Below are 57,671 nucleotides of genomic sequence, written 5' to 3' on the forward strand. Positions count from 1 at the left end.
GGGTGGCGGCGGCGGTACGTCTTCGGGCAGCGGCGCGTAATAGGCCGGCGGCGGTACCGGGTCGGCACAGCCGCTGACGTAGACACGGCGGCCCACGCCGACACAGCCCGCCGAGGCGGTGCCGGCCGGGGTGAACAGGACCACTGCGCCCGGCAGGCTGGTCAGTGTCACCGCCGCCATGGCCCAGATCCGGCGCCTCATCACTGGTCCAGCAGTGGGTGCTCGGCCTGGGGCAAACCGCAGCGGGCGCGGAAGTCGGTCAGGGGCTGGCGCAGCCGCAGGAGGTCGTCGTGGGCCTGCGGGTGGTCGGCGAAGAAGCTGCGGACCGCCTCGGGGATCTCGTCGTCGGGCCGGTTGCGCAGGCCGGTGTAGAACTCGTTGACGTCGGGATGGGCATACAGATAGCCCGACGTCGAGGCGGCGACCCCGGTGGCCGCGTTGGCCATGTCGGCCGCGGTGCAGCCCGGCGGCGGGTCGGCCAGAGCTGTGGCCGCGGTAAGCAGGCCGGTGGCGACGCCGATGACGCCGAGCCCCAGCGATGACAGGCGGATGAGGGACATTGCCGAACTCCCTTCAACAGGTGTGAGGCACTCTAACAAGCGCCGGGCCTCGATGCGGCTTACTTTGCGGCGACGGTGAATCCGTTCATGATCGCCTCGACGTCGGTGGCCTGTTTGGGTGCATCTTCGGCCGGGGCGGTGATTGCGAGCTGCACCAGATAACGCTGCTCCGCCGGCTTCGAACCGGTGGCGATCACCATCCGGAACCAGCTGTGCAGGCGCTGCCCGTCCAAGTCGTAGGTGCCCTGGACCATCGACGACGGGAAACCTTGGTAGTCCTCGTTGGAGGCGTCCAGCAGCCGGAATTTCGGCGAGAGCTGCGCGTCGACCACCCCGTGCTTGATGGCCTCATGGGAGTCGAAGTTGCCGCTGACCTTGACCACGCTCAAGATGGCGCGCGGGAACTTCTCGCCCTTGCCCAGGACCAGAGTCGTTTTGGGCAGCATGGGGTTCTCTTTCCGGGTCCAGCCCGGCGGGGTGGGGATCGAGACGGTCAGGTCGGTCAGTGCGTTGGGGGCCACCGCCTCGGCCGCGACGCCTTGGTCTTCCAGATATCGCCCCACGGTGACCGGGGCCTCGGGCTCCGATGAGGTGGTGGTCGTGCTGCCGTTGCCCCAAATCGATTGGTAATCCGGCGTTTTGCTGCCGCAGCCGGATACGGCGCTGACCAGTGCTGTGCACGCCAGGGCCGCGGCCGCCATACGCAGCGCGGTCACAGGATCTCGCGGACCGCGTCTATCGGCCGGGCCAGCCGGGTGCCGTTACCGGTGACGACGAAGGGCCGCTGGATCAGGATCGGGTTCGCGGCCATGGCGTCGAGCAGTTCGTCGTCGGTGGCACCGGCAAGGTTCAGCTCGGCGTAGACGGCTTCGCCGGTGCGCACCGCCTGGCGTACTCCGATTCCGGCGGAGCTGATCAGCTCCGCCAGCTGCGCGCGTGACGGCGGGCTCTTCAAGTACTCCACGATCGTCGGCTCGATGCCGTTGTCGCGCAGCAGCTCCAGCGTCTTGCGTGAGGTCGAACAGCGCGGGTTGTGATACACCACGGCGTCAGCCATGTCAGGCGTCTCCGTCGAAAAGTCCTGTGACCGAACCATTGTCGAACACGGCCCGGATGGTGCTGGCCAACAGCGGAGCGATCGACAGCACGGTCAGCTGCGGGAATTGCTTGTCCTCGGTGATCGGCAGGGTGTTGGTGACGATCACCTCGCTGGCGCCGCAGGCCGCCAACCGCTCCGATGCCGGGCTGGACAGCACACCGTGGGTCGCGGCGATCACCACCTCGACTGCCCCCGCTTCGCGCAGCAGACCGACCGCCCCGGCGATGGTGCCGCCCGTGTCGATCATGTCGTCGGTGATCACACAGGTCTTGCCGGTGACCTCACCGACGACCCGATTGGCTTTGACCTGGTTGGGCACCCGCGGATCACGGGTCTTGTGAATGAAGGCCAGCGGTACGCCGCCCAGCGAGTCGGCCCACTTCTCGGCGACCCGCACCCGGCCGGAGTCGGGGGAGACCACAACGACGTCCTTGCCGGCGTTGAGGTAGTTGTCCCGGATGTGGCCGCACAGCAGCGGCTGGGCCCGCATGTGGTCCACCGGGCCGTCGAAGAAGCCCTGGATCTGGTCGGTGTGCAGGTCCACGGTGACGATCCGGTCGGCGCCGGCCGTCTTGAGCAGGTCGGCCACCAGGCGAGCCGAGATCGGCTCGCGGCCGCGGTGCTTCTTGTCCTGGCGCGCGTAGGGATAGAACGGCAGGATCGCGGTGATCCGCTTGGCGCTGCCGCGCTTGAGCGCGTCGATCATGATCAGCTGTTCCATCAGGTGCTGGTTCAGCGGCGCGGGGTGCGACTGCAGCACGAAGGCGTCGCAGCCGCGCACCGACTCGTCGAAACGCACGAAGATCTCGCCGTTGGCGAAGTCGCGGGCGGTTTGCGCGGTCACCGGAACGTCCAGTTCCTTGGCCACCTGATCAGCCAGTTCCGGGTGCGCGCGACCGGCGAAGAGCATCAGGTTCTTGCGATTGTCTGTCCAGTCGTGGCTCACGTGCTGCCCCCGCCGTAGGAGATTGTGGAATTCGGTCGATTTGACTCGGGCCTTATGGTACGTAGCCCGGTGGGCGATTTCGCCTTGGGCTGCCTCAACGCGATCAAGCTCACGATGACAGATCGGGTGGAGTCTGGCCGGCTTCTTCGACACTGTTCGCGGCATCGGCCGCCGCCGCGGCCGCGCTGCCGGGCCGCTTGCGTTGCACCCAGTTCTCGATAGTGCGTTGCGGGCCGGCGGACACCGCCAGTGCGCCCGGGGGCACATCGTGGCGTACGACGGTCCCGGCGCCGGTGTAGGCCCCGTCGCCGATGCTGACCGGCGCGACGAACATGGTGTCCGAGCCGGTACGCACGTGCGAGCCGACGGTGGTGCGCCGTTTGGTCTGGCCGTCGTAGTTGACGAACACGCTGGAGGCGCCGATGTTGCTGTGGTCGCCGATGTCGGCGTCGCCGACGTAGGTCAGGTGCGGCACCTTGGTTCCGGTGCCGATGGTGGAGTTCTTGGTCTCGACGAACGCCCCCAGCTTGGCCTGCGCGCCCAGTACGGTGCCGGGCCGCAGATAGCTGAACGGCCCCACCGTGGCGCCCGCGCCGACCGCCGCGGACGTGGCGTGACTGCGGATCACCGATGCGCCATCGCCCACCGTGACGTCGGACAGGGTGGTGTCGGGCCCGATCGTGCAGTGCGCCCCGACGGCGGTGCGGCCCAGCAGCTGGGTGCCGGGCGCGACGGTGGTGTCGCGTCCGATGGTCACGTCGACGTCGATCCAGGTGCTGGCGGGGTCGATGATGGTGACCCCGGCACGCTGATGTGCGGCCACCACGCGGCGGTTGAGGGCGCCGGCCAGCTCGGACAGCTGCACGCGGTCGTTGACACCGGCGACCAGCGCGGCGTCGTCGACGTGGCGGGCGTGCACCACCTGGCCATCGCCGCGCACGATGCCGATCACGTCGGTCAGATAGAGCTCGTGCTGGGCGTTGTCCGAGCCCAGGCGACCCAGCGCCGAGCGCAGCGCGGCGATGTCGAAGGCGTACACACCGGCGTTGACCTCGCGGATCTCGCGCTGGGATTCGGTGGCATCGGCCTGTTCGACGATCGCGGTGACTTCGCCGTCCTGGGTGTGCAGGATGCGGCCGTAACCGGTGGGGTCGGCCAGGGTGGTGGTCAGCACGGTGACCGCGGCCGGGGCGGTGCGGTGGGCCTCGATCAGGGCCTGCAGCGTCGCGGTGTCCAGCAGCGGGATGTCGCCGGAGGTCACCACCACGGTGCCGGTGAAATCGTCCGGAAGCGCCGCCAGGCCACACAGCACCGCGTGACCGGTGCCCAGCTGTTGGTCCTGCAGCGCCACCTCGATGGGAAAGTTCAGGGCCTGCGCCAACTCGGCGACGGGCCCGGTGATGCGGTCGTGGGCGTGGCCCAGCACCACCACCAGGTGGCGGGGCGTGACACCGGCGGCTGCTGTCAGGCAGTGCGACAGCATGCTGCGTCCGCCCAGCTCATGCAGCACTTTGGGGGTGTCCGAGACCATTCGGGTGCCGGCTCCGGCCGCCAGGACTATGACGGCGTGCTGGCCGGCATCCGGGGACGCGGGTGTGGGGTTGGGCGTCGACACGGCGTCTAGCCTGTCACTCCGCGCGCGTTCGCGGCAAAAGTGCGCGCAAATCCATGAGCTCCGTCGCCAGGACTCGAACCTGAACTATCTGAACCAAAATCAGAGGTGCTGCCGATTACACCACGACGGATCGGTGCTGCCCAGTGACTCTATCCAACGGACTACCCTGGTCGCGTGGCTGGTCTGGACAAGGACGGTCGGGCGCCGCGAGCCCGGATGACAGGTAGCGAGCGTCGGCACCAACTCATCGATGTGGCCCGCTCATTGTTCGCCGAGCGCGGGTATGAGGGCACCTCCATCGAGGAGATCGCCCAGCGCGCGAATGTGTCCAAGCCAGTGGTCTATGAGCACTTCGGCGGCAAAGAGGGCCTGTACGCGGTGGTGGTCGACCGTGAGATGTCGGCGTTGCTGGACGGCATCACCACATCGCTGACCAAAGCCACCAACAATCAGTCCCGGCTGCGCGTGGAGCGCGTCGCGTTGGCCCTGCTGACCTACGTTGACGAGCACACCGACGGTTTCCGCATCCTGATCCGCGACTCTCCGGCGTCGATCAGTTCGGGCACCTATTCGACACTGCTCAACGACGCGATCGGGCAGGTGTCGTCGATCCTGGCCGGCGACTTCGCCAAGCGCGGTCTGGACCCCGAGACCGCACCGCTGTACGCCCAGGCGCTGGTGGGTTCGGTGTCGATGACGGCCCAGTGGTGGCTCGACGTCCGTGAACCCAAGAAGGAAGTGGTGGCCGCGCACCTGGTCAATCTGTGTTGGAACGGATTGACGCACCTGGAGTCCGATCCGACGCTGCACGACGAATAGGGCGTGCCCGCCACTGCCAATCGGGGGCCTGCGCCGCACCGCTTAGAATTGCCCGCATCATGACCGCACCGGGGTACCAGACTGTCCAAACCCCGATAGCGGGGCTCGTAGACCTGGCGCTGAGCGCGCCGGCATTCCTCGAACTCATCGAGCGCGCGGGCGGATCACCCGCGGAACTGACCCTGGTCGGCCCGGTGGGTGCGCGGCCGTTCACCGCGGCCGCCCTGGCCCGCAACACCCCGCTGCTCGTGGTCACCGCCACCGGCCACGAGGCCGACGACCTGACCGCGGAACTGCGCGGCGTCTACGGCGACGCGGTGGCGTTGTTCCCGTCCTGGGAGACGCTGCCGCACGAGCGGCTCTCACCCGGTGTGGACACCGTCGGCGCCCGCCTGCTGCTGCTGCGCCGGCTGGCCTGCCCCGACGACGCGCGACTGGGTCCACCGCTGCGGGTGGTGGTGACCACCGCCCGGTCCCTGCTGCAGCCGATGACCGGCCAACTCGATGCCATCGAGCCGGTCATGCTGGCCGTCGGTGATGAGACTGCGTTCGAGACGGTGATCGCCCGGCTGGTCGAGTTGGCCTACACCCGGGTGGACCTGGTGGGCAAGCGCGGTGAGTTCGCCGTCCGCGGCGGCATCCTCGACCTGTTCCCGCCGACGGCCGAACACCCGGCGCGCATCGAGTTCTGGGGCGACGAGATCACCGAGATCCGGCCGTTCTCGGTGGCCGACCAGCGCTCCATCCCCGAGGTCGAGGTCGGCACCGTGGTCGCGGTGCCCTGCCGGGAACTGCTGCTCACCGACGATGTGCGGGCCCGCGCCGCGGACCTGGCGCTGGAGCAGCCCGAGACCGACAACGCCGTCACCGGCACCGTCGGCGACATGCTGGCCAAGCTGGCCGAGGGCATCCCGGTCGACGGTATGGAGGCGTTGAGCTCGGTGCTGCGGCCCGGACCGCAGGCCCTGCTCACCGACCAGCTGGCTGCGGGCACACCGGTGCTGCTCTGCGATCCCGAAAAGATCCGCGCCCGCGCCGCCGACCTGATCAAGACCGGGAGGGAGTTTCTCGAGGCTTCCTGGTCGGTCGCCGCGATCGGAGGCGACGCACCGATCGACATCGAACAGCTCGGCGGATCGGGCTTCCGCGACTTGGCCGAGGTCAAGAAGGCGGCCCTGGACTCCGGGCATCCGTGGTGGACGCTGAGCCAGTTGCCCGATCCCGACGCGATCGAACTCGACGTCCGTCCGTCGCCGTCGGCGCGCGGCCGCCAACGCGATATCGACGAGATCTTCGCCATGCTGCGGGCGCACATCGCGACGGGCGGACGTGCGGCCGTCGTCGCCCCCGGCGTGGGCACGGCCCGGCGAATCGTCGAGCAATTGGCCGAGTCCGAAACCGCGGCAACGCTGTTGGACGCCGGGACGGCGCCCCAACCCGGGGTGGTGGGGGTGCTGCAGGGGCCGCTGCACGAGGGCCTGGTGATACCCGGCGCCGAGCTGGTGGTGGTCACCGAGGCCGACCTGACCGGAAATCGGGTCAGTGGACCGGAAGGCAAGCGGCTGGCGGCCAAACGCCGCAACGCCGTCGACCCCCTGGCGCTGACGGCCGGGGATCTGGTGGTCCACGATCAGCACGGCATCGGCAAGTTCGTGGAGATGACCGAGCGCACCGTCGGCGGCGCGCGCCGCGAATACCTGGTGCTGGAATACGCCTCGGGCAAACGTGGCGCCAACGGAACCGACAAGCTCTACGTCCCGATGGACTCCCTGGACCAGCTCTCTCGCTACGTCGGTGGGCAGGCCCCGGCGCTGAGCCGGCTCGGCGGCAGCGACTGGAGCCAGACCAAGACCAAGGCGCGTAAAGCGGTCCGCGAGATCGCCGACGAACTCGTCGCCCTCTACGCCAAACGCCAGGCGGCACCCGGCCATGCGTTCGCTCCGGACACGCCATGGCAGGCCGAGATGGAGGACGCGTTCGGGTTCACCGAGACCATGGACCAGTTGACCGCCATCAGCGAGGTCAAGTCCGACATGGAGAAACCCGTCCCGATGGACCGGGTGATCTGCGGCGACGTCGGATACGGCAAGACCGAGATCGCGGTGCGGGCGGCATTCAAAGCCGTGCAGGACGGCAAGCAGGTCGCGGTCCTGGTGCCCACCACACTGCTGGCCGACCAGCATCTGCAGACCTTCAGCACCCGGATGGCCGGTTTCCCGGTCACCGTCAAGGGACTGTCGCGGTTCACCGATCCGGCCGAATCCAAGGCCACCGTCGCCGGCCTGGCCGATGGCTCGGTGGATGTGGTGATCGGCACGCATCGGCTGCTGCAGACCGGGGTGCGCTGGAAGGACCTCGGGCTGGTGATCGTTGACGAGGAGCAGCGCTTCGGCGTCGAGCACAAAGAGCACATCAAGGCCCTGCGCACCCACGTCGACGTGCTCACCATGAGCGCTACCCCGATCCCGCGCACCCTGGAGATGAGCCTGGCCGGCATCCGGGAGATGTCGACCATCCTCACCCCACCCGAAGACCGCTACCCGGTGCTGACCTATGTCGGCGCTCATGACGACAAACAGGTGGCCGCCGCACTGCGCCGCGAGCTGCTGCGCGACGGCCAGGTGTTCTACGTGCACAACCGGGTCAGCTCGATCGACGCCGCCGCCGCCCGGGTGCGGAATCTGATACCCGAGGCCCGGGTGGTCGTCGCGCACGGGCAGATGCCCGAGGAGATGCTGGAAACCACGGTGCAGGGCTTCTGGAATCGGGAGTACGACATCTTGGTGTGCACCACGATCATCGAGACCGGCCTGGACATCTCCAACGCCAACACCCTGATCGTCGAGCGCGCCGACACCTTCGGCCTGTCGCAGCTGCACCAGTTGCGGGGCCGGGTGGGCCGCAGCCGGGAACGGGGCTACGCCTACTTCCTGTACCCGCGCGAGACGCCGCTGACCGAGACGGCCCACGACCGGCTGGCCACCATCGCCCAGAACAACGAATTGGGCGCCGGCATGGCGGTGGCCATGAAAGACCTGGAGATCCGTGGGGCCGGCAATGTGCTGGGGGTGGAGCAGTCCGGGCACGTCGCCGGGGTGGGTTTCGACCTGTATGTGCGCCTGGTCGGCGAGGCCGTCGAGGCGTACCGGGCGGCGTTCAACGGCGAGACGGTCACCACCGAGGAGGTCAAGGACGTCCGGATCGACCTGCCCGTGGATGCCCATCTGCCGCCGGAGTACATCAACTCCGATCGGCTGCGGCTGGAGGCCTACCGCCGGCTGGCGGCCGCCCCCGACGAGGCAGCGATCGGCGCGGTGATCGAGGAGCTGACCGACCGCTACGGGCCGCTGCCCGAACCGGCCGACCGACTGGTGGCGGTGGCCCGGCTGCGGCTGCTGTGCCGCGCAGCCGGAGTCACCGAGGTCTCGGCGGCGTCGGCGACCACACTGCGGCTCGCCCCGATGACCCTGCCGGACTCTGCCCAGTTGCGGCTCAAGCGGATGCACCCCTCGGCGAGCTACCGCGCCACCACGTCCACCGTGCAGGTCCCGATTCCGCGGGCCGGCGGCGCGGGCGCCGCCGTCGGCGCGCCGCGTCTGCGCGACATCGAACTCGTCCAGATGGTGGCCGATCTGATTTCGGCGCTGGACGGCAAACCGCAGGGCAGTGTCGACGTCACCGGCGCGGTACCCGCAGTACGGTAGGCCACGATGACCGTCGTCTTGGTCGACCCCCGCCGGCCCTCGCTGGTTCCGGTCGAAGCTCTCGCGCTGCTGGCCGGGGAGGTCGCCTACACCGAGGAACTGCCGATCGTGGTCCCGTGGTCGTTGCCGGCGGCGCGATCGGTGCTCTGCGGCGCAGATGCTCCGGTGCTGCTGTCGTCGGACCGCAACCATCCCGACGTCCTCGCCCGGCTGGCCGCCGGTGATGCGCTGATCGCGGTGCCGGATGCGTCGCCTGGGGAGCGGCTGATCGACGCGGTCGCGGTGATGGACCGGTTGCGCAGCACCGGTCCGTGGGAGAGCGAGCAGACCCACGACTCGCTGCGCCGGTTCCTGCTGGAGGAGACCTACGAGCTGTTCGACGCGATCCGCGGTGGCGACCCCGAGCAGCTGTGCGCCGAGCTTGGTGACGTGCTGCTGCAGGTGCTGTTCCATGCCCGCATCGCCGAGGACGCGACGGAGAACCGGTTCTGCATCGATGACGTCGCCGAGTCGCTGCTGCGCAAGCTCGCCAATCGGGCTCCGGCGGTGCTCGCCGGTGAGCAGATCACGATGGCGGACCAGGTGGCGCAGTGGGAGGAACGCAAGGCTCTGGAAAAGCAGTCGCGTGACTCGATTCTTGACGACCTGCCGACAGCTCAGCCGGCCTTGGCGCTGGCGAGCAAGGTGCTCCAGCGCCTGGCCCGTGCCGGCGTGCCCGCGGATCTCATTCCCGATCAGGTCACCACGGTCACCGTTTCCGCCGGTGTCGATGCCGAGAATCAACTGCGGGCAGCGGTCTTGGACCTCATGGACACCGTGCGGTCGGTGGAAAAGGTGATCGACGGGGCGCCCACCGAAGACCAGTGGCGCGCCCACTGGCCGCAGGGCTAGCCGGTCTCGTCGCCCCAACTGCCCGGGAGCATCGGCATCCGCGGCTCGGCGTCCAGGCCGTCTCCGGTGAGCACCGCGATCCCGGCGGCCCGCCGGTGAGTGTCCGCGGCCGTACCGGCGAACCCGAGCGGACCCGCGCCGCTCTGCGAGGCGCCCGCGCGGTCTGACGGAGTACCCCAGTCCGGCCTGACGTCGATGTCCATGTCCATGTCCATGTATTCGTCGCCGAACCCGCGCTGCTTGGCGCGCCGGCGCTGCCGGCGCTTGGCGGCCAGGGCCTGCGTCGTTGCCTCTCCCGGGGCGCCCTGGCTCTCCGAGGCGTCTTCCTCGGCACTGCGGGAACGCCGCGCACCACTGGAGCGCCGGGCCGACGCCGAGGCACTGCCCACCAGGTACAGGCAGGACGTGGGACCGAAGCCGACGCCCGGGCCTCCACCCGCCGCGCCTCCGCCGGCCGGCAGGCCCGCACTGACGGTGCTCGGCGTGGTCGCACCGGCCGAGGAGATCGGGTCCGCGCAGGCACACGCCTCGGCTCCGGTCGGCACGGGGACGGTCGGGGGAAGAGACGGGCTCACGCTGCCCATCGGGATCGGCAGGGGCGGGTCTGCCACCTGGCCGGTCCCCACGGCGCCGATCGCCCCGAGCGCCCCGAGTCCGGCGGCGGCGGCCAGGGCGGGCGCCGCGGCCAGCATGATCGGGATCGCCAGCTGCACGGCGATCTGACCCATCGGCCACACCAGCATCAGCGTGTGGAAGGTGGACCATCCCAACGCTCCGGCCAGGATCGGCGTCATCCCGGGGATCTGCAGCAGCATCTGGGTGACCGAGCTGGCGAACGGAAACGCCTCGATCGGATATCCGTCGACGCCCAATTGCGACCACAGCCAACGGGCGATCGGGTCCGCGAAGCCCATGTTGTACTGCTTGAGCAGGTCGGCGATCTGCTGTTCCAGGCTCGGTGCGGCGGCCTCCGCGGCCCCCGGGTTCAGGATCGGCGGTGCGGGCGCAGCCGCCGGGACCGCGGCCAGCGCGGCCGTTGCGACGCCGTGGTAGACGCTCATCATCTCTGCGGCCTGAATCCACATCCGGGCATAGTCGGCTTCGTTCACCGCGATCGGGATGGTGTTGATGCCGAAGAAGTTCGTGGCCACCAGCGTCGCGTGCACGGCGTGGTTGGTGCCCAGTTCGGCCAACGTGGGCATGCCGGCCAGTGCCGCGGTGTAGGCCGCGGCGGCGCTCTGATGCAGGCTTGCCGCACTCGCGCTCTGTGCCGAACTCTCGATCAGCCAGCTCAGATACGGGAGGTGCGCCGCCGCGTACTGCTGGGCGCTGGGCCCCTGCCAGCTGGCGGCCCGCACCCCGGCCAGGACCGCATCGAGTTCGGCGGCCACCGCGGCGTATTCGGAGCTGATCGCCGAGTACGCCGAGGCCGACTCCAGCAGCGGGCCGACGCCCGGCCCCGCGCTGAGCAGCGCAGAGTGCACCTCAGGAGGCGACGCCAGCCAGACCGGTGCCGTCATGGAGCGCCGACCTCCCCGACGGCGTCGCACGTTGTTCGCACAGTCAGTAGTCGCACCCCGAACCGGTTCAGTTCCATCCCGGAGAATCTTTGTGCCGGGACGCGGAATGAGCGACGATGTCGGCATGCGGTGCGAGGTGGTGCGCGAGACACTGTCGTCGCTGCTCGACGGCGAGCAGCAGGAGTTGCCTGCCCAGCAGGTGGACGCGCACCTCGCGTCATGCCGCGGGTGCCGGCGCTGGCTGGTGGGTGCGGCGGCCCAGGCCCGCCGCCTCTCCGAGATCGACAGCGGGGCCGACGCGCAGTCCGGCCCCGACCTGGCCGCGCAGATCCTGGCTGCCGCCGGGGTGAGGTCGGTCACCGATCAGATCACCGGCAGTGGCCCGACGCGGTGGAGCTTCCGGCGGGTCGCCTTGATCGGCGTCGGGGTGTTCCAGGTGGCGATGGCGGCCATCCAGATCGCCGGAGTGGACTTCGGCATGGTGTCGGCGCACGGGCACGGACACGGGCACGGGGCCGCCACCGGGGCGCATTTGCTGCACGAGTCCACCGCATGGTTGCTGGCGCTGGGCGGGGCGATGATCGCGGCGGGCATCTGGCCGGCGGTGGCCGCGGGCGTCGCTGCGATCGCGGGCGTCTACGCCCTGGCCCTGGGCGGCTACGTGGCCATCGACGCCTACCACGGCCAGGTGACGGCGGCACGGGTCGCCAGTCATGTGCCGGTCCTGGTGGGCCTGGCTTTTGCTTTGCTGGTGGCGCGTCAGCGTCAGGGTGGGGCGGGCTCGTCCGCCGCCCGCGACGACGCGGCGGTGGCGCGTGCCGGGGTGTCGCCGGCCGCGGCCGCCGGGCATGGCCGGCGCCGCCATCTGCGGTCGGTCAACAGTGCCGGCGGTCCTACGACCATGCGTCGTAATGACGCCGTGGACCCGCTAGGGTGTGTGTTCATGGCGGTTGCTGATCGGGTCGACGACGACGTTGTCACCGCTCTCGCCGTTGCCGCCGCCGGCGGTGATTCCCGCGCGCTGGAGGCCTTCATCAAGGCGACCCAGCATGACGTCTGGCGATTCGTCGCCTACCTCTTCGACGGGGTCAGCGCCGACGACCTGACCCAGGAGACCTTCCTGCGGGCGATCGGGGCCATCCCGCGGTTCGCCGGCCGTTCCAGTGCCCGAACCTGGTTGTTGGCCATCGCCCGCCGTGTGGTCGCCGACCACATCCGGTATCTCAAGTCACGTCCGCGCACCGCACCGGGCGCCGACCCCGAGCTGCTGCTGGACCGTGACCGGCCCTCGCGCGGGTTCGAGGACGTCGTCGAGGTGACCGCGCTGATCGCCGGCCTGTCGACCGACCAGCGTGAGGCATTGCTGCTGACTCAGCTGTTCGGCCTGTCCTACAACGACGCCGCGGCGGTCTGCGGTTGCCCGGTGGGCACCATCAGGTCCCGGGTGGCCCGGGCGCGTGACGCGTTGCTCGCCGATCCGGAGCACGGTGAGCTGACCGGCTAGACCCGCCGGATCCATGCAGGTAGAGCCGCATTGTGCGGGGCGTAGGAACCGTCCGCGCATTCGGTGGTGACTCGGTCACCGATCAGTCATGGAACGATGGACGCAAAACCATGGATTCGAGACTGGGGAGATCGGTGTCGGCGCTACGTTGGCTGCGCACGGCCGCTGTTGTGGGCGCGACGGCGGTGCTGCTGGCATCCAGCTGCAGCTGGCAGCTCGGTAATCCGATCCCGCAGGGCGTGCCGCCGCCGCCGGGGGACCCGGTCCCGCCGGTGAGCACCAACCCGGCCAAGGGACGGCCCGCAGACCAGCTCTATCACTGGGCCGCGGAGCGGGCTCCGTTGCTCGGGATTCCGATCACCGCGTTGGAGGCCTACGCCTACGCCGCGCGGGTCGCAGAGGTGGAGAACCCCGACTGTCACCTGGGCTGGACCACCCTGGCGGGCATCGGCCAGATCGAGAGTCATCACGGCCAGTACAACAACGCCACGGTGGACCGCAACGGTGACGTGCGGCCCAAGATCCGCGGCGTGCGGCTCGACGGCTCCGGGGGCAACCTGCACATCGTGGAGGAGGTCGACCCGGATCTGGCCGACGACGACGGCGTGGTCCGCGCGATGGGCCCGATGCAGTTCATTCCGGAGACCTGGCGCCTCTACGGCGTCGATGCCAACAATGACGGGATTGTGAGCCCGGACAACATCGACGACGCCGCGTTGTCCGCGGCCGGGTATCTGTGTTGGCGCGGCAAGGACCTCGCCACACCGCAGGGCTGGATGACGGCGTTGATGGCCTACAACGACTCGGAGGCCTATGCCCGCGCGGTGCGAGATTGGGCCGCCGCGTACGCGGCCGGCCGCCCGTTGTGAGGTCGGTGGTAGGTCCCACCGTTAGGCTCCCAAGAGGCCCCATAGGCTGACGTAGCCTTACCACGGCCAGCCCCACCCAGTTCAAGGAGAAGTCAGTGCCCATCATCCAGCAGGTCGGCGCCCGCGAGATCCTCGATTCCCGCGGCAACCCCACGGTCGAGGTCGAGGTTGCGCTGGAGGACGGCACCTTCGCCCGGGCCGCGGTGCCCTCCGGTGCCTCCACCGGGGAGCACGAAGCCGTGGAGCTGCGCGACGGTGGCACCCGCTACGGCGGCAAGGGTGTGCAGAAGGCGGTCAACGCGGTGCTGGACCAGATCGCGCCGGCGGTCATCGGGATCAGCGCCGACGACCAGCGTCTGGTGGACCAGGCCCTGGTGGACCTCGACGGCACGCCGGACAAGTCCCGGCTGGGTGCCAACGCCATGCTCGGTGTGTCGCTGGCGGTGGCCAAGGCGGCCGCCGACTCCGCGGCCCTGCCGCTGTACCGCTACCTCGGCGGTCCCAACGCCCACATCCTGCCGGTGCCGATGATGAACATCCTCAACGGCGGCGCGCACGCCGACACCGGCGTCGATGTCCAGGAGTTCATGGTCGCCCCGATCGGCGCCCCGAACTTCGCCGAGGCGCTGCGCTGGGGCACCGAGGTCTACCACTCGCTCAAGGCAGTGCTGAAGAAGCAGGGGCTGTCCACCGGCCTGGGTGACGAGGGCGGTTTCGCCCCCGACGTCGCCGGCACCACCGCCGCGCTCGACCTGATCAGCACCGCGATCGAGGCCACCGGGCTCACGTTGGGCACCGATGTCGCGCTGGCCCTCGACGTCGCGGCCACCGAGTTCTACACCGAGGGCAGCGGCTACGCGTTCGAGAAGCAGAACCGCACCGCCGCCCAGCTGGCCGAGTTCTACGCCACGCTGCTCGACGCCTACCCGCTGGTGTCCATCGAGGACCCGCTGTCCGAGGACGACTGGGACGGCTGGGTGTCGCTGACCTCGGCGATCGGGGACCGGGTGCAGCTCGTCGGCGACGACCTCTTCGTCACCAACCCCGAACGGCTCGAGGAGGGCATCGAGCGGGGCGCGGCGAATGCGCTGCTGGTCAAGGTCAACCAGATCGGCACGCTCACCGAGACCCTGGACGCGGTCACCCTGGCCCACCACAGCGGTTACCGCACCATGATGAGCCACCGCAGCGGCGAGACCGAGGACACCACCATCGCCGACCTGGCGGTGGCGGTCAGCAGCGGCCAGATCAAGACCGGTGCCCCGGCCCGCAGTGAGCGGGTGGCCAAGTACAACCAGTTGCTGCGGATCGAGGAAGAACTCGGCGACGCCGCCCGCTACGCCGGCGAGCTGGCCTTCCCCCGCTACGCGCCGGAGACCAAGTAGCAGCCAGGGGCCGCTGCCATGTCCGATCCGAAACGGCCTGACGCCAAGCGGCGTGCCGCGCCGTCTCGGCCGGGACGGGGCGGCGAAACCGGACGTCCGCGCCCGCGCCCCGCGCCGGCGGTGCGGCGTGGGGCGGGTGCCTCGCGCACCCCGCCACCGTCACCGGCCGGAGCGGTCAAGCGGGCTTTTGCGGCGGCGGCCGAGCAGAGCTCGGAACTTCGGGTGGGTTTCACCGCCCGGCGAGCGGTCATCATGGCGGCGGTCATGTGTGTGCTCACCCTGACCCTCGCCGGGCCGGTCCGCACGTTCTTCGCCCAGCATGCCGAGATGAAACAGCAGTCCCAATTGGAGAACACCCTGCACCACCAGATCACCGACCTACAGCAACAGAAGGCCAACCTGGAAGACCCCGCGCACATCCGGGCGCAGGCCCGCCAGCGGCTCGGTTTCGTCATGCCCGGCGAGATTCCCTACCAGGTCCAGCTGCCCGGCGTCCCGCAGATCCCGGGAGAACCGGGCGCCGAAGCCGCGCCGGTCCCCAGCGATGACCCCTGGTACACGGCGCTGTGGCGCACCATCGCCGATGCGCCGCACCCGGTGCCGGTGGCGCCCGGCGCGCCGGAACCGCCCGCCCTGCCCGTGCCGGCGGTGCCCGGTGGTTGATCCCGCGGACCTGGACGCGGTGGGCCGGCAGTTGGGCCGAGAACCCCGAGGCGTCCTGGAGATCGCCTACCGCTGTCCCAATGGGGAGCCGGCGGTGGTCAAGACGGCACCGAGACTGCCTGACGGAACACCGTTTCCGACGCTGTACTACCTCACCCTGCCTGCGCTGACGGCGGCAGCCAGTCGTCTGGAGTCGGCGGGCCTGATGGCGCAGATGACGGAGCGGTTGCAGCACGATTCCGACGTGGCCGCCGCCTACCGGGCCGCCCACGAGTCCTACCTGGCCGAACGAGACGCCATCGAGCCGCTGGGCACCACCTTCACCGGCGGCGGCATGCCCGATCGAGTCAAGTGCCTGCACGTGCTGATGGCGCACGCCTTGGCCAAGGGGCGCGGCGTCAACCCGTTCGGGGACGAGGCACTGGCCATTCTGGCCGCCGAGCCCGCGATGGCCGGCATCCTGGTGCCGCAGGACTGGCTGTGAGCGGGCCGACCCGCATCGCGGGAGTCGACTGCGGCACCAACTCGATTCGCCTGTTGATCGCCGAGCCCGTGGACGGCCGGCTGCGCGAGGTACACCGCGAGATGCGCATCGTCCGGCTGGGTGAGGGCGTCGACGCCACCGGACGGTTCGCCCCCGAGGCGCTGGAGCGCACTCGTGCCGCGCTGGCCGACTATGCAGATCTGCTTGTGGCCCATGATGTTTCCCGGGTGCGGATGGTGGCCACGTCAGCAACCCGGGACGCGGCCAACCGTGACGTGTTCTTTGACATGACGGCGCAGGTGCTGGGCAGGGCCGTCGCGGGTGCGGTTGCCGAGGTTATCACCGGGCAGCAGGAGGCCGAGCTGTCCTTCCGCGGTGCGGTGGGCGAATTGGACAGTGCCGAGGGACCATTCGTGGTCGTCGACCTCGGCGGTGGATCCACCGAGCTGGTGCTCGGTGACCCGGACGCCGGGGTCTCGGCCAGCTACTCCGCCAATGTCGGCTGCGTTCGGCTGACCGAGCGGTGCCTGCACTCGGATCCACCGACCGATGCCGAGGTGGCCGACGCCCGTGGCGTGGCCCGCGCGCTGCTCGACGAGGCGTTCGCGGTGGTCCCGGTGCAGCACGCCCGCACCTGGGTGGGAGTGGCGGGCACCATGACGACGCTGGCGGCGCTGGCGCTGCAGCTGCCCGAATACGACTCGACCGCAATTCACCTGTCCCGGATCGGCTTCGATGACCTGTTGGCGGGCTGCGACCGGCTGATCGGCATGAGTCGCGCGCAGCGGGCTGCCCTGGGCCCGATGCATCCCGGCCGGGTGGACGTGATCGGCGGCGGAGCCATCGTGGTGCAGGAGCTGGCCCGCGTCCTGGCTGAGCGCCCCGGCATCGCGGAGTTGGTGGTCAGCGAGCACGACATCTTGGACGGCATCGTTCTCTCCATCGCCTGACGGCGCCCGGACGCGTTATCGGTCCGTAAAGGTCGCCGTGCCGAGCGTTAAGAAACCGTCAACGGTCGCTGCCCTGGCCGCGCAACCGGTCTAGCTTCGTGGCAGACCCGGTCGGGTTCTGCGAGAGGGAGAACGCGTGGCTGTCCTGGCCTACCTACTGCTGACTGTGCTGATCTTCGCCGTTCTCGGCGGGATGCTGAAGCTGGCCGAGCGGCTGTGAGCATCGCCAATGTGGTCAGCCTGGCGTTGACCGTTCTGGTGCTCGCACTGCTGGTCGCGGCACTGCTGTTCCCGGAAGGGTTCTGATTGAGCACCGCAGTCGCGGGCGCCGTGTTCCTGGCGTCGTTGGTCTTGGCGCTGGCAGCGGCCCACATCCCGCTGGGCGACTATATGTATCGGGTGTATGAGCGCCAAACGCACTCCCGCAGTGAGCGGTTGATCTATTCGGCAATCGGCGTCGACCCGGAATCCAAGCAGACCTGGGCCGCCTACGCGCGCAGCGTCCTGGCGTTCTCCGCGGTCTGCGTGGTCTTTCTGTTCGGGCTGCAGTTGATTCAGGGCAGGCTCCCGCTGCACCTGCACCAGCCGGCGACGCCGATGACGCCCGGCCTGGCGTGGAACACCGCGGTCAGCTTTGTCACCAACACCAACTGGCAGGCCTACGCCGGTGAATCCACCCAGGGGCATCTGGTGCAGATGGCCGGTCTGGGGGTGCAGAACTTCGTCTCTGCCGCAGTCGGTATGGCGGTCGCCGTCGCCTTCGTCCGTGGCTTCGTCGGCCGGCGCACCGCGGTGCTGGGCTCCTTCTGGGTCGACCTGGTTCGCGGTGCCCTGCGCATCCTGGCGCCGCTGGCGGTGGCCGGCGCTGTGGTGTTGATCGCCGGCGGCGTCGTCGAGAACTTCCACCTCCATGATCAGGCCGTCACCACCGTCGCCGGTATGTCCCAGACCATTCCCGGTGGTCCGGTGGCCGGCCAGGAGGCGATCAAGCTGCTGGGCACCAACGGTGGTGGCTTCTACAACGCCAACTCCGCACACCCGTTTGAGAACCCGACCTCATGGACCAACTGGGTCGAGATCTTCCTGCTGCTGGTCATCGCGTTCTCGCTGCCGCGCACGTTCGGCCGCATGGTGGGGGCCACCAAACAGGGCCACGCGATCGTCGCGGTCATGGCCGTACTCGCCTTCATCGGCGTGGGCCTGCTCAGCTGGGCGCAGCTGGTCCACCACGGCACCGTCCCCACCGCGGTCGGGGCCGCGACCGAGGGGATCGAGCAGCGGTTCGGAGTGGCCGACTCGGCGGTCTTCGCTGCCGCCACCACGCTGACTTCCACCGGTGCGGTGGACTCCGCGCACGACTCCTACACCAGCCTGGGCGGGTTGATGACGATGGTCGACATGCAGTTGGGGGAGGTGGCCCCCGGCGGTGTCGGTTCGGGCCTGTACGGCATCTTGATCCTGGCGGTGATCACGGTGTTCGTCGCCGGCCTGATGGTGGGGCGCACGCCGGAGTATCTGGGGAAGAAGATCGGCGCGCGCGAGATCAAGCTGGCCGCAAGCTATTTCCTGGTCATGCCGGTGATCGTGCTGTGTGGAACGGCGATCTCGATCGCGTTACCGGGTCCTCGCTCGGCGATGGCCAACTCCGGGCCGCACGGCCTCTCCGAAGTGCTGTACGCATTCACCTCCGCGGCCAACAACAACGGCTCGGCATTCGCCGGCCTGGCGGCCAACGGGACGTGGTTTGAGACCACGCTCGGAATCGCCATGCTCCTCGGCAGATTCGTGCCGATCATTGTGGTGCTCGCCCTGGCCGGTGCGCTGGCAGCCCAAGGCAGTGCGCCGGAATCGCTGGGCACGCTGCCCACCCACAAGCCCCAGTTCGTCGGGCTGGTGGTCGGCGTGACGGTCATCCTGGTCGCCCTGACCTTCCTGCCCTCGCTGGCATTGGCGCCCCTGGCAGAAGGGCTTCACTGAGATGCACTCGACCATCGTTGGCGCGCCGGCGCCCAGCGCTCGCCCGGCCGTGGCGGGTGGGCTGCTCGACGGCGACCTGCTGCGCCGATCGGTGCCGACAGCACTGCGCAAGCTCGATCCGCGCACCTTGTGGCACAACCCGGTGATGCTGATCGTCGAGATCGGCGCCGCCTGGTCGACGGTGCTGGCGCTCGGCCGGCCGAGCTGGTTCGGCTGGCTGATCGTGTGCTGGTTGTGGCTGACCGTCATTCTGGCCAACCTCGCCGAGGCGGTCGCCGAGGGGCGCGGCAAGGCGCAGGCCGATGCGCTGCGAAAGTCCAAGTCCGACACCATCGCCCGCCGCCTGAAGGGCTGGACACCACAAACCCCAGGCGTCGAGGAGGCGGTTCCGGCGCCGCTGCTGCAACGCGGCGATGTCGTCGTGGTCGAGGCAGGCCAGGTCATTCCCGGCGACGGCGACGTGGTGGAGGGCATCGCGTCGGTGGATGAATCGGCGATCACCGGCGAGTCAGCGCCGGTGATCAGGGAGTCCGGCGGTGACCGCTCGGCGGTCACCGGCGGAACCCTGGTGCTGTCGGACCGGATCGTGGTCCAGATCACCCAGCAACCCGGGCAGAGCTTCGTCGACCGGATGATCGCGCTGGTGGAGGGGGCCAATCGTCAGAAGACCCCGAACGAGATCGCGCTGAACATCCTGCTGGCCGCGCTGAGCATCATCTTCGTCATCGCCGTGGCCACCCTGCAGCCGTTGGCGATCTATTCGATGGCCACCAATCCGGGTGTCTCGGACACGGTGGCGCTCGATGCCGACGGGGTCACGGGAATCGTCTTGGTGTCGCTGCTGGTCTGCCTGATCCCCACCACCATCGGGGCGCTGCTGTCTGCGATCGGGATCGCGGGGATGGACCGGCTGGTGCAGCGCAACGTGCTGGCCATGTCCGGCCGGGCGGTCGAGGCCGCAGGCGACGTCAACACCCTGCTGTTGGACAAGACCGGGACCATCACGCTGGGCAACCGGCAGGCCTCGGCATTCCTGCCGCTCACCGGGGTCACCGAGGCCGAACTGGCCGACGCCGCCCAACTGTCCAGTCTTGCCGACGAGACGCCCGAGGGGCGTTCGATCGTGGTCTACGCCAAGGAGACCTACGGACTGCGCACCCGCACGCCGGGTGAGCTGACGGCGGCGACCTGGGTGCCGTTCACCGCGGTGACGCGGATGTCCGGGGTCGACATCAGCGGGCGCCAATTGCGCAAGGGCGCGGCCAGTTCGGTCAGCGAATGGGTGCGGGGCCATGGTGGTGAGATCCCCACCGAGCTCGGTGAGATCGTCGACGGCATCAGCGCCGCCGGCGGCACCCCGCTGGTGGTCGGCGAGGTGCTGGTGGGCGGGCCCGCCGTGGTGCTCGGGGTGATTCACCTGCGTGACATGGTGAAGCAGGGCATGCGTGACCGGTTCGACGCGATGCGCCGGATGGGGATCCGGACGGTGATGATCACCGGCGACAACCCGTTGACCGCCAAGGCCATTGCCGAGGAGGCCGGGGTGGACGACTTCCTCGCCGAAGCCACCCCCGAAGACAAGCTGATGCTGATCAAGCGGGAGCAGGAGGGTGGCCGGCTGGTCGCGATGACAGGCGACGGCACCAATGACGCACCGGCGCTGGCGCAGGCCGATGTCGGGGTGGCGATGAACACCGGCACCAGCGCCGCCAAGGAGGCGGGCAACATGGTGGACCTGGACTCCGACCCCACCAAGCTCATCGAGATCGTGGAGATCGGCAAGCAGTTGCTGATCACCCGCGGCGCGCTGACCACCTTCTCGATCGCCAACGACGTCGCCAAGTACTTCGCGATCATCCCGGCGTTATTCGTCGCGATCTTCCCCGGGCTGGGGCTGCTCAACGTGATGCGGCTGCACAGCCCGCAGTCGGCGATCCTGTCGGCGGTGGTCTTCAACGCGCTGGTGATCGCGGCGCTGATTCCGTTGGCGCTGCGCGGGGTTCGGTATGTGCCCGGCAGCGCGTCCACCCTGCTGAGCCGCAACCTCGCGGTGTTCGGCCTCGGCGGGATCGTGGCCCCCTTCGTCGGAATCAAGCTGATCGACCTGCTGGTCCAACTGCTGCCGGGGATGGGCTGACATGCGCGCCTCGGGTGTGATCCGGCGGTACGGGGCCGCACTGCGTGCGCTGCTGGTCTTGACCGCCGTCCTCGGGATCGGTTACCCCCTGGTGATCTGGCTGGTGGCGCAGCTGCCGGGACTGCACGCTCGTGCGGAGGGTTCGCTGGTCGCCGACGCCGCCGGCCGGCCGGTCGCCAGCGCCCTGATCGGGCAGGCGTTCACCGACACCGAGGGTCTGCCGCTGCCCCAGTACCTGCAGAGCAGGCCGTCGGTTGCCGGTCGCGGCTACGACGCCTTGGCCAGCGGGGCAAGCAATCTGGGGCCCGAGAATGTTGTCGATCAGCCCACTGCGCCGAGCCTGCTCACCCAGATCTGCACCCGCAGCGTGGCGGTGGCCGTCGCGGAGGGATTGGGTCCCGGGGCCGGAGCCCGACCGTTCTGCACCGCCGAGGGCAGGGGAGCGGTGTTGGCCGTGTACGGCTCGCGAGACCGAGGCGGCGTCATCGCCCATCCGGTCCGGGTGGTCAGCGTCAACGAACCGTGCGGGCTCGGCGCGACGTTCATCACCAGCTACCGCGGGGTGCCGGTGGAATGCGCCCGGCCCGGCGAGAGCTACGCGGCCGGTCAGATCGTGCCGATCCGCGGGAGCGCCGCGGCGCACCCGCGGGTTCCGGCCGACGCCGTCACCGCCAGCGGCAGCGGGCTGGACCCCGACATCTCGCCGGCCTATGCCGATCTGCAGGCCGACCGGATCGCCCGAGCCCGCGGACTCAGTGTCGATCAGGTCCGAGCGGTGATCCGGAACCACCAGAGCGGCCGGCTGTTCGGGTTCCTCGGTGAACCCCGGGTCAATGTCGTGGCGGTCAACCTGGAACTGGATGACCGACACCCTGTTGCCGGGTGCTGCAGCGGGGGATGATCTTTCGGTGAACTCCGGTGACGCGCCGAGCCGACGTGGAGAACTGCGCATCTATCTGGGCGCGGCCCCGGGCGTGGGAAAGACCTACGCCATGCTCGGCGAGGCTCATCGCCGCATGGAGCGGGGCACCGACGTGGTGGCGGCCGTGGTCGAGACGCACGGCAGGAAGAAGACGGCGGAACTGCTTGCCGGCATCGAGATCCTTCCGCCGCGCTGGATCGACTACCGCGGCAAGAGCTTTCCCGAACTCGACGTCGCCGCCGTGCTGGCCCGGCGGCCCCAGGTGGTGCTGGTCGACGAGCTGGCCCATACCAACACACCTGGCAGCGCGAATCCCAAGCGCTGGCAGGACGTGGAGCAGTTGCTGGCGGCGGGTATCACGGTGATCTCCACGCTCAACGTCCAGCACCTGGACAGCCTCAACGACGTCGTCGCGCAGATCACCGGGGTCGAACAGCAGGAGACGGTGCCGGATTCGTTCGTCCGGCAGGCCTCGCAGATCGAGTTGGTCGACATCGATCCCGAGGCGCTTCGCCGCCGGCTGGCGCACGGCAACGTCTATGCGCCCGAGAAGGTCGACGCGGCCCTGTCGAACTATTTCCGCAGTGGAAACCTCACCGCGCTGCGGGAACTGGCGCTGCTGTGGGTGGCCGATCAGGTGGACGCGGCACTGGCCAAATACCGGGCGGACAAGAAGATCACCGCCACCTGGGAGGCCCGCGAGCGCGTGGTGGTGGCCGTCACCGGCGGACCCGAATCGGAGACCCTGGTCCGGCGTGCTTCGCGGATCGCGTCGAAATCCAGCGCCGAGTTGCTGACGCTGCACGTGTTGCGCGGCGACGGGCTCGCGCAGCTGCCCACCGCGCGGATCGGAAAGATCCGCGAGCTGGCGACCAGTCTCGGCGGTTCGCTGCACGTCGTCGTCGGCGACGATGTTCCTTCGGCGCTGCTGGATTTCGCGCGGGAGGTCAACGCCACCCAGCTGGTGATCGGGACGTCGCGGCGGTCGCGCTGGGCGCGCCTGGTCGACGAGGGCATCGGAGCCAGGGTGGTGCGGCTGTCGGGCACGATCGATGTGCACATCGTGACGCACGAGGAGTCCCGGCAGGGTTTTCGGCGCTCGGCGATCGCACCTCGGCAACGCCTGGTGCTGCGCTGGCTTGCGGCGCTGCTGGTGCCCTCGGTGGTCTGCTTGGTCACGGCGCTGTGGATGGATCCGTTTCTGCACACAGGCGGTGAGAGTGCGCTGTTCTTCGTCAGCGTGCTGGTCGTGGCCCTTCTTGGCGGTGTCGCCCCTGCCGTGTTGTCGGCAGTGGTGTCCGGGCTGCTGCTCAACTACTTCCTGACCGACCCACGACACAGTTTCACCATCGCCGAGACCGATTCGGCGATCACGGAGATCGTGCTGCTGCTGGTGGCGGTGGCGGTCGCGGTGTTGGTGGATCGCGCCGCCGAACGGTCTCGGGAGGCCGGCCGCGCATCGCAGGAGGCCGAATTGCTGGCGTTGTTCGCCGGCTCGGTGCTGCGGGGAGCCGACCTTGCGACGCTGCTGGAGCGGGTCCGGGAGACCTATGCGCTGCGGTCGGTGAGCATCCTGCGCGAACGTCCGGACGGGGCGGGCCCGACGCTGGTCGCTTCGGCCGGCCTGGACCCCTGCACCACCGTCGAATCGGCGGACACCGCCATCGATGTCGGTGACGATGAGTTCTGGATGCTGGCCGCCGGCCGGCAGTTGGCCGGGCGTGACCGTCGGGTGCTGTCCGCCGTGGCCAAGCAGGCGGCTGGACTGGTCCGCCAGGGCGAGCTGACCACCGAGGCGAACCGGGCCGAGGCCGTCATGCGCGCCGACGAGCTGCGCCGCTCACTGTTGTCCGCGGTCAGCCATGACCTGCGCACTCCGCTGGCGGCCGCGAAGGCGGCGGTGTCGAGCCTGCGTGCCGAAGATGTGGGCTTCTCGCCGCAGGACACCGCCGAGCTGCTGGCCACCGTCGAGGAGTCGGTCGATCAACTGACCGCCCTGGTGGGCAACCTGCTCGACTCGTCCCGGTTGGCAGCCGGTGCGGTGCAGCCCGAGCTGCGCCGGGTGTACCTGGAAGAGGCGGTGGAGCGGGCCCTGGTCAGTATCGGCCGCGGGGAGACCGGTTTTCGCCGCTCGGGCATCGACCGGGTCAACGTCGAGGTGGGTGACGCGGTGGTCCTGGCCGATGCCGGGCTGTTGGACCGGGTGTTGGCCAACCTGCTGGACAACGCATTGCGCTACGCGCCGGACAGCCCCGTTCGGGTCAGCGCGTGCCGGGCCGCCGACCGGGTCCTGATCGACGTCGCCGATCAGGGCCGCGGCCTGCCGCCAGGAGGCGAGCGCCTGTTCGAGCCCTTCCAGCGGGTCGGCGATCAGGACAACACCACGGGCATGGGCTTGGGTCTGTCGGTGGCGCGCGGTTTCGTCGAGGCGATGGGCGGCACTATCCGGGCCACCGAGACTCCCGGCGGCGGACTCACCATGGTGGTGGACCTGGCCGCGCCACCACCGACGTGACTACCCGGCGGTCAGTGTTTCCAGACGATTTGGTCGGTTCCGCCGGCGTCGCGGTAGACGACACTGTCCGGCGCGGTGCCACCGCGGACATCGAAGTACAGCCGTCCGCTGGCTTCGCTTCCCGCGGCGATCGGTCCGTTGGGCAGCCCGTCGACCTCGTTGCCCTTCATCACCGCGAACGTGGAACTGTTCACGGCACGAGCGTTGAAGTCGGCGATATTCGGTGTGGGCGAGCCGCTTACCGCCTTGGCCGTCACATCCGAGTACCAGATGCCGTCGTTGTGCCCGCTGGGCTGCAGGTTCTCGACGGTGTAGTCGATCGTCCCGCCATGGCCCGCAATCTCTTGCGTCTGGCCGAATCCGACCACCTCGGGGTCCGCAGCAGCGGGTGCCACTGCGAGCAGTCCGGCCGTTGCGAGGCCGGCGGTTATGGCCGCAGTCTTCTTGGTGACCTGGGAGAACATCACGGCAACTCCTTCCGTTAGGTCGAAAGGCATAACCGCGCGGGAGGAATTCGAAACGTCGAGATCACACTTCGAAGCGGTAGCCCATGCCCGCCTCGGTCAGAAGGTGTTTGGGGTTGGACGGATCGTCTTCGAGCTTGCGCCGCAATTGGGCCAGGTAGACCCGCAGATACTGGGTCTCCTTGGCATAGGCCGGACCCCACACCTGGGTGAGCAGCTCGTCACGGCCCACCAGTTTGCCCCGGTTACGCGCCAGCATCTCCAACATGCCCCATTCGGTGGGCGTCAGATGCACCTCGCGGCCGCCCTTGGTGACCTTCTTGGCGGCCAGATCGACGGTGAAAGAGGCTGTCTCCACGATGGGTTGGTCGATCTCGGCGGTCGCGGCGTTGCGGCGCGCAGCGGCCCGCAGCCGCGCCAGGAACTCATCCATGCCGAACGGTTTGGTGACGTAGTCATCGGCGCCGGCGTCGAGCGCCTCCACTTTGTCTGCGGAGTCGGTGCGCGCGGACAACACGATCACCGGCGCGGTGAGCCACCCGCGTAGTCCGGCCAACACCTCGATACCGGAGATGTCGGGCAGGCCCAGGTCCAGGATCACCACGTCGGGGCGTTGTTCGGCCGCGGCGCGCAACGCCCCGGCGCCGGTGGACGCGGTGACCACCTCATACCCGCGCACCGACAGATTGATCTTCAGCGCGCGCAGGATCTGCGGCTCGTCGTCGACCACCAGGACCCGCGTGCTCATCAGTTCTCTCCTGCCGGTGCGGCCAGATCGACCACCATGGTCAACCCCCCGCCCGGTGTCTGTGTCGCCGAGATGGTGCCACCCATCGCCTCGGCGAACCCTCGTGCCACCGAAAGCCCCAGTCCGACACCGCTGGTGTTGTCGCGGTCGCCGAGGCGCTGGAACGGGTCGAACACGTGCACCTCGCCGCCCGGGGGCAGGCCGCGGCCCTCGTCGGCCACGTTGATCATCACCCGTTCGCCCACTCGGCCCGCCGTCACCCGCACCACGCTGTCGGATGCGTAGCGCAACGCGTTGTCGATCACGTTGGCCAGCACACGTTCCAGCAGGCCCGCGTCGGCCATCGCCACCGCCGGGCCGACTTCCACCTTCACCCGGTCCACGCCCCCGCTACCGAAGGTGTTGCTGCGCTTGCCGATACCGATCAGCGCCCGCTGCACCACCTCCTCGAGGTACACCTTGGACAGTGCCGGACGCACCACGCCTGCGGCCAGGCGGGAGGAATCGAGCAGGTTGCCCACCAGGGCGGTCAGCTGATCGACCGATTCCTCTACGGTGGCCAGCAGTTCGGCGGTGTCGCCGGGGGAGAAGTCGACGTCGTCGGCACGCAGGCTCGACACCGCGGCCTTGGCCGCTGCCAGTGGGGTTCGCAGGTCGTGGCTGACCGCCGAGAGCAGGGAACGGCGCAGCTCGTCGGTGCGCATCACCGCGTCGGCCCGGTCTGCCTCGGCGGCCAGTTCCTCCTGGCGGACCAACCCGGTCGCTTGGCGTGCCACCACCGACAGCACCCGGCGATCGCGGGAGGCCAACTGCCGGCCTGCCATCAGCATCCAGAACTCGTCGTCGCCCACGTCGATCGAGGTGTCGGCCAGATCCACCGAGGTGCACGGATCCTCCCCGACGGAGGCGACCACGTGCGGCGTCGCAGTGCTGTGCGGCACACGGACCAGGCTGACCGCCCGTTGGGCGTAGGTCTCGCGCACCCGCTCGAGCAGGGTGTCCAGATCCGCGCCGCGCAGCACCGACCCGGCGAACAGTGTCATCAACTCGGCCTCGCGGGAGGCGCGGCCGGCTTCCCGGGTGCGTTTGGCGGCGCCGTCGACCAGCGCGGCCACTGCCACCGCCAGCAGCAGCAGCACGATCTCGGTCACCGCGATGTCATGCTCGGCGATGGCGAAGTCGCGTCGCGGGGCCAGCACGAAGTAGTTCAACAGCACCCCGGACAGCACCGCGGACAGCACGGCCGGCGCGATGCCGCCGAGTAGGGCCACCACCAGCACCCCGACGAAGAACAGTGCGCTCTGACCCGCGTCGAAGTAGCGGTTCAGCCAACCCACCATGATCGCGCACATGGCGCAGGGCACGGCGACGGCCGCAAGCCAGGACACTGCCCGCCGCTCGCGCGGTGAGATCGACAGTGCCCGGCGGGTGGGTTTGGCGTCGCTGGAGGTGACGATGTGCACGTCGATGTCGCCGGATTGCTGCACCACTGCGGCGCCCACACCTTCGTCGAGGATGCGCGCCCAGCGGGAACGTCGCGAACTGCCGATCACCAGCTGGGTGGCGTTGACGTCGCGGGCGAAGTCCAGCAGCGCGGTGGGCACGTCGTCGCCGATCACGGTGTGCAGCGAGGCGCCCAGGCTGATCGACAGTTGGCGGATCTTGCCGACGCGGGGGGCCGGCGCTCGGGAGGTTCCGTCGTCGCCGAGGACGTGCAGTACCAGCAGGTCGCCACCGGCTTTGGAGGCGATCCGGGAGGCCCGCCGGACCAGGGCTTCCGATTCCGGACCGCCGGTGACCGCGGCGACGATGCGCTCGCGGGCCTCCCAGGTTCCGGTGATCTTCTTGTCGGCGCGGTAACGGGTCAGCGTCGCGTCGACGTGTCCGGCCAGCCACAACAACGCCAATTCGCGCAGTGCGGTGAGCGTTTCGCTGCGGAAGTAGTTGGCCAGCGCGGCATCGACTGTTTCCGGCGGGTAGATGTGGCCGTGGGACAGCCTGCGGCGCAGGGCTTCTGGATCGATGTCGATCAGCTCGATCTGAGCCGCCTGGCGTACGACCGCGTCCGGCACGGTGTCGTGCTGGGTGGTTCCGATGATCTTGGCGACCACGTCGCTGAGGCTCTCCAGCTGCTGCACGTTGACGGTGGAGATCACGGTGATCCCGGCGGCCAGCAATTCTTCGATGTCCTGCCAGCGGTGGGTATTACCGCTGGCGGAGGGGTTGGTGGCGGCGAGGTCGTCGATCAAGGCCACTTCGGGGCGGCGGGCCACCACGGCGGCGACATCCAGGGGATCGCCGGGGCCGCCGAGGGTTTCTATTCCTGCGAGCAGCTCGGCGGTCTGGCTGCGGCCGTGGGTGTCGACGGCGGCGGCCACCACGTCGGTGCCGCGACCGGCGCAGCGGTGGGCCTCGCTGAGCATGGCACAGGTTTTGCCGACCCCGGGTGCGGCTCCGAGGTAGATGCGGAGCTCTCCACGCTGGCCGTGCTGAGTCACGACACTCACCCGACCATCATCCCGGCTGGCGGCGAGATCAGCCAGCGACCACAGGCCGCACCATCACCGTGGGCTTGACCCCGTAGCGCGGGTTGCTCAGACCGGAACCGCCGCGGGCCGCCGCAGCCGCTGCCGGCACCCCGGCGCCGACGGTGTTGACCGGGGCGCCACTGTCGTCGGCCTCGGTCCAGCCGTGGCTGACCAGCGTGGCGGCGTTGTCGGGAATCGAACTGGCGGTGTTGGGGACGGCGGCCGGCCAACTGGACGGCACCGTGAGCCCACCGACGGGCGCCGCTGTCCCGGCGCTCGCCAGCACGGCGGAGCCACCCGCGACTGCGGACACCGGCTCCGCCGAGTCCACCAGCATCGGCGCCACTTCCGCGGCTTCGGCCGCGGGGCCGTGGGCGATGGCGCTGGCGATACCGGCGAACATGTGCCAGGTGCCGACGTTGCTCAACGCGGCGCTGTAGGTCTGCACGCCGTTCCAGATGCCGATGTTCTGGGTGGAGTTGATGAGGTTGGACAGGAAGTCGGCGATGCCGCCCTGGGCCGGTTGGGAGGCCAGCGCCGGGGACGCCAGGGTCTGCATGGCCGAGGGAAGCCCAGAGACCAACTCCGACAGGCCGTTCTGCGCGCCGCTGGCCGAGGCCTGGGCCACCGCGGCCCCCTGGCCGGCGATCCCGGCGGGGTTGGTGCTGGGGGCGAGCGGTTTCAGCGGTTGCAGTGTCCCCGCCAGCGACGACGCCGCCGCGTAGCCGTACATCGCCAGGGCGTCCTGGGCCCACATCTCGGCGTAGACGGCCTCGACGGCCGCGATCGCCGCGGTGTTCAAGCCCAGGAAGTTCGTGGCGACCAGGGTCTGGAACTCGGCACGGTTGGCGGCCACCACCGCTGGGGGCACAGTCATGGCGAACGCCGCCTCATAGGCGGCCGCCGACGCCGACGCCTGTGCGGCGGCGTGCTCGGCGGCCGCGGCCGTGCTGTTGAGCCACGCGATGTAGGGCGCGGCGGCCGCGGCCATCGCGGTCGCGGCCGGTCCCCGCCACTCCTGACCGATCAGTGTCGAGATCACCGATTCGTAGGAGGCCGCCGTCGTGGCCAGTTCGGCGCCCAACGCGTTCCATGTCGTGGCCGCGGCGGTCATCGGTGCGGCACCGGCACCTGAGTACATCCGCGCGGAGTTGATCTCCGGGGGCAGCGCTGCGTAGTCCATCGTGGAAGTCCGTTTCCTGTGGTGGGTTCCGGCCGGTTCGTCGCTAGACGAGCGGTTTGCGCGGCATCACGACCGGCTTGACGCCGTAGCGCGGACGGCCGAATCCGGGACCGCGGTCCGAGGAGCCCGCGGCGGGAATCCCGGCCGGCACCGTGGTGGCACCGCGGGGGGCGGCCTCGGTCGATTCCGCCGCGGCCAGGGAGCGTGCCTCGGCTTCCGGTTCGGCTTCACCGGCCCAGTTCGGGCGCGCCGCCGTCTTGCCGGCCTCGTTGCCCTGCCCGGCGGATGCAGCAGCCGCCGTTGGGGCGCCCGCGGCGGCGGGCGCGTCCTGGGAGACCAAGTTGCCCACGTTGGCGCCCTGGGTGTGGTGGATGACGCCGGACGGGTTGGTGATGAAGCCGGTGCCCAAGGAGGTGAAGGCCGAGGTCGACGAGGCGAGGTTCGCGGCGTTCATCGCGGCCAAAATGGCGGAGTTGCTGACGACTCCGCCCAGACCGTACGTCGGGTCGGCGAGGCCCGATCCCACGCCGGCCAGACCGGTGGCGGTGCCGATCCCCGACGTCATCGTGGCCGCCGCCGAATTGGCGGTCTCGGTCTCCCCGTAGGAGCCGGCGCTGGCGCGCAGGACGTTGACGAACATCTCCTGCATCACCGCTGCTTGGGCGCTGATCTGCTGATACAGCGCGCCGTAGGCAGAGAACTGGGTGGCTTGCAGCAGCGACACCTCGTCGGCCGCCGCGGGGGCCAGCGCGGTGGTCGATCCGGCGGCCGCGACGTTCTGGGCGTTCAACGCCGCGTCCAGGGTCTGCAGGTTGCCGGCCGCCGCGGCAAGGGCCTCGGGGTGGGTGGTCACGAACGACATGACATCTCCTTGGCGGGTCCACGCCGCTTCCCGAGCGGGAATCAGCAACGTTCCACTCTGTCGTTCCAAAACCTACTGTGAGATGTCGTTAACGAGTTCTTTACGCCCCGATCCGCATTATTGACGCTTTGCTTTCAGGCCGTGGCCCGGTGGGGTGTTTGCTTACCCGGCGACCACCGGCCGTGCCATCACGGTCGGCTTGAAGCCGTAGCGCGGTGTGCTCAGCCCGAAGCCTCCCCGGTCGGCGCCCAGCGGCATGCCGCCGGGCATGGCCATCATCGAACCGCCCTCTTCCGGGGCGGCCGCCCAGCTGCTGGCCTGCAGTGCGCCGGCCACCTCGACATCAGCGGCGGGCAGGGCCGCGGCCCAGGTCCCCGGCGCGGACAGTTCACCCACCAGGGTGGCCTGACCCACACCGGCCGTCACCGTCGGCGCGCTCGCGGCGAATGCTGATGCGCCACCTAAGGCGCCCAGGCTGCTCAGCGGACCGCCGGGCGCCAACAGGGCGCCGATGCCCGCACCGGCCGCACCACCGCCGAGGGCGTTGAAACCGCCGCCGGAGAAGAAGGTGGTCATCGTCGGGATCAGGCTCGCCGGGGTGAACGCCACCGAGGTTCCGGTGAAGCTCATCGCGCCGTTGAGGGGATAGGTGAACAGCGACACCACACCGTTGATCGAGGCGTTGCGGCCGATGGCTTCCAGCAACCCGGCCAGGGTAGGCGGAGGCAGGCCCGCGTCGGCGGGTCCCGGCGAGGTCAGCGTCTGCAGGGCGTTGGGCAGTGACGAGATCGCCTGTGCCGCCTGGGCGTTGTTGTTGGCGGTAGTGTTGCCGGTGGCCTGGGTGACCGCCGCCGCCTGGTTGGCCGTGCCGTCCGGATTCGTGGTCTGCGTGGGCTCACTGAACGGAGTCACCGCCGTGGCCACCGCCGAGGACGCCGCGTAGCTGTACATGACGTCGGTGGCCTGGGCCCACATCTGGAAGTACTGGGCGTCGCTGGCCATGATGGCCGCCGAGTTCTGTCCCACCACGTTGGTGGCCACCAACTGCTTCTGCTGGGCGCGATTGGCGGCGATCAGGGCCGGGGGTGGGGTGGCGGCGTGGGCCGCCTCGAACGCGGCCGCCGCGGCGGTGGCCTGGCTGGCCGCCTCCTCGGCCTTGGTCGCCGTGTCGGCCATCCAGGCCAGGTAGGGCTTGGTGGCGGCGGTCATCGACGCCGACGCCGGGCCCATCCAGGCCTCGTCGACGAGCTGGGTGATCGTCGTTTCACACGACGTCAGGGCCGACGAGATCTCGGCGGCCAGTCCGCGCCAGGCGGAGGCCACCGTCATCAACGGTGTCGAGCCCGGACCGGTGTACAGACGCCCGGAATTGATCTCCGGGGGCAGCACTGCGTAGTCGATCATCGTTGCTCCTTGTTGACTGTGATGCCCATGGCTCAGACCACCATCGGTTTCGGCATGAATTTGGGCCGGAATCCGTAGCGCGGCGTCCCGTAGTTCATGCCGGGCCGGCCCATGCCGGCGGGCACCGGCGGGGGCACGGAGGCCATGTTGTTGTGGGTCTCGGAGGGGACGGCCCACCCGCCGGGGCCGCTGGTGAGGGCCGATGCGCCGGGGGTGGCTGCCGCCCAGGTACCCGGTGCCGAGAAGGACGTCCCCACCAGCGAGGCCTTGCCCATGGTGGCGGTGACCGCCGGGGTGACCGCACTGACGCCGAAGGCGCTGCTGATCCCGCCGCCCAGGGCGCCCAATGCGCCCAGTGCGCCGCCGGGGCTCAACACCGCACCCAGGCCGCCGCCGAGGGCGCTGCCGCTGGCGGCGCTGAACCCGCCGCCGGTCACGTTGCCGATCAGGCTGGGCAGCAGTGCGGAGGGAATGAAGGCCGCGCCGGTGCCCGCGGTGTTGAACAGGTTGTACAGCGGAGTGCCGACCATGAACGCGTAGCCGTTCACCGGGTCGTTGTAGAGGAACTCGATGATCTGCTCGAGCCAGTCGGTGGATGCCGCCGGAGCCGCCATGCTCTGCAGCGCGTTGGGCATGGTGGAGATCATCTGCGCCGCCTGAGCGGTGCTGTTGGCCGTGCTCGAGCCGCCCGCCTGGGTGACCGCCGCGTCCTGGCCCACTTGGCCGGCCGGGTTGGTGTTCTGGGCTGGTGTGTCGAACGGGGTGACCTGTGATGCGGCGGCCGAGCCGCTGGCGTAGCCGTACATGGCGGCGGCGTCTTGGGCCCACATCTGCGCGTACTGGGCGTCGAGGGCCGCGATGGCCGGGGTGTTGATGCCCAAGATGTTGGTGGCGACCAGCGCCGACTGCTGCACCCGGTTGGCAGTGACCGCCGCCGGGGGCACGGTGGCCCCGCGTGCCGTCTCGAACGCTGCGGCCGCGAAGGTGGCCAGGGCCGCGGCCTGCTCGGCCAGGCCTGCGGTGCTGTTCATCCAGGCGATGTAGGGCGCGGCCGCGGCGGCCATCGAGGCCGATGCCGGGCCGAGCCATTGTTCGCCGGACAGTTCGGAGATCACCGTCTCGTAGGAGTGCGCGGCGGCCGCCAGCTCAGCGGCCAGTGCGCGCCAGGCTGCGGCGGCGGTCATCATCGGTGTCGATCCCGGTCCGCTGTAGATGCGGCCGGAGTTGATCTCGGGGGGCAGGGCTCCGTAATCCCACATGATCGGCGCCTAACCCGCCGCTGCCGCGGTCGGCGTCAGCGCAGGTGGCGCGGTGGTGACTAGATACATGGCTTTTCTCTCCTCACGGAAGCCTGGTGAGCGGTCGACTTCCGCCACTCACAGTCGCGCAACACGGTGCGATTGTGAAAGCTGGTTAACGGCTTCTTAACAAAGCTGTCAGAACTCGTTACATACATCTGCGGAGCGGTCCTGGGCGCTGCGCCGGGCCCCGCGCATTGCGGCGTCGGGAGCGGTTCGTCGGGGCCGGGGTGAACCCGCACGTTGGAGGCATAACTCGTGGTCAACGCCGTGTTTCGTACTTGCGGCCAAGGCGCCCTGGTCGCCATGCGCCGCGGCGCGCAACGGGTGCGGGGCGGCCGTCCCAGGGGACCCGCGAAATATGTTGATAGACAATGTTGTTGCCCTGCCGATGCCCGGTGTGGCCCCTGTTTGCGACATACGGTGAACCACGAGTAACGCGGATTTAACCAGTGGATTTGGGGGAGTAAACGCTCCGTAACACGCCATTAACGACGGTTGCGCACACTACGAGACATGAAGAGCGTTCTGCTGTTGGCGGGAGTGGCCGCCGTGGTCGGCCTGGCGGCGCCGGCGTACGCAGAGCCGTTAGGCACCGACGCCGCCTTCCTCACCCAGCTGACTGGTGCCGGATTGAGCCACAAAGGCTCGGACGAGGTCGCGATCTCGGCCGGCCACTCGGTGTGCCAGCTCATGGACGCCGGCCTGAGCCCCATGGACACCGTGGTCGCGGTGCAGACCACCAATCCCGGCTTCACGCTGCAGCGCGCCGCCGAGTTCGCCCGGATCGCCGCGCAGAACTACTGCCCCGAGTACGCCTGAGCGCAGCCCCCAGCGGAGTGCCGGTGGGGCACGCGCGCCCGCATCACGTTAGATTCGCCGCGAGCCCCCATAGCCCAATTGGCAGAGGCAGCGGACTTAAAATCCGCACAGTGTCGGTTCGAGTCCGACTGGGGGCACGGAGAAAGTGCAGGTAGAGGCGGTTTCGCCTCGAATAGATAGACGATTGCCCACTAAATACCGGTGAAATACCGGCGGCCTGGCGAGGGGAGAGTCCCGTAGCTAACTCGGAGTAGGCGGAGGTCCCTCCTGTCGGATGGGACCGATACCGTGTCGGGCATGGTCGCGAGCGAGATCCGTGAGAGCAGCGTCTTGGCAGCCATCGCCGAGTGCGACCGCCTTGGTCAAGAGGAGTTCCTCCGGCGCTACAACTTCGGTAAGGCTTCGAAGTTCCGCCTCGTTCATCAGGGCAAGTTCTATGATTCCAAGGCGATCGCCGGAGTTGCTCATGGATTTGCTACGAACGACTTTTGGACGACGGCTCGCCCCTTTGGCGGCGTCGGGCCAGGCGGCGCAGTTCCGATCCTCGAAGACCTCGGATTCTTAGTCGATCGAACCAGGCTACTTTTTGAACTCACAAAGCTGAAGGTCGATCAAACTCACGGGAAACCGGCGCCATATCAGTACGTGGTTCTCCTGTGGGCGATCGCTCATGCCTACGAAGGTGCACGGCGGCTGAGTCCTCTCGGTGACGTGCGCCGAGATCTGTCCCAGTTGTTGGCCCCCTTCGCGATCGCGCGTACGGCACCTGATCCGGCCATACCCTGGGCTGCGCTCGGCAACTCGGCATGGTGGGAGCATGACAACCGCGGGGCACTCGGCGGGCTGTCGCAGCTCGCATTCTGGACGGTTGCTCAGGACGAAGCTTTCCGCGCTGCAGCAATCGACGTAATTGTCCGGATCGTCGGCGATAGCGAGGAGATGAAGGGGCTCCTCGTACAGCTAGGGCTCGCGGCCCAGCAGGGAGAAGGTCAGTTTGAAACTGATGCACCCAAGGCGCCGATTCTTGGCGACACGCCCGAGGTATCGGATGCTGTCGCCGCACAAGAAGAGTTATCGAATCCGCGTAGGAAGTTCGGTAGATCTCTAAGCGCCGCTGAGAACAAAGCGATTGAACAGCGGGCAGTGGCCGTTGTTCGCGAGCACCTAGAAACCGAACTCGGTTTTCTCACGGAGGACGTAGGCGCAACCGAGTCCTATGACGTGAAGGCAACACGTGGGGAAGACGTGGTGAAAGTGGAGGTGAAAGGAACGACGACCTCCGGCGCAGCAGTCGTGCTCACGCGCAATGAGGTCAAACTTCATCTCGCGGAGTATCCGAGAAATGCCCTCGCAATAGTCCGCAAGATCATCTTGATGCGGGACGGGGACGAGCCTGTGGCCGCCGGTGGGGAGTTGGCTCTGACCATGCCCTGGGAGATCGACACGAGCTTGTTGAGCCCTATTGCGTACGAGTACCGAACAGGCATGTAACCACGGACTCAGGCCGGGGCGGGCGTCTGAAGGGACGGAGTCGTGGCTCGCGGCGTGAGCCCGCCCCGGCTGAGGTCTAGGCACGGCCGTACCGCAGCCCTGCACAGCCGCTGCACGGTTGCCCGGGTCGGCGCGGGGGTCGGGCCGGTCGACAGCGCGGCATCGGGCTACCGGACGCGGTAGCCGGGGTGGCCGGGTGCGTCGTAGTCGCGGGCGCTTGGCCGGCCACGGCGGGGTGTGGTGCCCCGGTACTTGCCGCCGTCTTCGGGGAGTGCGCGCTCCCGCCCGCGCGGGACCAGCCTCGGCCCGAAGCTGAATTCAGTCGGGCCGTCGTCGGTCTGGTCCCGGTTGAGCGCGATCGGGTCTTGCTCGTTGGGGTGGGACAGCAGCGGCGGTGTTGCTCGCCGGGGCGGCTCGGCGAAGCTGCGGTTGCGCTCGTACTCCGGGAACTCGGGGTCCATGTTCATCGGACGTAGTCGAATGTCGGCGCGGTGTAGGTGGTGCTTGTGACGATCTGGCAGACGACTGCCGCGCCCCGGTGTCGGACGCCGACGCCATGGTCCGTGCAAAAAAGGCATCGACCAGGGGATATTGTCCACGACCGCCAGGGATGAGGCGCAGGCCGTGGTACGCGGGGTTCTCATGCTGGCGCACCGCGACCGGATTGTCGGAGCTATTGGGTCCGCTCGAAGCCACTACCGCGACATAGCCCTTCGGGATGAAGTACGAAGCAACGACGAATGCGCCGCCGTAGCTGCCGGTGACAGGCAAGCCCGCATACTCGGCGGGCGGCTTGGTGCCCTCGATGTGCTCGGCAGTCAAAAACGCCGGGGCGCTTGTACGGCGACTACATTCCCGAAGAGGAGGGTGGCGCGCTTAATACGTTGCCCGCACCACCGCCAGCGCCTAAGCCAGCCGGCGACAACTCACCGAACAATGAAGTTAAATTGTTCGGTTGATTTGTCCTTCCTGGTAGCGTGCACGACCGCAGCATCCGCATCAGGTTGTGCTGTGGAGAGGTGGGGCGGGTGAGTCACGATGACAACGTTCGCCGTCTGGCCGCTAAGTACAAGCCAGACAATAGGTATCCGAATTTTGGTCCCATCGTGCAGTCACTCGACGTTAGAGGTTTCCGGGGCGTCGCGGATCTTTCGCTGACGTTCGAATCGCCGATTACGGCCTTTTCGGGCATGAACGGCACAGGTAAGAGCACCATCGCGCAGCTCATGACTTGCGGATATCGGAAGGCTGTGAACGCCGCGTTATCGCGCTTCTATGTGAAGGATTTTTTCCCGGTCTCCGCGGCGGACCCTGAGCCATTCACGTCGGACGCACAAGTGATCTACACCTATTGCGTTGAGAAGGGCGCAGAGGCTCAGCGCGTCACAGTGAGTCGCCAGACGAAGGAGTGGTCCGGGTACAAGCGACAGCCTGAACGCTCTTGCTACTACATCGGCTTCACCCAGTTCATTCCGAAGGTCGAGCGCCGTGATCTTTCCTTTTATCGCGGCAGCGCACTCGAACTCGGGGAGACCCGTCCGCTTACTGCCGAAGCGGCCGGCAACGTGGCGACGATCCTGGCACTCCCGTACGACGACTTGAACTTTACTGAGGTGATACACAGCAGTAGACGCGCTGAGTTGGCTATGGCAACCAGAAGCGGGCGACGCTACTCAGAGAATCACATGGGCTTCGGCGAAGGTCGAGTGGTCTACATGGTGAACACCATGGAGTCCGCACCCGCGCAGAGTCTATTCGTGCTGGAAGAGCCGGAGACGTCCTTGCATGGCGATGCGCAGCGTCGGCTCGCGAGATACCTGGTCGAGGTTTCGTTCCGGCGCGGGCATCAAATCATAATTACGACGCACAGTGCCGCAATCCTGTCCGAGTTGGGGCGCGACTCCGTCGTGTATCTGCAAAGACGGCCGGGAGGAGAGATCAAGGCGGCGCCCGGCCTGAGCACGTATCAGATCGATTCCTACTTGCATGGTGCCGCGGATAAGAACAAGGCAGTCATATGTGTCGAAGATTCTTTCGCGCGCCACCTGGCGATTGAAATTATCCGGAGATGTGACAGCCACCTGTTGGCTGGATCAAAAGTGCTGCCCATCGGTTCGGCGCAGGACATCCCCGCAGCAGTCGATTTGTTGAGGTCAGCTGGCTTAAGGGCTGTGGGGCTTCGTGATGGTGACATGCCTCCGGCGGGGGAGTTCATTCACAACTTGCCGGGTGACGCACCTCCCGAGAAAGTTGTTTTCAACGATCCGAAGGTCCAAGCTCATTTCGCGGACGAACCATATTCAACGTCGGTACCTGAGGCTTTGAGTGGCGTAAACGACCATCACGAGTACCTTGGGGCAATCGCTACGAAACTGATGCTAGATGAGTCGTACGTGGCGACAGAAGCCTGCCGAGTTTACGCGGCAACTCAGGGCGAGGAGACCTTCAAGGCGCTCTTCGGGTTTATCAGGGCCCATCTTGATGACCGCAGGTGAAACTACCAGCGGTGTGGACCGTAGCTAACTCGAAAATACCGGTGCAATACCGGCGGCCAGAGGCCCACCGGGGCCCGCCCGCGTTCCGCCCAGGACCCGGCCTAGTTACGCCGAAAATGCGGATCTGCAGCAATTTTGCCCGCTGCGGCGAACTGTTTCCTGAGGTCGCGAGACGGCTCAAGAACCCGGAAGCCTTTACTTAAAATCCGCACAGTGGCGGTTCGAGTCCGACTGGGGGCACAGTGTTTGTGCTGGTCGGGGGCTTGTGTTCTGTGCTGCCGGTCTTCGGCCGCGGGCGACAACGGCGGAGCTGCGGCGCGACTCAGCGCTCGCCGGCCTCCGCGGCGAGCGCGTCCCGGACCGGGCCCAGCGCACGGTCGAAGCGCCGATCAGGATTCAGCTGGCCATACTCGGCGGCCCCGCCGGAACCGAACACGACGACGATCTCGATCTCCTCTTCGAGCTGGACCGCGACCGTCCTGCGGACCAGGATCAGGTCGCCGGTCGGGGATCCGGGACGCAGGAACCGGGTCGGTGGTCCCGGCAGCGCCGTCACGTCGGCCACGAACCGGCGGGCCGGGGCGGCCAGGTCGGCCAGGGCGGCATCGGCCGGCTTCTGGAACCACGGTGACGAGTCGTGCGAGAGCCAGCCCGGCACCTGCTCGTCGGGGAGCTCGTGGGCGGTCATCGAGCCTCCGGCGCGGTCGATCCCCCCCGGCTGGCGCGACGGCCGCGCACCCGAGCGATGTACCGGAGATGGCCTGGCGGGCCGGCCTCGGACTTGCCCGATCAACTGGGTGAGGTTCTCTCGTCTCGGCGCGCCGCGGGATCGCGCGCGTCACGGTGCGGCGGCGAATCCTAAGCCGGACTACCCGCGTCGTTCGGCGTTGTCGTTCGACGACCCTGGGGGATAACTGGTCTGCGGCCGCCAGTTTCGCTGCCCGAGGCGGCATCTCGGCCACGACAGTGGGTTGGAAGATCTGCGGACTGTCGTACGAGTTGTCTGTCCGTGACTGTGCCGCTTTGGGGCAGGAAGGTTTTCCTGTCCGGTGGGCTCGGGCCGGACCACCTCAGAAGTGAGGCGAAGTCGGCACACGTCGACCGCTGGTAATGCTGGTGTTACATCCGCAGGGCCGGTCGGTCGGCCGTACCGCGCGCAAGTGAGGCGACGCACACTGCGACCGCCGGGACAGTGTGGTGGGATTGGCCGCTATGGGGATCAAAGTTGCCCTGGAGCACCGCACCAGCTACAACTTCGACAGGCTTGTCGAGATCCATCCCCATGTCCTGAGGTTGCGTCCGGCGCCGCACTCGCGTACGCCGATCGAGGCGTACTCACTGCAGGTGGAACCGGCCGACCATTTCGTGAACTGGCAGCAGGACGCGTTCGGCAACTACCTGGCACGACTGGTGTTTCCGACCCGGACCCGCAGCCTGACGATCACCGTCGGTCTGATCGCCGACATGAAGGTGATCAACCCGTTCGACTTCTTCATCGAGGACTACGCCGAGGAATTCCCGTTCGAGTACCCGAAAGGCCTGGCCGAGGACCTCAAACCGTATCTGCGGCCCGTCGACGAGGGCGACGTGGAATCCGGTCCCGGTGACCTCGCCCAGGCGTGGGTGAAGAATTTCGGCGTCGCGCCGGGCACCCGCACCATCGACTTCCTCGTCGCGCTCAACTGCGCCGTCAACGCCGACGTCGGCTACTCCGTGCGCATGGAGCCGGGTGTGCAGACCCCCGACCACACGCTGCGCACCGGCATCGGGTCGTGCCGTGACTCGGCCTGGCTGCTGGTGTCGATCCTGCGCCAACTCGGCCTGGCGGCACGCTTCGTGTCGGGATACCTCGTGCAGTTGACATCCGATGTGGAAGCTCTCGATGGCCCATCGGGTCCGGCGGCCGACTTCACCGACCTGCACGCGTGGACCGAGGTGTACATCCCTGGTGCGGGCTGGATCGGGCTGGATTCGACCTCGGGACTGTTCGCCGGAGAGGGGCACATCCCGCTGTCGGCGACCCCGCACCCCGAGTCGGCGGCCCCGATCACCGGGGCGACCGAACCGTGCCTGGCGACAATGGAATTCAGCAACGTGGTGACCCGGATCCACGAGGATCCGCGCGTCACGCTGCCCTACACCGAGGCGAGCTGGGCCGCGATCAACGCGCTCGGCGCCCGCGTCGATGCGCGGATGGCCGCTGCGGATGTGCGGCTCACCGTCGGCGGGGAACCGACGTTCGTGTCCATCGACAACCAGGTCGACCCGGAATGGACCACCGCGGCCGACGGGCCGCACAAACGCCGGCGTGCCTCCGCGCTGGCGGCCCGGCTCAAGAAGGTGTGGGCGCCCCACGGCCTGGTGCAGCACAGCCAGGGTAAGTGGTATCCCGGAGAGCCGTTGCCGCGCTGGCAGATCGGGTTGCACTGGCGCACCGACGGACAGCCGCTGTGGAACGACGACACACTGCTGGCCGATCCGTGGCCGGAGCAACCGCAGGCCAGGGCGATCTCACCGGACGCCGGCAGCCGACTGCTGACCGCGATCGCCGACGGGTTAGGCCTGCCCGAGCACCAGGTACGCCCGGCCTACGAGGACGCGCTGGCCTGGCTGGCCGCCGCGGCACGCCAACCCGAGGGGCAGCCGGTGCCCGCCGGCGAGGACCTCGACGCCGACAGCCCCGACGTGCGCGCCACACTGCTGGCCAAACTCGATCAATCGGTCGCGGAACCGACCGCATTCGTGCTGCCGCTGCACCGCCGCGACGACGGGCAGGGCTGGGCGAGCGCGGACTGGAAGCTGCGGCGCGGACGCATCGTGCTGCTGGAAGGCGATTCGCCTGCCGGACTTCGCTTGCCACTGACCTCGATCAGCTGGAAGCCGCCCAAACCGTCGTTTGAGGCCGACCCGCTGCACCGCCGTGCGGCCCTCGCCGCAAGCGGACCGGCCGGCAACGGCGGCGCGGCTGCGGTCGTCACGTCTGATGATGACGACGACGAGTGGGTGCCGACCACCGCGCTGGTGGCCGAGATCCGCGACGGCCTGCTGTATGTGTTCCTGCCGCCCACCGACGAACTCGAGTATTTCGTCGACCTGATCGGCCGGATCGAGGGGGCCGCAGCCGCCATCGACTCTCCCGTGGTGATCGAGGGATACGGCCCGCCCGCCGACCCGAGGCTGACCTCCATGTCGATCACCCCGGACCCCGGCGTGATCGAGGTCAACGTCGCGCCCACCGCGGGCTTTGCCGAGCAGCGCGCGCAGCTGGAGACGCTGTACGAACAGGCGCGGCTCGCGCGCCTGTCGACCGAGGCGTTCGACGTCGACGGCACCCACGGCGGCACCGGAGGCGGGAACCACATCACCCTCGGCGGCACCACACCCGCGGATTCGCCGTTGCTGCGCCGGCCCGACCTGATGGTGTCGCTGCTGACGTACTGGCAGCGCCACCCGTCGCTGTCCTACCTGTTCTCCGGCCGCTTCATCGGCACCACCTCGCAGGCGCCGCGGGTCGACGAGGGACGCCCGGAAGCGCTGTACGAGCTGGAAATCGCGTTCGCTGAGATCGACCGGCTGTCGAAGGCCGACGCCTCCCCGTGGGTCGTGGACCGGGCACTGCGCCACCTCCTTACCGACATCACCGGAAACACCCACCGCGCCGAGTTCTGCATCGACAAGCTCTACAGCCCCGACAGTGCGCGCGGCCGGCTCGGCCTGCTCGAGCTGCGCGGCTTCGAGATGCCGCCGCACCCGCAGATGGCGATGGTGCAGTCGCTGCTCGTTCGCTCACTGGTGGCCTGGTTTTGGGACGAACCACTGCGTGCCCCGCTGATCCGCCACGGCGCCAACCTGCACGGCCGATACCTGTTGCCGCACTTCCTCATCCACGACATCGCCGAAGTTGCCGCCGATCTGCGCGCGCATGGCATCGAGTTCGACACCAGCTGGCTGGATCCCTTCACCGAGTTCCGGTTCCCGCGGATCGGCACCGCGGTGTTCGGCGGGGTGGAGATCGAGCTGCGCGGCGCGATCGAACCGTGGAATGTGCTCGGTGAGGAGTCGACGGCCGGCGGCACCGCCCGCTACGTCGACTCCTCCGTGGAGCGCCTGCAGGTCCGGCTCATCGGTGCCGACCGCGACCGGTTCATCGTGACCGTCAACGACCACCCCGTCCCGATGCTGGCCACCGACAACCCCGACGTCCAGGTCGGGGGAGTGCGCTACCGGGCCTGGCAGCCTCCCAGCGCGCTGCACCCGTCGATCACCGTCGACGGGCCGCTGCGGTTCGAGATGGTGGACGCCGCCAGCGGGGTGTCGCGCGGCGGATGCACCTACCACGTGTCCCATCCCGGGGGTCGTTCCTATGACACGCCGCCGGTCAATGCGGTCGAGGCCGAGTCCCGTCGTGCCCGGCGGTTCGAGGCCACCGGCTTCACGCCCGGCATTGTGGACCTCGCGGCGCTCAAGGAGAAGCAGGCCCGCCAATCGACGGACGTGGGCGCACCGGGCATCTTGGATTTGCGACGAGTGCGTACCGTTCTGCAGTAATGGCCTTCCCCGCAATCCCTCCGAGCCCGCACCACGGTGCCGGAACCACCGATGTTGAAAACCCGCTGACGCCGTATGCCAGCATGCGCGCGCAGCGGGCGTTGTTCGACGTGCAACCGCAGGCCTCCGACGGCTACGACGAGTTGGTCGACGCGGCCGGTGACGTGCGCCCGGCGTGGCAGGAACTCGCCGACTGCGTGCGCGACCGCGGCCGCGGCGGGCTCGACCGGCTCCGCGAGGTGGTGCGCGGGCTTGTCGACAACGACGGCATCACCTACGTGCGCACTGGTCCGGACGGTGAGGAAACCGTCGCGGTGCCCTGGCAGCTCGACGCGCTGCCGCTGGTGGTCTCGGCCTCGGACTGGGACCAGCTGGAAGCCGGACTGGTACAGCGTTCGCGGGTGCTCGACGCGGTGCTGACCGACGTGTACGGCGAGCGCCGCTGCATCACCGCAGGCGTGCTGCCGCCCGAGCTGGTGTTCGCCCACCCCGGGTACCTGCGGGCTGCCCGCGGCATCGAGGTGCCCGGTCGGCATCAGCTGTTCATGCACGGCTGCGACGTCAGCAGGACCGCGACGGGGGATTTCGTGGTCAACGCCGACTGGACCCAAGCGCCGTCCGGCGCCGGGTACGCCCTGGCCGACCGCAGGGTGGTCGCGCATGCGATCCCGGACCTCTATGAGCAGATCGGCCCGCGGCCCACTTCGCCGTGGGCGCAGGCGCTGCGACTGGCCCTCGTCGATGCCGCCCCTGAGTCCGCCGAGGAGCCCGTGATCGTCGTGCTCAGCCCCGGCATCCACTCCGAGACCGCGTTCGACCAGGCCTACCTGGCCAGCGTGCTGGGCCTGCCGCTGGTGGAGAGCGCCGACTTGGTGGTGCGCGACGGCAAGCTGTGGATGCGCTCGATGGGCACCCTCAAGCGGGTCGACGTCGTGCTGCGCCGGGTGGACGCCCACTACGCCGATCCGCTCGATCTGCGGGCGTCGTCGCGATTGGGCGTGGTCGGCCTGGTCGAGGTGCTTCGCCGCGGCGCGGTGACCGTCGTCAACACCCTGGGCAGCGGTGTGCTGGAAAGCCCGGGGCTGCTTCGCTTCCTCCCGGAACTGGCCGAGGTCCTGCTCGACGAGACGCCGCTGCTGCCGACCACGTCGCTGTACTGGGGCGGCATCGACGCCGAACGCTCGCATCTGTTGGCGAACCTGTCCTCTTTGCTGATCAAACCGGTCACCGGCGGCGACCCGATCACCGGGCCGACGCTGTCGGCGGCGCAGCGCGATGAGCTGGCGGCCCGCATCGCCGCGACACCGTGGCAGTGGGTCGGCCAAGAGCTCCCGCAGTTCTCCTCGGCGCCGGCGGACTATCTGCCCCGCGGCCTGTCGTCGTCGGCGGTCGGGCTCCGGCTGTTCACGGTGGCCCAGCGCGGCGGGTATGCCCCGATGATCGGCGGCCTGGGCTACCTGCTGGCGGAGGGGCCGGCTGCATACCAACTCGAAACCGTTGCCGCCAAAGATGTCTGGGTTCGCACTTCGAGCCGGGTCACCGCGGAGAAGGTCTCGAGCGAAGCGCCGGGGCTGCCGGCGCTTGCCAACGCCAGCCCCACCCAGGAGGTCAGCTCGCCACGCGTGCTGGCAGACCTGTTCTGGATCGGCCGCTATGCCGAACGCGCCGAGCAGACGGCGCGGCTGCTGACCGTGACCCGCGAGCGCTATCACGAATTCCGGTATCGCAGAACGATGGACGGCAGTGAATGCGTGCCGGTGCTGCTGACCGCACTCGGACAACTGACCGGGACCGACACCGGCGCCGGGTCCGACTATGCCGAGATGGTGGCCACCGCGCCGACCACACTGTGGGCGCTGACCGCCGACCGGCACCGACCCGGTTCGCTCGCCCAGTCGGTGGAGCGGCTGGGGCTGGCTGCGCGCGCGGTGCGTGATCAGATGTCCAACGACACCTGGATGGTGCTGTCCGCAGCCGAGCGGGCACTGTTAAACGCCCCTGACACACCGCCGGATTCGCGGGCCGAAGGGGACACGTTCCTTGCCTCGACCAACACGCTGACCATGGCATGCATGCTGGCCCTGTCGGGAGTGGTCTCGGAGTCGGTGGTCCGCGACGTCGGCTGGACCATGATGGACATCGGCAAGCGCATCGAGCGCGGCCTGGCGCTGACGGCGCTGCTGCGCTCCACGCTGAGCACCGTCCGCACCCCGGGGGCCGAGCAGACCATCACCGAATCCACGTTGGTGGCATGCGAATCACTGGTCATATACCGGCGGCGCAACCCCGGCAAGATCAGCATCGCCGGGGTCGCCGAGCTGGTGCTGTTCGACGTGGAGAACCCGCGCTCACTGGTCTACCAACTCGAACTGATCCGCGCGCACCTCAAGGCGCTACCGGGGTCGACGGGGTCGTCGCGCCCCGAACGGATGGTCGACGAGATCGCCGCCCGACTGCGCCGCATCGAGCCAGCCGAACTCGAAGAAGTCACCGCCGACGGCCGACGCGAAGAACTCGCCGAGCTGATGTCGGCCATCCACCGCGATCTGCGTGAGTTGTCGTCGGTGATCACCACGATCCACCTGTCCCTGCCGGGCGACATGCAGCCGTTGTGGGGACCCGATGAGCGGCGGGTGATGCCGTGACCGCGTTCCCCGACGGCCCCACCGACTCCGCGGACAGCCGCAGCTATGAGATCACCCACCGCACCGAGTACCGGTACTCCGATGTCGTCACCAGCTCCTACGGCCGTGGGTTCCTGACCCCGCGCGACTCCGCACGGCAACGCTGCCTGTTCCACGAGCTGACCATCGAACCCGAGCCCGAGGACAGCTCCACCAGCCGGGACGGCTACGGCAACATCAGTTCGTACTTCCACGTCATCGAAAAGCACCACAGGCTGGTCGTCACCAGCCGCTCCGTCGTTGAGGTCGACCCACCGGCGCCGACCCTGTACCGGGGGCCGTCGGCGCAAGCACCGTGGGAGAACGCGCGTCCCGTCGGCGCGCTGGCCACCGAGTTCACCCTCGACCTTCAGCCGCCCGAGATCACCGACGAGGTACGTGACTACGCCGCGCCGAGTTTTGTCGCCGGAAGGCCGCTGATCGAGGTGCTGCGCGACCTGACGTCCCGGATCTTCACCGACTTCACCTACCGGTCCGGGTCGACGACGGTATCCACCCAAGTGAGCGAGGTTCTGGCGGCCCGGGAGGGGGTATGTCAAGACTTCGCGCGGCTGGCGATCGCCTGCCTGCGCGCCAACGGTCTGGCCGCCAGCTACGTCTCCGGGTACTTGGCGACCGACCCACCTCCGGGGAAGGAACGCATGGTGGGTGTGGACGCGACGCACGCCTGGGCGTCGGTGTGGACGCCGCAGAACGTGTGGTTGGGCCTGGACCCGACCAACAACCAAATGGTCGATGAACGTTACGTGACGGTCGGGTTCGGTCGTGACTATGCCGATGTGCCGCCGCTGCGCGGCATCATCTACACGGATTCCGAGAGTAGCGTGATCGATGTGTCGGTCGACGTCGCCCCGTATACCGGGGGAATCCTCCGTGCGTGACTTCATCTGCCCCAATTGCGGGCAACGGCTGTCGTTCGAGAACTCGTTGTGTCTGAATTGCAAGAGTGCGCTGGGCTTTTCGCTCGACGACATGGCGCTGCTGGTGATTGCGCCCGCCGAGGAGAGCGAACACGCGGGCGCGGTCGACGAGGGCCAGTTCCAACTGTGCGCGAATCTGCATCTGGCCGAATGTAATTGGCTGGTCGAGAAGGGTCCGATCCCCAAGCTGTGTGTGTCGTGTGCATTGACCCGGACCCGCCCGAGCGACGCCGAACCCGTCGCGCTGGCGGCGTTCGCCGCTGCAGAGCGGGCCAAGCGCAGGCTGATCGCCGAACTGCATGAGCTCAAGCTGCCGATTGTCGGCCGCGACGTCGACCCGCAGTTCGGCCTGGCCTTCGATCTGTTGTCCAGCCAGTACGAGAAGGTGTTCACCGGCCACGAGGACGGCGTGATCACCCTGGATCTGGCCGAGGGCGACGATGTACACCGCGAGCAGTTGCGAATCTCGATGGACGAGCCGTACCGGACCCTGCTTGGGCACTTCCGCCACGAGATCGGTCACTACTACCAATACCGGCTGATCGGGACCTCGCAGGACTATCTGCAGCGCTACCACGAACTGTTCGGCGACCCCGAGGCCGACTACCAGGCCGCGCTCGACAGGCACTACAGCGAAGGGGCGCCCCCGGGCTGGGAAAACGACTACGTCTCGTCGTACGCCACCATGCACCCCGCCGAGGACTGGGCCGAGACGTTCGCGCACTACCTGCACATCCGCGACACCCTCGACACCGCGGCCGCGTTCGGCTTCGCGCCGGCCACCGCGACCTACGAGCGCAAGGTGCTGGGCCCCAGCAGTTTCGACACGATGATCGACCAGTGGCTGCCGCTGTCCTGGGCGCTGAACCAGCTGAACCGGTCGATGGGCAAGGACGACATCTACCCGTTCGTGCTTCCGCCACCGGTGCTGGAGAAGATGCGGTTCATCCACACGGTGATCGACGAGATCACCTCGAACCCGGCGAAGCGGGCCGAGGTCGGCGCACCGGTCGACGAGCAGAACCAGCAGCGCAGCTAGGCAGGGCCCTCAGCGCCGTTGGGACCGCCGTTCGTCCCAGCTAGGCCATTGGGGCTGCCATAGATCGGAATGCCCCATTGGCGGGTGTGCCAGTAGCTGCCGTCCGGGTAGTGCTCGCCATTGCAAAAACCCATCCATATGGGTGATCCCATCGACCCGCCGGCGCAGTCGCCGGTCGAGGGGTTGGGGATGTGCGCTCGGCGCTCGCGATCGCTGTGCCCAAGGCCACCGTGATTGCTGCGATGGTGCTGATCAGTGCCACTCGCATTGGCTTCATGGGGGTAACGATCGACACCCCTCACTAGACCCCGGAGCGATTTCCGGGAACCGGTTCCACAAAACCGCACGCACTCCGGCTCGCCGGGATACCTTCTATCGCCATGTGGAAACCGATCGTGCTCGCAGTCGTCTCGGCCGCGTCGTGCGTCCTCGCCCCAGCGGCCAACGCTGTATCTAACTCCCAGCGTCACGACCCGCAGTGCGACTCCAACTACTCCGGCGCCTGCGTGCCGATCGCGCGTGACGTCGACCGTGCAGGCGGCAGCGGCAACGGCCCGGCCTATGTCCAGGGGCCCGTCACGGTCGTGGGTACCGACATCTACGACTTGGATCGAAACGGCGACGGCGTGGGGTGCGAATCCTAGGTTCGGCCCCTCACCACCCGCGCCGCCACCGCGTGACCGGCACCTTTACCCGGCGCCTACCCGCCCGTCGTAAAAAATGCAAGACCTGTGTGACGTTCGCGTCTGGAATTGCCTGGTGAGAGTTCTTAATTTCTTATTTTAACGCCAATCACGGCATGCGCAGCGGGTTGCCGTTAGGTGAATATTACCTGCTCATGTCTAAGAGCGCACGTTGCTACGAACCCTTATCCTGCGGTTTTGCGGGCGGTGGCGTGGTGCAGTTGGGATTGGTGTGCGACGTCGATCACAATAATTGGGACATTTTTCGGTTTACCTAGAATTCACCGCTACTATCGACCGAACGCCTACCCCCGGCGTCCTCAATCGGAACCGGGCCGCCCTGCGGCAGCCGTGGTGAGCGTAGGCAGTGACGAGACGAACGTGAGCGATACGAACCGTGGTTGATAGGAGCGATGTGGACGAAGTGCCGGCTTATAGATTGGCCACCTCTGCAGCAGCCCGCCCCTCCCGCACCGTGACGCTGGACCGCGGCCCCATCGGGGGCCTGGCGGTCACCGCGGACGGACGGCGACTGCTGGCCACGAACTTCGGCGACGACACCGTCTCCATCATCGACACCGTCACCTGCCGGGTCGTGAGCACCGTTTTCCAGGCCAACGAGCCGTTCTCCATCGCCGCGGGCCCGGCCGGTACCGGCTTCGTCTATGTCACCGCGGGTTCCACCGCGCTGGATGCGGTGCTGGCCATCGACGTCGACACCGCCGAGATCGCCGGGTGTTACCCGGTGGCCATGGACATCGGTGACCTGGTCACCGACCCGACCAGCAGTCGCGTCTACCTCACCCGGACCGGCTCGGCCGGCGTGGACGTCCTCGCGCTGGACGCGGCTATGCGTCCCGCCCGGTCGGTTGGTGTGTCCGGGCACGTCGGGGCGGCTGCCGCTGGCCTGAGGATCAGCGCGGACGGCCGACGGCTCTACGCCGCGGTCCGCCAGCCCGCCGGCGACACCGTCACCGTGCTGGACCGTGACCTCAACGTTCTCGATTCCCTCACCGTCGGCGCCTCGATCATCGACCTGGCCGTCAGTCCCGACGGTGCACGGCTGTATGTGGCCACCGCCGGTCCCGAAGGCCGCAGCCTGGTGCACGTCATCGACGCCCGCACCCACTCCCTGGCCTACACCCGGGCTATCGAGGCTCCCCTGATCCAGCTGATCGCGGGCCGCGACGGGCAGCGCGTCTACCTGGTGACTCAGGCGGGCGTCCTGGTGGTCTGCGCCCGCACCGGCGAGACCCTGGGCACGCTGACCGGAATCGCCGACCCGTCGTGTGCTGTGGAGAGCCCCGATGGCGGCAAGCTCTACATCGCCGGGTTCAACGGCAAGGTCACCGTCGCCTCCCTGCGCGGCCTGCCGGCGCCGTCGGCGTCCCTGCACGAGCAGCTCGAACTCGACGACGCCGTCACCCGGATCCTGCAGCTCGAAACCGCGGTGTAACCCACGTCTCACCGCTGAGGGCGGCGTGATCGAATAGATCGATGCGCAGCACCATGCAGCACTGGCCGTTGACGGTCGGTGCCATCTTGAATCACGTCACCGCCGTCCACGGTGCCCGCACCGTCACCACCATGGGCGACGACGGCTACCGCGTCACCACCTATCGCGAGCTGGGCCAGCAGGTGGGCCGGCTGGCGAACGCGCTGCGGCGCATCGGCATCACCGGCGACCAGCGGGTAGCCACGTTCATGTGGAACAACACCGAACACCTGGCCGCCTACCTGGCGGTGCCGGCGATGGGCGCGGTGCTGCACACGCTCAACATCCGACTGTTCGCCGAGCAGATCGTCTTCATCGCCAACGAGGCGCAAGACCAGGTGGTGCTGGTGGACGCCTCGCTGATCCCGCTGCTGGCGCCGGTGCTGGGGCAGCTGGACACCGTGCACACCGTGATCGTCGTCGGCGACGGCGACACCGCCCCGCTGGCGGCCGCGGGCAAGACCGTGTTGGACTACGACGCCCTGCTGGCCGCCGAATCCGACGAGTTCGACTGGCCGGTGATCGACGAGAACTCCGCGGCCGCCATGTGCTACACCAGCGGCACCACCGGCAACCCCAAGGGGGTGGTCTACAGCCACCGCTCCAGCTACCTGCACGCCATGGCGGGCTGCACCACCAACGGGACCGCGATCGGTGCCATCGACTGCGTCCTGCCGATCGTGCCGATGTTTCACGCCAACGCCTGGGGGCTGCCGTACTCGGCGCTGATGGCCGGGGCGGACCTGGCGATGCCCGACCGGCATCTGGATGCCGCCTCGCTGGTCGGGCTGATCGAATCGCAACGCGCCACCATCGCCGGCGCGGTACCCACCATCTGGAACGACGTGATGCACTATCTGGAACGCGAACCGGGCCATGATATTTCGTCATTGCGGTTGGTGGCCTGCGGTGGGTCGGCGGTGCCGGTGTCGTTGATGCAGGCTTTTGAGCAGCGCCATGGGGTGCACGTGCGGCAACTGTGGGGCATGACCGAGACCTCGCCCATGGCCACCATGGCCTGGCCGCCGCCGGGCACCCCGGCAGAACAGCACTGGGTGCTGCGGGGCACCCAGGGACGGCCGGTGTGCGGCGTTGAGACCCGCATCGTCGATGACGAAGACCAGGTGCTGCCCAACGATGGCGAGTCGGTCGGCGAGCTGGAAGTGCGTGGCGCCTGGATCACCGGGGCCTACTACCTGGGCCAGGACGAGTCGAAGTTCTCCTCGGGCTGGCTGCGCACCGGCGACGTGGGCCGCATCGACCAGCAGGGCTTCATCACGCTGACCGACAGGGCCAAGGACGTCATCAAGTCCGGTGGGGAGTGGATCTCCTCGGTGGAACTGGAGAACGAGCTGATCGGCCACCCCGATGTGGTGGAGGCGGCTGTGGTCGGGGTTCCCGACGAGCGCTGGCAGGAACGGCCCTTGGCCGTCGTGGTGGCCCGCTCCGGAGCCACCGTCACCGGTGCCGAACTGCGAAACTTCCTGTCGAACAAGGTGGTCCGCTGGTGGCTGCCGGAGCGCTGGACGTTCATCGAGGCGATCCCGCGCACCAGCGTCGGCAAATACGACAAGAAGACCATCCGGGCCCGCTACGCCGAGGGCCACTACCAAGTGAGTGAGGTGCATGACTGATGAGCCTGCGTGTCATCCAATGGGCAACCGGGGGAGTCGGAGTGGCCGCGATCAAGGGCGTGCTCGAGCACCCGGACTTGGAGCTGGTGGGCTGCTGGGTCCACTCGAAGGCCAAGAGCGGCAAGGACGTCGGAGAGATCATCGGCACCGAACCGATCGGGGTGACGGCCACCGACAGTGTCGAGGAGATCCTCGCGCTCGATGCCGACGCCGTGATCTACGCCCCCCTGCTGCCCAACCCCGACGAGGTCGCCACGCTGCTGCGCGCCGGCAAGAACGTCGTCACCCCGGTCGGCTGGTTCTACCCCACCGAGAAGGAGGCCGCACCGCTGGAGGCCGCCGCGCGTGAGGGCAACGTGACCCTGCACGGCGCCGGAATCGGCCCCGGTGCCGCCACCGAACTGTTCCCGCTGCTGCTGTCGGTGATGTCCACCGGCGTGACATTCATTCGCGGCGAAGAGTATTCCGACCTGCGCACCTACGACGCCCCGGACGTGCTGCGCTACGTCATGGGCTTCGGTGGCACACCGGATCAGGCGCTCAGCGGCCCCATGCAGAAGCTGCTCGACGGCGGGTTCCGGCAATCGGTGCGGCTGTGCGTGGACCGGCTCGGATTCGCCGCCGACGAGAACATCCGCTCTTCGCAGGAGGTGGCGGTCGCCACCGCTCCCATCGAGTCGCCGATCGGCACCATCGAGCCCGGACAGGTGGCGGGACGCCGGTTCCACTGGGAAGCCACCGTCGGCGACGAGGTGGTGGCCCGGGTGACCGTCAACTGGTACATGGGTGAGGAAAACCTCGACCCGGCATGGACTTTCGGGCCCGCGGGGGAGCGCTACGAGATGGAGGTGCGGGGCAACCCCGACACCTTCGTCACCGTCAAGGGCTGGCAGCCCGAGACCGTCGAGGCCGGGCTGATCAGCAACCCGGGCATCGTGGCCACCGCGGCGCACTGCGTCAACGCCATCCCGGCGACCTGCGCGGCCGCACCCGGCATCGCCGGATTCTTCGACCTGCCGCCGCTCACCGGCCGGGCCGCGCCGCACCTGGCCCGCTGAGCCCCGCCATGTGCCGACTCTTCGGGCTGCACGCCGGGACCAGCGTCGTGACCTCTACATTCTGGCTGCTCGACGCCGCGGACAGCCTGGCCGAACAGAGCCGGCGCAACCCCGACGGCACGGGCCTGGGTGTGTTCGACGGCTACGGGCAATCGCGGCTGCGTAAACAGCCGATCGCGGCGTGGCAGGACACCGAATTCGCCACCGAGGCGCAGGAACTGACCGGCACCACCTTCGTCGCGCACGTGCGCTATGCCACCACTGGCGCTCGGAGCGTCGTCAACACCCACCCCTTCCTGCAGGACAACCGCATCTTCGCGCACAACGGCGTCGTCGAAGATCTCCCCGCCATCGATCAGCGGCTGCGCGAGGTCGACGCCTACGGTCTGGTGCGAGGCGATACCGATTCCGAACGAGTCTTCGCCCTGATCACCGCCTCGATACGAGCGCGGCGCGGGGACGTGGCGGGAGGCCTGGTCGACGCCGTGCGCTGGCTCGCGGCCAACGTGCCCATCTACGCGCTCAACCTGCTGTTGAGCACCGCCACCGATATGTGGGCGCTACGGTACCCCGAGCCCAACGCGCTCTATATCCTGGACCGACGAGACGGCACAGAACCTGGAGGTTTGACCTTGCGCACCAATCGGATTCGAGCCGATGCTGCCCAGCTGCGCGGTCGGCCCGCGGTGGTTTTCGCCACCGAGCCGATGGACGGTGAGACCCGCTGGGAACCGATCGAGCCGGGTCAGCTGGTGCACGTCGACGCGGGCCTGCGGATCACCCGTCGACTGGTCTTGCCCGAGCCGCCCGCGCGGCAACTGCGACACGAAGATCTGAATCCGGTGGCCGCGGCGGCCCAACACCCGGCGGTGTGAGTCCGATGACCAAGCGTGCCCTGGTGCTCGGCGGCGGTGGGGTGGCCGGCATCGCCTGGGAGACCGGTGTGCTGTGCGGTATCGCCGACGAATCTCCGTCCACCGCACAGAAACTGCTGGAATCGGCGGTGCTGGTGGGGACATCGGCCGGCTCGGCGGTGGCAGCTCAACTCGGCAGTGGAATGAGCCTGCAGGACCTGTTCGCCCGGCAGGTGGCGCAGACGTCATCGGAGGTCGATCCCGGTGTGGGGGCCGACGCGCTGACCGACCTGTTCATGGCGGCCATCACCGAGCCCAACACCACCACCGCCCAGAAGCTGCAGGGTATCGGCGCGGTGGCCCTGGCGGCGCAGACCATGGCCGCGCCGGTGCGCCGGGCGATCATCGCCGACCGCCTGCCGTCCCACGACTGGCCGGACCGGATCCTGCGGATCACCGCGATCGATATCGACACCGGGGAACTGAAGGTCTTCGACCGCGATTCCGGTGTGGAACTCATCGACGCGGTGGCCGCCAGCTGTGCGGTACCGGGCGCCTGGCCTCCGGTGGTGCTGGGCGCGCACCGCTACATGGACGGCGGCGTGCGCAGCACCATCAACCTCGACGTGGCCGCCGACTGCTCCGAAGCGGTGCTGCTGGTGCCCGCCGGCGGCGGGATCGGCGCCGAGGTCAACGCGTTCGAGGGCCGAGTCTGCGCGGTGCTGGCCGATGACGACGCGATCCGCGCCTTCGGCTCCAATCCGCTGGACCCCGCATGCCGGGTGCCCTCGGCGCACGCCGGACGCGAACAGGGCCGCCGGCAGGCCGCCGCAATCAGCGAGTTCTTCTCGGGCTAAAGCGGTCTCGCCGCGTCGAGGGTACGCGCGGCCAGTTCGCGGCCCACGTCGATCAACTCCGCGGCGCGGTGAAAGTCCAGACTGCGGCAGGCCACTCGCGGCACCTCGATCAGCAGGTCGGGCGGGTGCGACGCCAGTTGATGCCGGGCCAGCGCCGCCTGGGCGATGTCGATGGTCCGGTTCATCACCTCGAAACTGCCGAGTTTGGGTACCTCGGGCACGGACTCCTCGCCCTCACCGGACTCGGACTCGCCGCTGCTGAAGCGATCCAGGATCGCGCGCGCCGTAGGCCGGTCCAGCAGCGAGCGGGCCCCGCTGGTGTCCAGCAGTGCAGATGTGCTGCGCCACATGCGGTTCAACCGCCCCGGAGTGACAACCCGTTCGGCGTCCTCGGCGGGCGGGCCGGCAGTGGTCGTTTCACCGCCGTTGAGGCTCACCGCCAGCGTCAGATCGGCGTTGACGGAACTCAACGGAGCCATCGGCAGGGGATCGAGGATCCCGCCGTCGGCCAGCAGCCGCCCGTCGACCACGTGCGGCGCGATCACCCCGGGAATGGCGATCGAGGCCCGGATGGCGGTGTCGATCGGTCCGCGCTGCAGCCACACCGACCGCCCCGCGATCAGATCGGTCGCGACGGCCGTATAGGGAATCGGCAGATCCTCGATGTTGGTGTCGCCCAGGATGTCGCGAACCACATCGAGGATCTTCTCCGCTCGCAGCACCCCCGCGGCGGTGAAGGAGGGATCCAGCAGCCGCAGCACCGCGCCCTGCGTCAACGATTTGGCCCACTCGGCGAAGTCGTCGAGCCGTCCGGCCGCCTCCAGCCCGCCCACCAGCGCACCCATCGACGAACCGGAGATCCCGACGATGTCGAAGCCGCGGTCGCGGAGCTCGGCGATCACCCCGATGTGGGCGTAGCCGCGCGCCCCGCCGCTGCCCAGCACCAGAGCCACCCGCGGCGGACGGGCCGCTCGATGTTCCGCAGCAGAGGTCATGGTGACCATTTTGCGGGTACCACCCTGGTAGTTCTTCGCCTCATCGCGATTTCAACCCCCATATCGCCAGAAAACGCAGCTCATGGCCGATATTTCTGCTGAAGGCGGACCGGACTGACGCGCCGGGGCAAACGATGGCCGGTGCGCGCTCGCCTAGCATGGCCGCTGTGATGGAGTACGTGGCTTTCCAGGGTTGTTGTTGCCGCAGCTGAACGCTGCCGCCGCCCTGTCGTGAATCCACCCCATCCGTTCTGGAGTTCTCACCATGGTTATCGCCGATCCCATCGCGCTGCGCCGCCCGGCCTCCCGGCCGCGCTCACTACCACAGCCCGACCTCCTGCAGACCACCGACCTGGCCGCCGACGCGGTGCTGCAGGGCCGCTACAACCACCTGCTGCCCGCCGCCGGGCTGCCCGACGACCAGCGCTGGTTCGCGCGCATTCACGGCGACGATCGGCTCGACATCTGGCTGATCAGCTGGGTGCCCGGCCACGCCACCGAACTGCACGATCACGGCGATTCGCTGGGCGCGCTCACCGTGCTGTCCGGTTCCCTGGATGAGTTCCACTGGGATGGGCGCCAGCTGGCGCGCAGGCGGCTCGACGCCGGAGACCAGGCCGCCTTCAGCCGGGGCTGGGTGCATGACGTGGTCTGGGCGCCGTCGGCCCCCGAACCCGAGCCGGGCGCGGCGCCGGTCCCTACGCTGAGCGTGCACGCCTACTCGCCGCCTTTGGTGGAAATGTCCTACTACGACGTCGCGCCGGGCAATACTTTGCGCAGGCAGCGCACCGAACTCACCCAGCACCCGGAGGCATCATGAGCGTGACGCAGCTGACCAGCCGCATCGACCACGTCCTGGAGTCTGCGCGGGCCCGGTTGCAGCGTCTGCACGCCGACGAGGTGCCCGCGGCGCTGCGCGGCGGGGCTTACCTGGTCGACATCCGGCCCGCCGCCCAGCGCGCCCAGGAGGGGGAGGTGCCCGGCGCCCTGGTGATCGAGCGCAATGTGCTGGAGTGGCGCTGCGATCCGACCAGCGACGCCCGGCTGCCGCAGGCGGTGAACGACGACGTGCAGTGGATCATCCTGTGCTCGCAGGGCTACACCTCCAGCTTGGCCGCGGCCGCACTACAGGAGCTGGGTCTGCACCGGGCTACCGACGTCATCGGCGGCTACCAGGCCCTGGCCGCCGCCGGTGAGCTGGTGGAGCCCTTCCGGGCGACGGAGCTAGGCATTGGAGTGCAGCAGTGGTCGGAGCCGTTCGGTTTTCTCCGGGGTCCACGTCGCTGGATGTAGGATCGCCGCCCACGCGTTGGCGACGTCGGCCACGTAGCTGTGGCCGTGCCCGGCAGGCACGTCGATCGCCACCGCCATGTCGGCCGAGACCTGCAGGAACGTCACGATCGGAAACCAGCGCACCTGCGGCAGCACGTCATAACCGCGGGGCTCCTTGAGCCAGTCGGGCTTGTGGTACAGCAGATCCGGGTGCCACCACGCGATCGGGTCGGAGGCGTGCTGCAGGTACACCACCTTGGGGGTATCCGGTGCGCCCCAAGGACTGTCGGGCCGCTTCAAGTCATCCGGGCGCGCCACGAACCGCACGGCGCTGCCATCGTGATAGATCGGCAGCCACTGCGGTGACCCGGGATCGCGGTTGAGGGTCAGGTCGGTCCAGATGGTGTTCTGGAACGTCGGCCCGGAGAACAACGCACCGTCGGTGCGTGCCAGCACATTGTTGAGGCTCATGAAGGACGCCTCGCCGCCGAACGAGCCCAGGCTCTCGCCGAACACCACCACCTTGGGGCGCTTGGCCTCCGGCAGCGCCCGCACCCGTTTGTCGACCGCCTCGAACAGGGCGACGCCCGCCTGGCGGGCGTTCTCCTTGTCGACCAGGAACGACAACCAGCTGGGCAGGAACGAATACTGCATGCTCACGATCGCGGTGTTGCCGTTGAACATGTATTCCAGCGAGGAGGCCTCGGCCTCGTTGATCCAGCCGGTGCCGGTGGTGGTGGCCACCGCAACCACGGCGCGGTTCAGTCCACCGGTACGAGCCAACTCGGCCGCCGCCAGCTCCGCCGTCGCCTTGATGCCGTCCGCGGAATTCAGGCCGGCGTAGGCGCGGATCGGCTCGGTGGCCGGTGCGCCGTTGAACTCGCTGAGCTGCGCCAGGCTGGGGCCACCTGCCACGAAGATGCGGCCCTGATGGCCCAGGGACTCCCAGGAGGCCAGCGACTCGGGTCCACCGGAACGCAGCCGGGTCGACGGGGCGGCCCGGTCGGGGCTGGCCTCATCGTTGATCGAGCTGAACGTGCTGTTCATGATGTGCATGGCTTGCTTGAGCACCACACCGTTGAGCACCGCCACAGCCAGCGTCAGCAGCAACGACACCGCAACCACAGCCGAAACCCGCGGCGGGGCAACGCGTTCGAGCTGGTGCACCAGAAACTTGAGCACTAGCCGGATCATCTGGCCGATCTCGACCAGAATGAACAGGGTCACCACCGCGATGGCCCCGGCCTGCGGGTAGTTGTACCAAACCAGCCTCGGCACACCCATGAGGTCGCGCATCTGGTCCTGCCACCCGTGGATGGTCCACACCACCCAGAGGTGGATGACGACCGCGATCGGGATCAGCACGCGCCAGGCCCAGCGCGGGGCCGGCGGGCTGGTGTCTTCCGAGCGCATGTAGCGCACCAGCCAGACCGAGAACACCCCCAGCGCATAGCCGATCGCGCCCGAGCCGCCACTGACCAAGCCCTGGAACAGCGGACCCCGCGGCAGCAGCGACGGCGTCAGCGACAGCCACAGGAACACCAGGCCCACCGCGGTTCCGGTGAACGTGTAATGCCGAACCCACCAGGGCTCATGGGCCGCCGGTGGCGCGGGCGCGGTGGTTGCGGTGGGGGTGCTCATCGCCGGTCAGCTCAGCGGTGGGTGAAGTTGGGGGGACGCTTCTCGGTGAAGGCGGCCATGCCCTCGGTCTGGTCATCGGTGGCGAACGCCGAGTGGAACAGCCTGCGCTCGTAGAGCAGCCCTTCGGCCAGGGTGG

General features: G+C 68.5%; 49 protein-coding genes, 2 tRNA genes and 1 pseudogene (1 of these 52 running past the window's edge). 31 read left to right on the forward strand and 21 right to left on the reverse strand.

Annotation, left to right across the window (positions count from 1 at the left end):
- The 7 genes from BST15_RS11325 to BST15_RS11355 all read right to left on the reverse strand — a co-directional run.
- Positions 1 to 201: hypothetical protein (locus BST15_RS11325; RefSeq protein ID WP_083070954.1), on the reverse strand; the 201-nt coding region annotated here is incomplete at its 3' end.
- A complete protein-coding gene (locus tag BST15_RS11330; RefSeq protein ID WP_046190069.1) occupies positions 201 to 560 on the reverse strand; it encodes a heme-binding protein in 360 nt (119 codons plus the stop codon). The genes BST15_RS11325 and BST15_RS11330, both read right to left, overlap by 1 nt.
- A 59-nt stretch (positions 561 to 619) precedes the next feature.
- Positions 620 to 1,276: an LpqN/LpqT family lipoprotein gene (locus BST15_RS11335; RefSeq protein WP_046190070.1), complete on the reverse strand. Its 657-nt coding sequence runs from the start codon at positions 1,274 to 1,276 to the stop codon at positions 620 to 622.
- Positions 1,273 to 1,617, reverse strand: a complete 345-nt coding sequence (gene arsC, locus BST15_RS11340) for an arsenate reductase (glutaredoxin) (RefSeq protein ID WP_046190071.1) — start codon at positions 1,615 to 1,617, stop codon at positions 1,273 to 1,275. Before arsC ends, BST15_RS11335 begins: the two co-directional genes overlap by 4 nt.
- A 1-nt stretch (position 1,618) precedes the next feature.
- On the reverse strand, positions 1,619 to 2,605 hold the full coding sequence (locus BST15_RS11345; RefSeq protein ID WP_046190072.1) for a ribose-phosphate diphosphokinase: 987 nt from the start codon (positions 2,603 to 2,605) through the stop codon (positions 1,619 to 1,621).
- 109 nt (positions 2,606 to 2,714) lie between these two features.
- Entirely contained in the window at positions 2,715 to 4,220 is a 1,506-nt protein-coding gene (gene glmU / locus BST15_RS11350) for a bifunctional UDP-N-acetylglucosamine diphosphorylase/glucosamine-1-phosphate N-acetyltransferase GlmU (protein ID WP_046190073.1), read from the reverse strand.
- Between the two features lie 58 nt (positions 4,221 to 4,278).
- Positions 4,279 to 4,350, reverse strand: a tRNA-Gln gene (locus tag BST15_RS11355).
- An 86-nt stretch (positions 4,351 to 4,436) separates the two neighbouring features.
- Between BST15_RS11355 and BST15_RS11360 the strand changes: the two genes are divergently transcribed.
- Genes BST15_RS11360 through BST15_RS11370 form a run of 3 tightly spaced genes read left to right on the forward strand, consistent with a single transcriptional unit; the run spans position 4,437 to position 9,634 of the window.
- Positions 4,437 to 5,039, forward strand: coding sequence for a TetR/AcrR family transcriptional regulator (locus BST15_RS11360; RefSeq protein WP_024442510.1), 603 nt, complete (start codon positions 4,437 to 4,439; stop codon positions 5,037 to 5,039).
- 59 nt (positions 5,040 to 5,098) lie between these two features.
- Positions 5,099 to 8,743 carry a transcription-repair coupling factor gene (mfd, locus tag BST15_RS11365; protein ID WP_046294735.1) on the forward strand — a complete coding sequence of 1,215 codons (3,645 nt, stop codon included), beginning with the start codon at positions 5,099 to 5,101 and terminating at the stop codon, positions 8,741 to 8,743.
- A 6-nt stretch (positions 8,744 to 8,749) separates the two neighbouring features.
- Positions 8,750 to 9,634, forward strand: a complete 885-nt coding sequence (locus tag BST15_RS11370; RefSeq protein ID WP_046191497.1) for a nucleoside triphosphate pyrophosphohydrolase — start codon at positions 8,750 to 8,752, stop codon at positions 9,632 to 9,634.
- Here the strand turns inward: BST15_RS11370 and BST15_RS11375 are convergent.
- On the reverse strand, positions 9,631 to 11,154 hold the full coding sequence (locus BST15_RS11375; protein WP_046191496.1) for a PPE family protein: 1,524 nt from the start codon (positions 11,152 to 11,154) through the stop codon (positions 9,631 to 9,633). The genes BST15_RS11370 and BST15_RS11375 overlap by 4 nt on opposite strands.
- A gap of 124 nt (positions 11,155 to 11,278) precedes the next feature.
- Between BST15_RS11375 and BST15_RS22650 the strand changes: the two are divergent.
- The 12 genes and pseudogenes from BST15_RS22650 to BST15_RS11430 all read left to right on the forward strand — a co-directional run.
- A pseudogene (locus BST15_RS22650) lies at positions 11,279 to 11,917 on the forward strand (DUF2275 domain-containing protein); the annotation flags it as partial.
- Positions 11,918 to 12,097: 180 nt separating this feature from the next.
- Positions 12,098 to 12,658: an RNA polymerase sigma factor SigC gene (sigC, locus tag BST15_RS22655; protein WP_234708160.1), complete on the forward strand. Its 561-nt coding sequence runs from the start codon at positions 12,098 to 12,100 to the stop codon at positions 12,656 to 12,658.
- Between the two features lie 134 nt (positions 12,659 to 12,792).
- Positions 12,793 to 13,527: a lytic transglycosylase domain-containing protein gene (locus BST15_RS11385; RefSeq protein WP_046190617.1), complete on the forward strand. Its 735-nt coding sequence runs from the start codon at positions 12,793 to 12,795 to the stop codon at positions 13,525 to 13,527.
- A 95-nt stretch (positions 13,528 to 13,622) separates the two neighbouring features.
- Positions 13,623 to 14,912: a phosphopyruvate hydratase gene (gene eno, locus BST15_RS11390; protein ID WP_046190616.1), complete on the forward strand. Its 1,290-nt coding sequence runs from the start codon at positions 13,623 to 13,625 to the stop codon at positions 14,910 to 14,912.
- An 18-nt stretch (positions 14,913 to 14,930) separates the two neighbouring features.
- Positions 14,931 to 15,575 carry an FtsB family cell division protein gene (locus BST15_RS11395; RefSeq protein WP_046686327.1) on the forward strand — a complete coding sequence of 215 codons (645 nt, stop codon included), beginning with the start codon at positions 14,931 to 14,933 and terminating at the stop codon, positions 15,573 to 15,575.
- Positions 15,568 to 16,059, forward strand: a complete 492-nt coding sequence (locus BST15_RS11400) for a DUF501 domain-containing protein (protein WP_046190614.1) — start codon at positions 15,568 to 15,570, stop codon at positions 16,057 to 16,059. The genes BST15_RS11395 and BST15_RS11400 overlap by 8 nt, the downstream gene beginning before the upstream one ends.
- Positions 16,056 to 17,009, forward strand: coding sequence for a Ppx/GppA phosphatase family protein (locus BST15_RS11405; protein ID WP_109370644.1), 954 nt, complete (start codon positions 16,056 to 16,058; stop codon positions 17,007 to 17,009). Before BST15_RS11400 ends, BST15_RS11405 begins: the two co-directional genes overlap by 4 nt.
- Before the next feature lie 216 nt (positions 17,010 to 17,225).
- Positions 17,226 to 17,315 (forward strand): potassium-transporting ATPase subunit F, encoded by a 90-nt coding sequence (locus BST15_RS23265; RefSeq protein WP_370759893.1) that lies wholly within the window; start codon positions 17,226 to 17,228, stop codon positions 17,313 to 17,315.
- Positions 17,316 to 18,986: a potassium-transporting ATPase subunit KdpA gene (gene kdpA, locus BST15_RS11415; protein WP_046190613.1), complete on the forward strand. Its 1,671-nt coding sequence runs from the start codon at positions 17,316 to 17,318 to the stop codon at positions 18,984 to 18,986.
- A gap of 1 nt (position 18,987) precedes the next feature.
- Positions 18,988 to 21,123 carry a potassium-transporting ATPase subunit KdpB gene (gene kdpB / locus BST15_RS11420; RefSeq protein WP_046190612.1) on the forward strand — a complete coding sequence of 712 codons (2,136 nt, stop codon included), beginning with the start codon at positions 18,988 to 18,990 and terminating at the stop codon, positions 21,121 to 21,123.
- Between the two features lies 1 nt (position 21,124).
- Positions 21,125 to 22,024, forward strand: a complete 900-nt coding sequence (locus tag BST15_RS11425; RefSeq protein WP_046190611.1) for a potassium-transporting ATPase subunit C — start codon at positions 21,125 to 21,127, stop codon at positions 22,022 to 22,024.
- A complete protein-coding gene (locus tag BST15_RS11430) occupies positions 21,984 to 24,560 on the forward strand; it encodes a sensor histidine kinase (RefSeq protein ID WP_083070955.1) in 2,577 nt (858 codons plus the stop codon). Before BST15_RS11425 ends, BST15_RS11430 begins: the two co-directional genes overlap by 41 nt.
- Positions 24,561 to 24,571: 11 nt before the next feature.
- Here the strand turns inward: BST15_RS11430 and BST15_RS11435 are convergent, their stop codons facing one another.
- The 7 genes from BST15_RS11435 to BST15_RS11465 form a co-directional block, all read right to left on the reverse strand.
- A complete protein-coding gene (locus tag BST15_RS11435; protein WP_276037798.1) occupies positions 24,572 to 25,024 on the reverse strand; it encodes a DUF1942 domain-containing protein in 453 nt (150 codons plus the stop codon).
- Between the two features lie 64 nt (positions 25,025 to 25,088).
- The gene (locus BST15_RS11440; protein WP_046190609.1) at positions 25,089 to 25,772 is read right to left on the reverse strand and encodes a response regulator; all 684 of its coding nucleotides are present in this window, start codon (positions 25,770 to 25,772) and stop codon (positions 25,089 to 25,091) included.
- Positions 25,772 to 28,279, reverse strand: coding sequence for a sensor histidine kinase (locus tag BST15_RS11445; protein WP_046190608.1), 2,508 nt, complete (start codon positions 28,277 to 28,279; stop codon positions 25,772 to 25,774). The genes BST15_RS11440 and BST15_RS11445 overlap by 1 nt, the downstream gene beginning before the upstream one ends.
- A 28-nt stretch (positions 28,280 to 28,307) precedes the next feature.
- Complete coding sequence (locus tag BST15_RS11450; protein WP_046190607.1) at positions 28,308 to 29,483, reverse strand: PPE family protein; 1,176 nt, start codon at positions 29,481 to 29,483, stop codon at positions 28,308 to 28,310.
- Between the two features lie 43 nt (positions 29,484 to 29,526).
- Positions 29,527 to 30,345 carry a PE family protein gene (locus BST15_RS23060; protein ID WP_046686328.1) on the reverse strand — a complete coding sequence of 273 codons (819 nt, stop codon included), beginning with the start codon at positions 30,343 to 30,345 and terminating at the stop codon, positions 29,527 to 29,529.
- 162 nt (positions 30,346 to 30,507) lie between these two features.
- Positions 30,508 to 31,749, reverse strand: a complete 1,242-nt coding sequence (locus tag BST15_RS11460; protein WP_046189004.1) for a PPE family protein — start codon at positions 31,747 to 31,749, stop codon at positions 30,508 to 30,510.
- A gap of 32 nt (positions 31,750 to 31,781) precedes the next feature.
- A complete protein-coding gene (locus BST15_RS11465; protein ID WP_046189003.1) occupies positions 31,782 to 33,008 on the reverse strand; it encodes a PPE family protein in 1,227 nt (408 codons plus the stop codon).
- A gap of 555 nt (positions 33,009 to 33,563) precedes the next feature.
- Between BST15_RS11465 and BST15_RS11470 the strand changes: the two genes are divergently transcribed.
- The 3 genes from BST15_RS11470 (at position 33,564) to BST15_RS21330 (ending at position 35,360) form a co-directional block, all read left to right on the forward strand.
- Complete coding sequence (locus BST15_RS11470) at positions 33,564 to 33,869, forward strand: DUF732 domain-containing protein (RefSeq protein ID WP_046189002.1); 306 nt, start codon at positions 33,564 to 33,566, stop codon at positions 33,867 to 33,869.
- A gap of 63 nt (positions 33,870 to 33,932) precedes the next feature.
- Positions 33,933 to 34,006 (forward strand) — tRNA-Leu (locus tag BST15_RS11475).
- 160 nt (positions 34,007 to 34,166) lie between these two features.
- Positions 34,167 to 35,360, forward strand: coding sequence for a ScoMcrA-related endonuclease (locus BST15_RS21330; protein ID WP_052751323.1), 1,194 nt, complete (start codon positions 34,167 to 34,169; stop codon positions 35,358 to 35,360).
- 167 nt (positions 35,361 to 35,527) lie between these two features.
- On the opposite strand, the gene BST15_RS11485 is transcribed toward BST15_RS21330, so the two are convergent.
- On the reverse strand, positions 35,528 to 35,827 hold the full coding sequence (locus BST15_RS11485; RefSeq protein WP_046189001.1) for a hypothetical protein: 300 nt from the start codon (positions 35,825 to 35,827) through the stop codon (positions 35,528 to 35,530).
- A 561-nt stretch (positions 35,828 to 36,388) separates the two neighbouring features.
- Here BST15_RS11485 and BST15_RS11495 point away from each other — a divergent pair.
- Positions 36,389 to 37,855: an ATP-dependent nuclease gene (locus BST15_RS11495; RefSeq protein WP_083070960.1), complete on the forward strand. Its 1,467-nt coding sequence runs from the start codon at positions 36,389 to 36,391 to the stop codon at positions 37,853 to 37,855.
- A 322-nt stretch (positions 37,856 to 38,177) separates the two neighbouring features.
- On the opposite strand, the gene BST15_RS11500 is transcribed toward BST15_RS11495, so the two are convergent.
- A complete protein-coding gene (locus BST15_RS11500; protein WP_046189000.1) occupies positions 38,178 to 38,543 on the reverse strand; it encodes a hypothetical protein in 366 nt (121 codons plus the stop codon).
- Positions 38,544 to 39,067: 524 nt separating this feature from the next.
- Between BST15_RS11500 and BST15_RS11505 the strand changes: the two genes are divergently transcribed.
- The 4 genes from BST15_RS11505 to BST15_RS11520 are packed head-to-tail and all read left to right on the forward strand — an operon-like array spanning position 39,068 to position 47,046.
- On the forward strand, positions 39,068 to 42,403 hold the full coding sequence (locus BST15_RS11505) for a transglutaminase family protein (protein WP_046188999.1): 3,336 nt from the start codon (positions 39,068 to 39,070) through the stop codon (positions 42,401 to 42,403).
- Positions 42,403 to 45,048 carry a circularly permuted type 2 ATP-grasp protein gene (locus BST15_RS11510; protein WP_046188998.1) on the forward strand — a complete coding sequence of 882 codons (2,646 nt, stop codon included), beginning with the start codon at positions 42,403 to 42,405 and terminating at the stop codon, positions 45,046 to 45,048. The genes BST15_RS11505 and BST15_RS11510 overlap by 1 nt, the downstream gene beginning before the upstream one ends.
- The gene (locus BST15_RS11515; RefSeq protein WP_046188997.1) at positions 45,045 to 45,968 is read left to right on the forward strand and encodes a transglutaminase family protein; all 924 of its coding nucleotides are present in this window, start codon (positions 45,045 to 45,047) and stop codon (positions 45,966 to 45,968) included. Before BST15_RS11510 ends, BST15_RS11515 begins: the two co-directional genes overlap by 4 nt.
- Entirely contained in the window at positions 45,961 to 47,046 is a 1,086-nt protein-coding gene (locus BST15_RS11520) for a zinc-binding metallopeptidase family protein (RefSeq protein ID WP_046188996.1), read from the forward strand. Before BST15_RS11515 ends, BST15_RS11520 begins: the two co-directional genes overlap by 8 nt.
- Here BST15_RS11520 and BST15_RS22095 read toward each other — a convergent pair.
- Positions 47,043 to 47,180 carry a hypothetical protein gene (locus BST15_RS22095; RefSeq protein ID WP_157861713.1) on the reverse strand — a complete coding sequence of 46 codons (138 nt, stop codon included), beginning with the start codon at positions 47,178 to 47,180 and terminating at the stop codon, positions 47,043 to 47,045. The genes BST15_RS11520 and BST15_RS22095 overlap by 4 nt on opposite strands.
- Before the next feature lie 246 nt (positions 47,181 to 47,426).
- On the opposite strand from BST15_RS22095, the gene BST15_RS11525 reads away from it, so the two are divergent.
- From BST15_RS11525 to BST15_RS11550, 6 genes are all read left to right on the forward strand, one after another.
- On the forward strand, positions 47,427 to 47,690 hold the full coding sequence (locus BST15_RS11525) for a hypothetical protein (protein ID WP_046188995.1): 264 nt from the start codon (positions 47,427 to 47,429) through the stop codon (positions 47,688 to 47,690).
- A 454-nt stretch (positions 47,691 to 48,144) separates the two neighbouring features.
- Positions 48,145 to 49,185 (forward strand): YncE family protein, encoded by a 1,041-nt coding sequence (locus BST15_RS11530; RefSeq protein WP_046188994.1) that lies wholly within the window; start codon positions 48,145 to 48,147, stop codon positions 49,183 to 49,185.
- A 41-nt stretch (positions 49,186 to 49,226) separates the two neighbouring features.
- Entirely contained in the window at positions 49,227 to 50,858 is a 1,632-nt protein-coding gene (locus tag BST15_RS11535; protein ID WP_046188993.1) for a long-chain fatty acid--CoA ligase, read from the forward strand.
- Entirely contained in the window at positions 50,858 to 51,916 is a 1,059-nt protein-coding gene (locus BST15_RS11540; RefSeq protein WP_046188992.1) for an NAD(P)H-dependent amine dehydrogenase family protein, read from the forward strand. Before BST15_RS11535 ends, BST15_RS11540 begins: the two co-directional genes overlap by 1 nt.
- Positions 51,917 to 51,924: 8 nt before the next feature.
- Positions 51,925 to 52,791, forward strand: coding sequence for a class II glutamine amidotransferase (locus BST15_RS11545; protein WP_046188991.1), 867 nt, complete (start codon positions 51,925 to 51,927; stop codon positions 52,789 to 52,791).
- A gap of 5 nt (positions 52,792 to 52,796) precedes the next feature.
- Positions 52,797 to 53,627 carry a patatin-like phospholipase family protein gene (locus BST15_RS11550; protein WP_046189010.1) on the forward strand — a complete coding sequence of 277 codons (831 nt, stop codon included), beginning with the start codon at positions 52,797 to 52,799 and terminating at the stop codon, positions 53,625 to 53,627.
- Here the strand turns inward: BST15_RS11550 and BST15_RS11555 are convergent.
- Positions 53,624 to 54,622 (reverse strand): patatin-like phospholipase family protein, encoded by a 999-nt coding sequence (locus BST15_RS11555; protein ID WP_046189009.1) that lies wholly within the window; start codon positions 54,620 to 54,622, stop codon positions 53,624 to 53,626. The genes BST15_RS11550 and BST15_RS11555 overlap by 4 nt on opposite strands.
- A 265-nt stretch (positions 54,623 to 54,887) precedes the next feature.
- Between BST15_RS11555 and BST15_RS11560 the strand changes: the two genes are divergently transcribed.
- Positions 54,888 to 55,442, forward strand: coding sequence for a cysteine dioxygenase (locus BST15_RS11560; protein ID WP_046188990.1), 555 nt, complete (start codon positions 54,888 to 54,890; stop codon positions 55,440 to 55,442).
- Positions 55,439 to 55,915 (forward strand): rhodanese-like domain-containing protein, encoded by a 477-nt coding sequence (locus tag BST15_RS11565; protein WP_046188989.1) that lies wholly within the window; start codon positions 55,439 to 55,441, stop codon positions 55,913 to 55,915. Before BST15_RS11560 ends, BST15_RS11565 begins: the two co-directional genes overlap by 4 nt.
- Here the strand turns inward: BST15_RS11565 and BST15_RS11570 are convergent.
- On the reverse strand, positions 55,847 to 57,535 hold the full coding sequence (locus BST15_RS11570) for an alpha/beta hydrolase (protein WP_046188988.1): 1,689 nt from the start codon (positions 57,533 to 57,535) through the stop codon (positions 55,847 to 55,849). The two genes, BST15_RS11565 and BST15_RS11570, sit on opposite strands and share 69 nt — an antisense overlap.
- 11 nt (positions 57,536 to 57,546) lie before the next feature.
- A protein-coding gene (locus BST15_RS11575) for an enoyl-CoA hydratase (RefSeq protein WP_046188987.1) crosses the window boundary here: on the reverse strand, positions 57,547 to 57,671 show its 3' end. It continues 649 nt past the right edge of the window; 125 of the gene's 774 nt are visible here — the last part of the coding sequence; its start codon lies beyond the right edge, outside the window — the gene reads right to left on this strand; the stop codon is at positions 57,547 to 57,549.

The organism is Mycolicibacter arupensis (genome assembly GCF_002086515.1).
Taxonomy (GTDB): Bacteria; Actinomycetota; Actinomycetes; order Mycobacteriales; family Mycobacteriaceae; genus Mycobacterium; species Mycobacterium arupense.

Excerpts from the sequence above, each read along its gene's own strand:
- BST15_RS11330 (WP_046190069.1), bottom strand. The coding sequence starts at position 560 with ATGTCCCTCATCCGCCTGTCATCGCTGGGGCTCGGCGTCATCGGCGTC.
- arsC (WP_046190071.1), bottom strand. The coding sequence starts at position 1,617 with ATGGCTGACGCCGTGGTGTATCACAACCCGCGCTGTTCGACCTCACGC.
- BST15_RS11360 (WP_024442510.1), top strand. The coding sequence starts at position 4,437 with ATGACAGGTAGCGAGCGTCGGCACCAACTCATCGATGTGGCCCGCTCA.
- mfd (WP_046294735.1), top strand. The coding sequence starts at position 5,099 with ATGACCGCACCGGGGTACCAGACTGTCCAAACCCCGATAGCGGGGCTC.
- BST15_RS11370 (WP_046191497.1), top strand. The coding sequence starts at position 8,750 with ATGACCGTCGTCTTGGTCGACCCCCGCCGGCCCTCGCTGGTTCCGGTC.
- BST15_RS11375 (WP_046191496.1), bottom strand. The coding sequence starts at position 11,154 with ATGACGGCACCGGTCTGGCTGGCGTCGCCTCCTGAGGTGCACTCTGCG.
- sigC (WP_234708160.1), top strand. The coding sequence starts at position 12,098 with ATGGCGGTTGCTGATCGGGTCGACGACGACGTTGTCACCGCTCTCGCC.
- BST15_RS11395 (WP_046686327.1), top strand. The coding sequence starts at position 14,931 with ATGTCCGATCCGAAACGGCCTGACGCCAAGCGGCGTGCCGCGCCGTCT.
- kdpB (WP_046190612.1), top strand. The coding sequence starts at position 18,988 with ATGCACTCGACCATCGTTGGCGCGCCGGCGCCCAGCGCTCGCCCGGCC.
- BST15_RS11425 (WP_046190611.1), top strand. The coding sequence starts at position 21,125 with ATGCGCGCCTCGGGTGTGATCCGGCGGTACGGGGCCGCACTGCGTGCG.
- BST15_RS11430 (WP_083070955.1), top strand. The coding sequence starts at position 21,984 with ATGACCGACACCCTGTTGCCGGGTGCTGCAGCGGGGGATGATCTTTCG.
- BST15_RS11435 (WP_276037798.1), bottom strand. The coding sequence starts at position 25,024 with ATGTTCTCCCAGGTCACCAAGAAGACTGCGGCCATAACCGCCGGCCTC.
- BST15_RS11440 (WP_046190609.1), bottom strand. The coding sequence starts at position 25,772 with ATGAGCACGCGGGTCCTGGTGGTCGACGACGAGCCGCAGATCCTGCGC.
- BST15_RS11450 (WP_046190607.1), bottom strand. The coding sequence starts at position 29,483 with ATGGACTACGCAGCGCTGCCCCCGGAGATCAACTCCGCGCGGATGTAC.
- BST15_RS23060 (WP_046686328.1), bottom strand. The coding sequence starts at position 30,345 with ATGTCGTTCGTGACCACCCACCCCGAGGCCCTTGCCGCGGCGGCCGGC.
- BST15_RS11460 (WP_046189004.1), bottom strand. The coding sequence starts at position 31,749 with ATGATCGACTACGCAGTGCTGCCCCCGGAGATCAATTCCGGGCGTCTG.
- BST15_RS11465 (WP_046189003.1), bottom strand. The coding sequence starts at position 33,008 with ATGTGGGATTACGGAGCCCTGCCCCCCGAGATCAACTCCGGCCGCATC.
- BST15_RS11470 (WP_046189002.1), top strand. The coding sequence starts at position 33,564 with ATGAAGAGCGTTCTGCTGTTGGCGGGAGTGGCCGCCGTGGTCGGCCTG.
- BST15_RS21330 (WP_052751323.1), top strand. The coding sequence starts at position 34,167 with ATGGTCGCGAGCGAGATCCGTGAGAGCAGCGTCTTGGCAGCCATCGCC.
- BST15_RS11485 (WP_046189001.1), bottom strand. The coding sequence starts at position 35,827 with ATGAACATGGACCCCGAGTTCCCGGAGTACGAGCGCAACCGCAGCTTC.
- BST15_RS11500 (WP_046189000.1), bottom strand. The coding sequence starts at position 38,543 with ATGACCGCCCACGAGCTCCCCGACGAGCAGGTGCCGGGCTGGCTCTCG.
- BST15_RS11505 (WP_046188999.1), top strand. The coding sequence starts at position 39,068 with ATGGGGATCAAAGTTGCCCTGGAGCACCGCACCAGCTACAACTTCGAC.
- BST15_RS11510 (WP_046188998.1), top strand. The coding sequence starts at position 42,403 with ATGGCCTTCCCCGCAATCCCTCCGAGCCCGCACCACGGTGCCGGAACC.
- BST15_RS22095 (WP_157861713.1), bottom strand. The coding sequence starts at position 47,180 with ATGGGTTTTTGCAATGGCGAGCACTACCCGGACGGCAGCTACTGGCAC.
- BST15_RS11525 (WP_046188995.1), top strand. The coding sequence starts at position 47,427 with ATGTGGAAACCGATCGTGCTCGCAGTCGTCTCGGCCGCGTCGTGCGTC.
- BST15_RS11535 (WP_046188993.1), top strand. The coding sequence starts at position 49,227 with ATGCGCAGCACCATGCAGCACTGGCCGTTGACGGTCGGTGCCATCTTG.
- BST15_RS11540 (WP_046188992.1), top strand. The coding sequence starts at position 50,858 with ATGAGCCTGCGTGTCATCCAATGGGCAACCGGGGGAGTCGGAGTGGCC.
- BST15_RS11545 (WP_046188991.1), top strand. The coding sequence starts at position 51,925 with ATGTGCCGACTCTTCGGGCTGCACGCCGGGACCAGCGTCGTGACCTCT.
- BST15_RS11550 (WP_046189010.1), top strand. The coding sequence starts at position 52,797 with ATGACCAAGCGTGCCCTGGTGCTCGGCGGCGGTGGGGTGGCCGGCATC.
- BST15_RS11555 (WP_046189009.1), bottom strand. The coding sequence starts at position 54,622 with ATGACCTCTGCTGCGGAACATCGAGCGGCCCGTCCGCCGCGGGTGGCT.
- BST15_RS11560 (WP_046188990.1), top strand. The coding sequence starts at position 54,888 with ATGGTTATCGCCGATCCCATCGCGCTGCGCCGCCCGGCCTCCCGGCCG.
- BST15_RS11565 (WP_046188989.1), top strand. The coding sequence starts at position 55,439 with ATGAGCGTGACGCAGCTGACCAGCCGCATCGACCACGTCCTGGAGTCT.
- BST15_RS11570 (WP_046188988.1), bottom strand. The coding sequence starts at position 57,535 with ATGAGCACCCCCACCGCAACCACCGCGCCCGCGCCACCGGCGGCCCAT.